This window comes from Winogradskyella sp. A2, from assembly GCF_046762865.1.
Lineage (GTDB): Bacteria > Bacteroidota > Bacteroidia > Flavobacteriales > Flavobacteriaceae > Winogradskyella.
In genome coordinates, this window is sequence record NZ_JBKQXM010000001.1 from 553,491 (window position 1) to 608,817 (window position 55,327).

Below are 55,327 nucleotides of genomic sequence, written 5' to 3' on the forward strand. Positions count from 1 at the left end.
TGTAATTGCAATTCCAACAGACCTACCATGGGTTGAGGATTTTGAAGATTTGGCAGATGGCACAACGATAGATACGGGTGATACTGCTTGGAGCACGTCAATTGACCAAGGTGTCTGGGGTGTGCAGGGTGGAATACTCTTATTGTCTTCGGTTAATGGTGGTAGTACAGCTGTTTGGAACTCAGAACCAATTGATATTTCAGGATATGAAGATGTAACCTTATCAGTTGATGTCGATGATTTGGATAATAATAAGGAAAGTAATGATTATGTAAATGTATATTATAGATTGGACGGTGGCTCATTGACTCCATTTGGAACTGTAACGGGCAATATAGATTTAACCACGTTTACTGTTTCAGGTATTACAGGTAGTGTTTTGGAGATAGAGGTAGAGACAAAGGTTAGTTGGTCAGATGAAACCTATAGTATTGATAATGTTAATGTTATTGAACCACAAGCTAAAACAGAAAACCCTACAACAATTTATGATCAAAGTAATGATATTATTTTTACCGATGATTATGTAATATATCCAAACCCGGCAGATGATGAATTAAATATTAGTTCTCTCGAAAATAATATGATAGATTTAATTCGAATTTATGATGCTACAGGTAGAGTTGTTAGAATTTATGATAGAAGTAAGATTAATAAGGAAGCGACGTATAATCATATTACTTTAGATGGATTGCAAATAGGTGTCTATACACTACAAATTACAGATAATCAAAATAATAGAGTTATAAAGAAATTAATTGTAAAGTAATGTATTGAAACTTTAAAGCAGTATAAAAGTTGTTTTTACAAAAGTTTTAATCTGTGATTTTAATTCTATTAAAGAGAATTCAATCTATTCATATTATGGTGTCATTTCATAACATGAAATAGTGCAATGAATCCAGTTCCCGCTACTAAATTTAAAGCCAGTTGTTTTACAGCTGGTTTTTTTATTTTCATTAATTTTCTTTGGACAATAAGTTTTAAGGTAACTCCAAATTGATAATTCTCAAAACCTTATATTTGATATTTTTAAGAAGTTATATGAAGATCGTTTAACTTCTTGTATGTAAACCAATGATTAAATTAAGACCAAAATTTAGAAGAAATCTTCTGCAGGTTATTCCTTTCGGAATTATTTGGCTAATTAATGGTTGGGCATTTTTGTGGAGTGAATATGCAGTTTTAGGTGGTCAAAGTGTTGCTGTTGAGGCGGCTATTAAAATAACACCTTATATAGCGGTCTTTGCTAGTATTAGTATTTTCATTACAGGCTGTCTTGTTGGTATTTTAGAGGTTGCATTTATGTATCGGTTTTTTGTAAATGGTAGTTTTCCACAAAAAATAATAGGTAAGTTTTTACTTTATGGTGTATTATTCTTTGCGCTTATTTTTATCTTCTATGTATTAGCGACGAGTATTGAAACTAAGACTTCATTGTTCAGTGCTTCGGTGTTGGATCAATTTACCAACTTCTTTTTTAGTTTCACATATATTACAATTGGGTTACAATTAGGTTTCTCTTTAATTGTTTCGTTGATATATGCTGAAATCAGTGATAATCTAGGGCAAAATGTTTTTCTCAATTTTTTTACAGGAAAGTATCATAAGCCAGTTGTAGAGCAACGTATTTTTATGTTCACAGATATGAAGTCGTCTACAGAATTTGCCGAACAGTTAGGTCATATCAATTATTTTGATTTTTTAAAAGACTATTACAATGATTTATCTGACGCCATTATAGAAAATTATGGCGAAGTGTATCAATACATTGGTGATGAAATTGTTATTTCTTGGGATCTTAATAAAAAGAATGCGGTTCGTAACAGTATCAATTGCTTTTATGCAATGGAAAAGGATTTGTTAAAAAAGAAGGATTGGTATCTTAAAAAATATGATGTATATCCTGACTTTAAAGGTGCACTTCATCTTGGTGAGGTTACAACTGGGGAGATAGGTGCGCTTAAAAAAGAAATATTCTTCACTGGTGATGTATTAAATACTACAGCCAGAATACAAGGGCTTTGCAACCAATATCCAACTGATCTTTTAATATCACAAGATTTCTTAGATAGACTAGAATACAAAGATGATTTTGAAATCGATCATATAGGTAGAGTGCCATTGAAGGGCAAAAATGAGTCTAAGGAACTTTATACCGTTTTAAAAAAAGCCTAAGCAAACATAAAGGCTTGCCCTAAATAAGTACTTTAAATCTGTTTTTTCTCAATATCCACCTTCTTTGATTTTTTAGACTTAGTTTCTGGTGGAATTATATATCTGTTATTATCATTAAAGAATTGCTGTCTCATCGCTTCCATTCGTTTTATCATATCATCCATATTTGGAAAGTTTCGGTTAAGATTATTAGAAAAGAAATCATCCCTAAAAAAATCATCAGAAAAAAACTGTTTCATTATGGAATCATGATGTGCAAAAGTATTTCCGCTTGGTGATTGAAACATTGAAAAGCGCCTTTGCATCATAGACTGCATCTTATTAAAGATACTGTCATTATCTATTACTTTTGAATTTCCCGAAGAAGACCAACTATAGATGGAATCATATCGAATGATATTTCCATTTTCATCAACTTCTTTGTGAACATTCCAACTGCCTTTTGGTTCTGTGATAGAATCTTTTTGTGTTTCAGATTCAGCAATTTCCTTTTTTGAACTATTGCTTTCTTGGGCGTTACAGCTTGTAGCTAAAATTGCTACAAACAAAAAGAGTGCTACTTTTTTCATCTTTTACAATTTTAAGTTATACAAATGTGTCGTTATCTAAACAACAAAAAAAATGCCAATTTGTAAATACTTACTTTTTGTCATATTGTTTTGATGATCTTTTTCATAAAGTACACTATTGAAATAAAAACTAAGGCCATAATTAACCAAATCCACCAAGGACTGCTCGTCTTTAAATCAATAGGAGCAGTATCACCGATTAAAACTAAGCCAGCCCAATATTGAGGAGCAACTGTTCTTCCTTTGGCGTTAGCAATATAATTGAGTTTTGCTTGTCTTAAAGCTTCATCTTTTGCTAATCCTTCGGAAATATTGGTATAAAAGTGTTCTAACACTTCTGTACTTGATTTTTCATCAATGTTCCACAAACTTGTAAGTATGCTTTCACTACCTGCATAATTAAAGGCATGCGCTAGGGAGATCATACCTTCACCAGGTTGAAATGTTGGTTTGCCAGTTTCGCATGCTGTTAATATAGCAAGATTAGAAGATAGGTTTTGATTATATATTTCGTATGTGTAAAGAGAATTGTTTTTTTCATCAGTATTCTTTGCAAAAATTAATCTAGAAAACTCAGGACTTACATTATCAGACTCAGCGTGCGTTCCTATGTGAATAATTTTATGCTCTTTGGCATTTTTTGTAAAAATATTTTTGGATGCATTTTCATTTAAAAACGAATTTCCATTAAAAAGTTTAGAATAATTTTTGGCTAAATCTTTTGCAAATGGTTGTGGTAAGAGCTGTAAATAAGTATAGTCTAGTTCTAACGAGTCTTTTATTGCAATTTGATAATTATTCTTCATGTCTTGGCTAAACTCTGGTGCGAAAGCTATAAAATTGGAATCGTAACCAATAGGTTGGCTATTTTTATCAATTAAGAACAAACTATAATTGTAGGAGATGACCTTTTTTGCCAATAAACTATTATTTTTTAAATCTATATAATCAGAACAAGATTTAAAGGTCAATAATTCAAAACTCAGGTTAAACAAGTCTTTATCTGGTATTATTGTTACACGTTCAGTCTTTAACTGATTGTCAATAGGTTGCCATAATTGATCGTAAAGCACCTTTTGTAAATGAAAAATTGGATTTAAACTGTTTATTTCTGTGTTTAGCTGTTTTATGGTCAAGTTTATATTGTCAGTATCAAGTTTTGTCATTGTAATTTCAGACGCTGTAATTACAAAGACGTATAATTCTTCATCGATAAATAGATATCTAATTATTGTAGAGTCCTCAGGTATTTTGAGCCTTATATCTCCTAATTCTTCTGAAATGGATGCATAACGAAGTTTGTAGTAGTCTGGATAGTCATGCTTTAACTCATCTAAAAATGTATACCAATTTTCTTCATTTTCTAAAAAGGAATTAAATTCGGTTTTTTCAAAAGAAAAACTATTCAATCGTTTTTTTAAGGTCTTTTCTTTTTCTAAAATTTCACTTGGCAAATTGGCCGTAAGTTGTACTGAGTTAGAATTTAATCTGTTTCTAATTTTATGATATATCATAGACTCATGATAACCTAATAGGGCTACGAGATACTTTTCTTGTTTGGTGAGTTTGTATAATTCTAGATTCAATATTTTAGCCACATAAAAAACCTCGATATTATCTTGAATGAGTATTGCCGTCGATGTATCACTAGAAATAATCGATTTTTTATCTTCAAGTAATTGAATTGCTTCTTTGATTTCGGTAAGTTTATTTTTTAGGAATGTTTCGTCCTTTTTAGAATGTTGTTTCAGTTCGATTTTAACTTTCAATAACAATGCACTTACCTTATTACCTTCGATTTGAAGTTTATTGAGTTCGCTATTTTTAATGAGGTTATTAGAATTTAACAGATTTAAAGCTTCGTTGCAATACTTAAGAGCAAGCTCATAGTCTTGTAATTGGTAGTTAATATCTGCTAGATTTAATACTTGAAAATATTCTAATAATGTTTGCGCACCTTGGTTTGCTTTAATATAATCTCGAGCTTCTGTAGCCATTGATATGGCTTTCTCTTTCTCACCAATTTTGGCATAGAAGTTTGAAGCATTAACAATGAAGTCTAGGTATAACTCGTCATAAAAATTACCTAATGACGCTTTGTAATAATTTTCACTTTCAATAAAGTTGATTTTGGCTTTTTGTAAATCGCCAGAATTTAAATTTATCATTGCCTTATGATAATTGGCATCGGCTAACCAATAATCATAATCACCTGAGTTAGTTTCAAAATCGGTAATTCCTTCATTTAGTAGTTTATTGGCTTCATCATAATTTTTTAAAGCTACATTGATCTGACCTAATAACACTTTCCCTTTGGCTATTTCTGGACTATCGGGATTTAAATACATTTTTTTTTGCTCATAGGCATATGTTATAAGTTCCTTTGCACGCTTGTAATCTCCAAGGTCTTTGTAAAGGCCAGCATAATTATCTATAGCCTGAAATAAAAACTCTCTAGCATAGGTTCGTCTTGCATCGCTGATGTCTTCTTTTAAATATGCAGAGAGGTTATTAACTGTAGTTTGCATAGCATTAACAGAAGCCTCTAGATTACCTTGAATACTATAAATACCAGCCATATTATTATTGAGAGAAGCAGAACGATAGTATGTATTCCATGGTATCTGTTCTAAAGAATTTAGTATTTTTTCAGCATTTTTATAATAATAAATTGCACTATCATATTTTGATGCGTACCACATCATACCGCCTAATGAGTTGTTGGTAATGTAATAGCTGTCTGGTTCAGATAAGGAATCACTTTCCAAGGATTTAAGGGCTTTTTTATGATATTGCGTTGCTTTAGGAATATTGCCTAATCTTGAATAAAAAACTCCAAGATTGCTTTCTATCAATGCAAAGTCTCTACCTGTGGCTTCAGTCATTTCATAAGTAATATCCAAAGCCTTCAGATTATTATCCTTAGCAGTTTCAGAATCGCCAATAGACTCATAAAACGTACCTGTTTCTAAGGCTAATTGTCTAAGTGCTTTCTGATTTTTTGTTGAAGCATAAAATTTCGTAGTAAATGCAGATATGGTATTAATTGCAGATTTTCGTCCATTAATATTTAAGTCTATTTGCCCTAAATAATAAATGTAGTCTGTTAATTCATAAAACTGATTTAATGTGATAAGCGAGTCTATATATTTTTTAGTAATAATTTTTGCCTTTGCATACTCCTTCTCTGCTAATAATTTATCTAACTGTTTTAAGTTTAGCTCGACAGTATTTTGGCCATACATTGTATGTACTACACCTACTAATACTAAAAGTAAGAGTATCTTAATTTTAGAAATATGCATTTTATTTTAGTTTCTTAAGTAGGTCTTTGCTTTCTGGTAAGCTCGATTGTTTAAATGCATCTATTGCAGCTTCTTTATTATAAGCTTTAAGATGTGCTAAGCCTAAATAATAATAGGCATCATTTTTAAATGTTGTAGGATTTAGTTCAGTTACGATATTTAAATATTTAATAGCTTCATTTTCTTTTTTGCTAGCCAATAGAGCCGAACCAATAAAATAATTTAGAGTGTCATTTTTAACTTTAGTTTTAAGTAGATTTTTCCAAGTACTAATGGCGTCATCATATTTACCTTGTTTATATAATACCATAGCATTATTAAATTCGTAACTATCTGTAATACTCATAGTAGTTGGTAAACCAGGATCGGGAGAAAAATATTTTGCATATAATCGTTCGTTAGAGCTACTATCCAAGAACCAAAAACTACCAGCTGCTATAATAAGTGCTGCAGCAATAGCTAATTTTCGCCACCATATAAATCTAACCTTAGATTCATTTATTATGACTTCATTAGGTTCTATAGGTAATTCTTTATGAAAGTCATTTAGTTGTTCTTTTAATGCCTGTGTTTCTATACCAAGTAAAATTGTCTTAACATCTTCTACTTTTGTATAAAAATTTGTATCATCATTTAGTTGTTTCTCAAACTCTACACGTTTTTCATCAGAAAGTTGACCTGTTATGTAGGCTTCAATCCTTTCAAATTCTTCCTGTGATATTTTATTTAAGTCCATTTCTGTTAATCAGTTTTTAGGGCTATTTCTTTTAACTTTTGCATACATCTATATTTTTTATTTCTGGTAGAAGCAGAATCTAATTGCAGTTCATTTGCAATGTCGTTCATAGACAACTTCTCAAAATAAAATTTACTAAGTAAGTTTTTACATGCCTCGCCTAGATTTCTAAATGCTTGCATTACATCTTGTAATCGTTCATCTTTTAAAATGTCATCATTTATATCATTATTTTCTTGTTCACTTGGTTCAAAATATGATATTTGAGATGCAATAATTGTCTTTTTATAACCTTGAGACCTCAATACGTCCATCCATTTGTTTTTTGCTATTGTATACAAGTAACCGTTAATGGAAGATTCAGATTTTGGAATAAATTTATCTTGCTTTATATTTTGCCAAACTGCTAAAAACGCGTCTTGATAAATATCTTTTGCATGATCTTTAGTACCACTATTCTTTAATATTAAAAGTTCAATTTTTGGGTAGTTTGCATGGTATAACGATCGCAGAACAACTTGATTATTTGCTTTTATTGCCTCAATAAAATCTGACCTATTCTTTGTTAAATTAGTTGAAATGTTAACCTCTCGCATATATTACTAAGATATATGAAAGCAATTAAGTTTACAACATATTTTGTTTAACTACAGTTATATATGATTTATCAGTAGTTTAAATTCAATCGAATTATTTTTACAAACAATATTTAAAAAACATTTGGATTATGTGGTTCTGGGTCGTCTATGTCTGGTGTACCATCTAAGTCAGAATCCAATTCTCCACCATCATTTACTAAGAGTTGAAAATTAAGTGGAAGGAAGATATCTCTTACCAAACTGTTATATTCATTGGCTAGCCCTGCGGAAGTTGCAATTGATACATAAGTAATACCACCTAAACCCTGCACCGTAGTTAGAATTGCATAGGTCTGACCGGTAAAATTGCCAAAATTTATTAATCTTGCGCTATAAATCCTGCTAACATTTCCACCTAAATTTACAGGTATGGTTGCTGAACATTCAACTTCAAAATCGTTACCGTTATAACCCATATCCGCGAACATTTTATTTACTGCTATTGTAACTGCGTCTGTGATCGTGAAATTACCTGTAAAAGAAGTTGTAGGTATATATGTCCAAATTGCTCCATTATCATTACGTTTTACATCAACACCAATAGTACCAGAATTCTGATTGAAAATTGGAGCACTATTATAACCTTGAGGCATAGGGAACCCAAGAGCTGGGTATTGAGGATGTATAAATTGCCCATCAATGTTATCTAATAATGGCACTTGTGTTAAAGGCAATGGAATTCCTTTTGCACTATCCCAATATGCTGCTTTTGGGCCACTTATCGTAGTTACACCATCATTACATTGCGTCTCATAATTATTAAGTATATCTGAGTTGTTATTACCGCCATCATCATCTTTGCTACATGACCAAACAAGGCTTATAACTGTAAGTAGTATTATAATCTTTATAGGTTTCATAATGTTTTTGTTATTTTGATTATACTGATATATCGACTTTAATTAAAAATGTCATCATAGATAGGTTTTAATTTTCAATTTCAAATTGGGACCATTCTTTGTTATTTACCCTTTTGTCAATTCTAGGGTCATAAAATGCATTGTCCGTACCAAAATATTCTCCATTATTATTTACCCAATAATACTTACTACCATCTTTTACATTATAACGTTCTCCAGTTGCCATATTAGAAATTGTAGCACGTTCACCTATCATATTAACAGTTTTTGTTTGACCAGCATTATTCATATCGTTTCGTTTTAAGTATCCAGAATGGTTAATGTCTAAGATGTCACTATAAGTGTTACCGATAGAGCGTGTTGTATTACCTCGAGATTGTATGGCAGCCATTCTCTGATTGTGCTGTATCTGACTCTGTCTTGTTGCTCTTTCCCAGAATTCATTATTGCTTCTAATACTGTTCAGTAACTCCCTATTTTTTCTTTGTTGCCATTCCATGTTTATTTGCATATTGGCAAGACCAAAGATGTAAGATTCCTTCGCCTTTTTTATTGAACTCTCAGGAGCCTCTAATTCTGTAGATTGTAAAATCCATGAAATGTAGTTTCCTTTTTTTATGACTGATTGTACAAATACTATAAAAGAATGATTGCCATTTGCATCTTTCCAATCGGTTCCTGTAACACTGTAAGTTCTATTACTCCCTGTTTTGAGCATTCCAGAATCAAATCTTTGCCAAAATTCTTCAACTTTTGGCATAGGGTAACTATTAACAAAGCTATAGCCTTGCGATTGTGCAGATGGAATTACATAATCCTGTAATATCTTATTTATAGTTAAAACAGGTGATATTATAATATTAGGATCATTGATCTGTTGCAAGGATTGTAAAGCGAATGCATCATAAGAATAGGCGTAATTTTGAGTTTCAGTTTTGTTGACCTTAACATTATTCGGTGCGGTTATTTTAATGGATGCATTTCTGTTTGAATTGTAATTCCAATTATTCGGTAAAGGAATCCTAAAAGCAACCATTCCGTTTTCAGGATCATTAATGTTTTGATACTTGTATTTACCTTGAAGTATACCATTATCAATTTCTTGAGGATTGGTATAATTACAAGAGAAAACTAGGATAACTACTAAAAAATATTTAATGTAATTAAAGAATCGCATAAGTGAGAATGTTTATTGTTTCTTACTTATCGATACATTTCTAATTTGTCATCATTAGAGCTAAAAAAAGTATTTAGTATTGACGTTTCAAGTTTTAAAATAATCCGCTAATCTCTCCACTGTTGCTAATGTCAATTCCCTCAGATGCTGGGTGAGCCGGTAATCCTGGCATTCGCATAATGTTACCTGTTATAGGAATTAAAAAACCAGCACCTGCGGCGATTTCAATTTCTCTAACAGTTATAATAAAATCCTTCGGGCGACCTAAAAGTTTGGGGTTGTCTGATAAAGATTTTTGAGTTTTTGCGACGCAAATGGGTAGGTTTTCTAGTCCTAAGGCTTTAATTTCTGTTAGTTGACGTTTCGCAGTAGAGTTATAATCTACGTGTTCAGCTCCATATATTTTTTTTGCAATACGTTCAATTTTTGTTTCAATTGGCATATCCCACTTATAAAGTGGTTCAAATTTGGTTTCACATGCCTCAGCAACTTCAATTACATGTTGTGCAAGTTTTAATGCACCTGCACCACCTTTTGCCCAGACGTTAGCAACGGCGACTCTAGTATTTTTAATTTTAGCAAAATCTTTTATTAATTCAATTTCTTCTTTTGTGTCAGATTTAAACTTATTTATAGCAATAACAGGAATAACATTAAACTTTTTAATATTTTCCAGATGCTTTTCTAAATTTGGTAAACCTTGTCTTAAAGCATCCACATTTGGTTCAGCTAATGATTTTAAATCGGCACCACCATGATATTTTAATGCTCTAATTGTGGTTGTTAATACAACCACTTTTGGTGAGATATTAGCACTTTGACACTTAATGTCAAAAAACTTTTCAGCACCTAAATCAAAACCAAAACCAGCTTCGGTTACTGTATAGTCAGAATAGGTCATGCCCATTAATGTTCCAATTACTGAGTTTGTTCCTTGAGCAATATTGGCAAATGGACCACCATGAATAATTGCAGGATTCCCCTCCATAGTTTGTACCAAATTAGGCTTAATGGCATGTTTTAGAAGTGCAGCCATAGCACCAGCCACTTTCAGATCTTTTGCAAAGATTGGCTTTTTATCATAGGTGTAACCAATAAAGATTTCACCTAGACGTTTCTTCAAATCGACTAAGTCTTTTGAGATACAAAGTATAGCCATGATCTCAGAGGCTGCTGTTATATCGAAGCCTGTTTCCCTTGGTATACCAAAAGTGGTGCCTCCCAAACCTACAATTATACGGCGTAATGCGCGATCATTCATATCAATTACACGTTTCCATGTGATAGTTCTTGGATCTAATCCTAATGATTGAGTTTTACTTTGCACGTTATTATCAATAACAGCAGATAATAAGTTGTGTGCTTTTTCAATTGCAGAAAAATCTCCTGTAAAGTGTAAATTGATGTCCTCTAAAGGTAGCACTTGAGAATATCCACCACCAGTCGCTCCACCTTTTATACCAAAAACAGGTCCTAAGGAGGGTTCTCTTAACACTACCGTCGTTTTTTTATTAAGTCTATTAAGAGCTTCAGATAATCCAATAGATATTGTCGTTTTACCCTCACCAGCGGGTGTTGGTGAAATAGCTGAAACCAAAACAAGATTACTCTTTTTTGCCCTATTACGATTAATGCAACTTAAAGGTAACTTCGCTTTATCCTTACCATACATTTCTATGATTTCTGGATCAATTCCAAGTTTCTTTGCAATTTCAGTTATGGGTTTTAGAGTAACTTTTTTGGCAATCTGAAGGTCGGTCATAATTAAAAGAAGTAATGATATTTGTCAAATTTAGATGTTTTCGGTTGCCTAAAGGATGATTTTTGTCATACTAGAGGAGTTACATACATTTCATCCTAGAAATGAGGTTAAAGGTTGTAACTTTGCATAAAATTATTGAGATGCACAAAGCAGGTTTTGTAAATATTATTGGAAACCCAAATGTTGGTAAGTCCACCTTAATGAATGCATTTATGGGTGAGAAATTGTCCATAATCACTTCTAAGGCTCAAACTACCAGACATCGTATTTTGGGAATCGTAAATGGTGAAGATTTTCAAGTAGTTTTAAGTGATACTCCAGGTATAATTAAACCAGCGTACCAATTGCAAGAATCCATGATGGGATTCGTAAAATCTGCATTTGAAGATGCGGATTTATTGATCTACATGGTTGAAATAGGTGAGAAGGAATTAAAGGACGAAGCTTTTTTTAAGAAGATTACGAATACTAAAATTCCTGTACTACTACTTCTAAATAAAATTGATAATTCTAACCAGGAACAATTAGAGGAACAGTCAGAATTATGGCAACAAAAGGTTCCAAATGCAGAGTTTTATCCAATATCTGCTTTAAATGGTTTTAACGTAAAAAATGTCTTTAATAGAATAATTGAACTATTGCCAGAATCACCACCTTTTTATCCAAAAGATCAGATTACAGATAAACCAGAGCGCTTTTTTGTTAATGAAGCTATTAGGGAAAAAATATTATTACACTACAAAAAGGAAATACCATATTCGGTTGAGGTAGATACGGAAGAGTTTTTTGAAGAAGAAAATATTATAAGAATGCGTTCTGTAATTATGGTAGAACGCGAAACTCAAAAAGGAATTATTATTGGTCATAAGGGCTCTGCTCTTAAACGCGTTGGAGTAGAAGCAAGAAAAGACTTAGAAAAATTCTTTGGTAAGCAAGTACATTTAGAATTGTATGTAAAAGTGAATAAGAATTGGAGGAGCAATCAAAACCAGTTGAGACGTTTTGGTTACAATCAATAATTTTTAAGAAATTGAATGGATGTCCTGGCTTCGAAGTGTATCGCGCATAAAATGATGAAGCTCATGCATTTGAGACATACCAGTTCTTTTACCAAGTCTACCACCAAAATAGAGTGCAAACCAAACCACTACCATTAATAGAGTTACAAACAACTGTATGGCATAACTACTTTCTAAAGACCAATTTACATAGGCCCAAATTGCAAAACCAATAAAAAACCCGGCGACAACAAAATGAAAAAACATGAACATTGTCCAAACTGTTGGGTTAGGGCCAAATAATCCATAAATCATACTTGTGTTTTCCTCATCATAATCTTCGTTTATTTCTAAATGAAGTTGTGGTGACCAAAAATGTTGTTTTTCCTTTGGTATCTTAATAAAAACATGATCATCTACACGAGTTACAATAAAATCAGATTGAGATTTACTTTTATCTTCAAATAGAGACAAGAGTACGTTGTTAACTTCATTGACTTTGAATTTAAATCTTGGTCTTAGTATAATTTCATTAGTGATCTCCATAATTAGGTAATGCAGTAACATCTTCAATTTACATAATTTCTTTTAAATTAAATCTAAGATTTAATACTACCTTTGCGGCAAGAATAAGAATATGGGAAATATAGTTGCTATAGTAGGAAGACCAAATGTTGGGAAATCAACCTTTTTTAATCGTCTTATACAAAGACGAGAAGCAATTGTTGATGCTGTAAGTGGAGTAACGAGAGATCGCCATTATGGTAAAACGGATTGGAACGGTAGAGACTTCTCGTTAATTGATACAGGTGGATATGTTGTAGGTAGCGATGATGTTTTTGAAACAGAAATTGATAAGCAAGTAGAGCTTGCTATTGATGAAGCAGATGCAATTATTTTTATGGTTGATGTGGAGAGTGGTGTAACTGGCATGGATGAAGATGTTGCTAAATTATTACGTAAGGTAGATAAACCAGTTTTTCTTGTTGTTAATAAGGTAGATAATAACAAGCGTGCAGAAGATGCTGTTGAGTTTTATTCACTTGGACTAGGTGATTATTACACAATAGCCAGTATAAACGGAAGTGGAACCGGTGATTTGCTTGATGCCGTTGTTAAAGCACTACCAGAGAAAGAAGAGATTGAGGAAGAAGCATTACCAAGATTTGCAGTAGTAGGTCGTCCGAATGCAGGTAAATCATCTTTTATAAATGCACTAATAGGAGAGGACAGATATATTGTAACTGATATTGCAGGTACAACAAGGGATTCAATTGATACCAAATACAATCGATTTGGGTTTGAATTTAATCTGGTTGATACTGCAGGAATTAGGCGTAAATCTAAGGTGAAAGAAGATTTAGAATTTTATTCTGTAATGCGAAGTGTAAGAGCTATAGAGCATTCAGATGTTTGCCTTTTGGTTTTAGATGCAACACGTGGTTTTGATGGTCAGGTACAAAATATTTTTTGGCTCGCAGAACGCAATAGAAAGGGTATTGTAATATTGGTAAACAAATGGGATTTAGTTGAAAAGGATAATAAAACGGCTAAGGAATTTGAAAAGCATATTCGAAAGGAAATCGAACCGTTTACAGATGTACCTATTGTATTTATTTCCGTACTGAATAAACAACGAATTTTTAAGGCTATTGAAACGGCAGTAGAAGTATATAAAAACAGAACCAAGCGTATCAAAACTAGCGTACTTAATGATACCCTATTACCAATAATAGAGCATTATCCACCACCTGCCTACAAGGGGAAGTTTGTAAAAATAAAGTACATTATGCAATTGCCTACGCCACAGCCACAGTTTGCATTCTTTTGTAATTTGCCACAATATGTAAAGGAACCATATAAGCGTTTTTTGGAAAATAAATTAAGAGAAAATTTTGATTTTACAGGTGTTCCAGTAAGCGTTTACATGCGAAAAAAATAGTAGTAGAATTATATTTGTTTTCATTTGGTGTTTAACAATCTTGCTATATAATAACAGGGTTGACTAATTAGCTGTATGTTGAATTAACTGTTTTTACCAACCTCCTGAGGCACCACCGCCTCCAAAACTGCCTCCTCTGAAGCCACCACAGAATCCACCAGAGCTACCACCTCCAAATCCACCAAATCCACCAGATGAAGATCCACGAGAATAGCTACCACGCCCCATATTGATAAATTTATAGTTGTGATTTAATTTTATTGAGTTGTGCTTTTATGCTCTCGAGTTTCTCAATAATTTCATATTTATCAAGTGCCTGCTTTTTTTCTTCTTTTAAGTGAATTTTAGCACCATCTAAGGTAAATCCACGTTCCTTAACCAAATGATAAATAAACTTTAAGTTTTTGATATCTTCAGGAGTGAATTTTCTATTACCCTTTGCATTCTTTTTTGGCTTTATAATATCAAATTCTTTTTCCCAGAATCGTATCAATGATGCATTCACCTTAAATGCTTTGGCAACTTCGCCAATACCATAGTATCTTTTTTCTGGTAATTCTATGTGCATTTTAATCTAAGGATTGATTTTCTAATGATGCTTTTTCTAACAATTTGTCAAACTCCTCAGCTGATAGATTACCGTAATAGAAGTTGATAGGATTTATTCTGTTACCATCCTTAAATATTTCGTAGTGCAAATGTGGAGCTTCCGAACGTCCTGTACTACCTACAAAACCAATCAGGTCTCCTCGTTTTACACGTTGATTAACACGTACATTATATTTGTACAAATGAGCATACAATGAGAGATAACCATACCCATGGTCAATACGAATGTGCTTGCCATATCCCGTGGCACTATTATCGGCACGTTTCACAATACCGTCACCAGTGGCATAAATAGGTGTGCCTCTTGGTGCTGTAAAATCCATTCCAAAATGAAACTTTCTAACTTTTGTAAAAGGATCTGTTCTAAATCCATAACCAGATGCAACTCTTGTAAGACTAACATTATTTACGGGTTGGATTGCAGGAATAGCTTCTAAAAATTTTTCTTTATCCTCAGCTAGTTTAGCAATCTCATCCAGTGACTTAGATTGCACTACAATTGCCTTTTCAAGTATATCTAAACGTTTATTAGTTTCAGCGATGAGCTGAGAATTGTCATATCCCTCATATTTTTTATAACGATTAATACCACCAAATCCAGCACGTCTTTGTTCTTCTGGCAAAGGATTAGCTTCGAAATAAAGTCTATATATTGCATTATCACGTTCTTCAACATTTTCTAATGCTGCAATTGCAGCATCCATTCTTTTGTTAAGAAGCTGATATTGTAAGTCTAAATTTTGTAATTCCCTTGCAAGTTCTCGCTCCTTTGGAGATTCTACATATTGGCTAACTATGAAGAAAGATAAGAAACCAAACAAACCCGCAGCAGTAAGGAAGACCATAACATATTTAAATGTTGTTCTTTTCTTCCGTCTTATTTTACGGTATGAAAGAGTTTCGGAATCATAATAATATTTTACCTTACCCATATTGCAAATTATACTATTTTTGCTGCTAACAAAAACATTTTGTAGCCCAATTTTAATAGCGTAACGACCAAAGATAAAAATTGTTTTGCAATTGTGGGAATTTAATATAGAATCAAGCTCTAATTAGTTGCATATGAAATCTAAAGATATCCGTGCGAAATTTTTAAACTTTTTTAAAGGCAAAGAACATCTCATTGTCCCTTCAGCTCCTATGGTCGTTAAGAACGACCCAACGTTGATGTTTGTTAATTCTGGAATGGCGCCTTTTAAAGAATATTTTTTGGGTAATGCAGAACCAAAGCAAAATAGAATTGCTGATACCCAGAAATGTCTTAGAGTTTCGGGAAAACACAATGATTTAGAGGAAGTTGGTTATGATACTTATCATCACACACTTTTTGAAATGCTCGGCAATTGGAGTTTTGGAGATTATTTTAAAAAGGAGGCTATTGAATGGGCCTGGGAATTATTAACTGAGGAATTCGGAATTGACAAAAACATATTGTATGTAACCGTTTTTGAAGGAAGTGATGATGAGGATAAGTTAGACATGGATACTGAAGCCTATGATATTTGGAAAAAATATATTGATGAAGATCGAATTTTAAAAGGTAATAAAAAAGATAATTTTTGGGAGATGGGAGAACAAGGTCCATGCGGTCCTTGTAGTGAGATACATGTTGATATTCGTTCTGAAGAAGAAAAAGCAAAAGTTAGCGGTAAAGATTTAGTGAACATGGACCATCCACAGGTTGTTGAAATATGGAATTTGGTTTTCATGCAATACAACCGAAAAGCTAATGGTTCTCTTGAGAACTTACCAAATAAGCATATCGATACAGGAATGGGCTTTGAGCGTCTCTGCATGGTGCTTCAAGGTGTACAATCTAATTATGATACTGATGTTTTTACACCAATAATTAGAGAGATTGAAACTATTACCAATTCTAAATATGGCAAGAACGAAAAAACTGATATAGCTATTAGAGTGATTTCAGACCATGTAAGAGCGGTTGCATTTTCTATTGCAGATGGGCAGTTACCAAGTAATACTGGAGCAGGTTATGTAATTCGCAGAATTCTGAGACGTGCGATACGTTATGGATTTACATTTTTAAATCAAAAAGAACCATTCATTTACAAATTAGCTGGTACATTAAGCAAACAGATGGGTGAGGCATTTCCTGAAATTAAAACACAAGAACGTCTTATTGAAAATGTGATTAAAGAAGAAGAACAGTCTTTTTTAAGAACATTAGATCAAGGATTACTTTTATTAGATAAGGTTATTGAAAATACATCATCAAAGACTGTTGATGGAAGTCGTGCTTTTGAGCTATACGATACTTATGGTTTCCCTTTAGATCTTACCCAATTAATTGCAAGGGAGAAAGGATATGAAATAGATGAGGATGGCTTTGATACTCAAATGCAAAGACAAAAAAATCGCTCTAGAAATGCATCTGCAACAGAGACTTCTGACTGGGTAGTTTTAAGAGAAGACGATACAGAAGAGTTTATCGGTTATGATACTTTAAATGCAGACGTAAAGTTAACACGTTATAGAAAAGTGGTTTCAAAAAAAGATGGAGACCTATATCAGCTTGTTTTTAATTTAACGCCTTTTTATCCAGAGGGTGGTGGACAAGTAGGTGATAAAGGATCTGTTGAAGCTCCGAATGGTGATGTGGTTTATATTACGGATACTAAAAAAGAGAATAATCTTATAATTCATATTACAAAGCAGTTACCAAATCATTTAGAGGATACTTTTAAGGCAATTGTAAATGAGGAGCACAGAAGACTTTCTGCAAGTAATCACACTGCAACACATTTATTACATCAAGCACTTAGGACTATTTTAGGAACACATGTGGAACAAAAAGGATCATTGGTAAAACCAAAATCTCTTAGGTTTGATTTTTCACATTTTTCAAAGGTTGAAGCAGATCAATTACAACAGGTTGAGGACTTTGTAAATGCTAGAATCCATGAGAATTTATCTTTAGAAGAATTTCGAAATATCCCAATGCAAAAAGCTTTAGATGAAGGTGCAATTGCCTTGTTTGGTGAAAAATATGGGGATAGTGTTAGGGCCATAAGATTTGGACAGTCTATGGAGCTATGTGGTGGTACGCATGTTAACCAGACAGGTGATATTTGGCATTTTAAAATTAAATCTGAAGGTGCGATTGCTTCTGGTATAAGACGAATTGAAGCTATAACAAATGATGCTGTAGGTGAGTATTTTGAAAATGTAGATAAACAATTTGAAGCTGTTAAGCAGGTTTTAAAAAACCCTGTTGAACCAGCAAAAGCCGTGCAAAATTTACAAGAAGAAAATGCAAGTTTAAAAAAGCAAATTGAAGCTTTATTAAAAGATAAAGCTAAGAACTTAAAAGGTGAATTAAAGAATGAACTCACTGAACTAAAAGGTGTGCAATACTTGGCAAAGAAAGTTGATTTAGACGCTAGAGGAATTAAAGATCTTTGCTTTGAACTTGGAAGTCAATTTAACAACCTTTTCTTATTGTTTGGAGCGGATAATAATGGCAAAGCAATTCTTTCATGTTATATCTCAAAAGAACTTGTTGCTACTAAAGATCTGAACGCAGGTACAATAGTAAGAGAACTTGGGAAATATATTCAAGGTGGTGGTGGAGGCCAACCGTTTTTTGCAACTGCAGGTGGTAAAAATCCGGCAGGTATTGAAGAAGCATTAAATGCTTCTAAGGATTATCTCAATTAACAAATACATTTATCCTCGGAGAGTTTATGGTATGGATCTACAAACCAAAATAACTTTAAAAAAGCAACCACATAATCAAATTGATTATGACTCTAAAATTTTATTTTTGGGATCCTGCTTTTCTGAGAATATTGGTCAAAAGTTTGACTATCATAAACTACAATCAGCAGTTAATCCATTTGGTATATTATTTCAACCATTGGCAATAGAAAATCTTATTACAAGAGCAATTAATAAGTCGTATTATGAGAAGAGCGAGCTCATAAATATTAATGAGCATTGGGTTTGCTTAGATGCGCACTCTAGATTAAATGAAAGTACAGAAGATTTATTGTTGCAATCACTAAACCAACAAATTGATAAGACGAATCAGTATTTAAAGGATTCAACGCATGTCATAATTACTTTAGGTACATCATGGATTTACAGATATATTGAAACTGATAAAACGGTTGCCAATTGCCATAAGATTCCTCAAAAAAAGTTTTTGAAAGAGTTGTTGAAAGTTGAAGAGATTGAAGAAAGTCTTCGAGCCACCAATAGTTTAATAAAATCTGTTAATAAAGATGTTGCCATTTTATTTACAGTCTCTCCTGTCCGTCATACCAAGGAAGGTATAATTGAGAATAATCGAAGTAAATCTCAATTAATATCAGCGATTCACAATGTGGTAGACCCACGTCTTAATTTGTATTATTTCCCTGCTTACGAAATAATGATGGATGAATTAAGAGATTATCGATACTATAAAGAAGATATGATTCATCCAAGTAATCTGGCTGTGGACTATATATGGGAAAAATTTAAACTAGTTTGGTTTTCTGATAAGAGTTTAGAATTGATTGAAAAAATTGTAAAAATTCAATCTAAACTCTCTCACAGACCCTTTAATCCAGAATCTTCAGAACATAAAAAGTTTTTGGCCCATTTAGAACTAGATATTAACAGTATTCGTAAGAAATATCCGCATATATCATTCTGAGAAATTACTAACAACTCTCCAAATTTTCACTTCAACATTCAAAATTGGTTTTTTATCGAATAAACGATACAATAAGACTAATTAGTGTTAAATTTAATATGCTATTAATCAAGTTTTAGAAAGCATCATTTATTTTTCTGTAAAAGCACAAAAAAGTATATGATGCTTTTTTTTGGACTCAATTTATCTGATAGGTCGTTTTAATCTTTCTTTTACCATTTCAAAATTCTTTTTACTTGTGCGTTCCCATCTGTATATGTTGGTTTTGGTTTTTTCTTTAGAAGGCTTATTCATTTTTTCATTTAATAATTTAGCCCAATGGAAACGTTTTCTAGTAACTATTCTAGTAGTTTCATTTTCATCATCGAGTAACTCCAAAGCGTTAAGTGCAGCAATTGATACGTGGTGAATGTTATCGTGAATGGCCACAAGTAAAAAGGGAATTGAAGACCTATCATTGATTTCTGCCAATGCATTAGCTGCTAACGGTCTCGTTTTATAACTGCCATTTTGTAAAACGAATCTCAGTTTTTCTACATCATGGTTATACTTCCACCTATTAATGGTATTAAGGTTTGGCTTTAACCACTTAAATTTAATTAGAAGAAGAGTAAGAGGACGTAACATGACAAATAGAGGTTATACAATATAAGTCCTGATTTTATCAAAATAGTTACAACCAAAAGGTCCTTAACCTTCGTTTTTAAATGTTACACTATCTGGTACAAGTACGGTATAATCACCATTATTTCTAATGACATCTCTAACAATTGACGAAGAAATGTAAGATGTTTTAGCTGCAGTTAATAAGAATACTGTTTCAATTTTAGAAAGCTTTCTGTTAGTGTGGGCTATGGCTTTTTCAAATTCAAAATCAGCAGGATTTCTCAACCCTCTTAGTATAAATTTTGCGTTAACCTCCTTGCAATAATCAACCGTAAGGCCACTATATATTGTAACCTTTACTTTAGGTTGATGTTTAAAAGCTTCTTCAATAAATTTCTGTCGTTCTTCAATAGAAAACATATACTTTTTATCGGCGTTAATACCAATAGCAACAATAACTTCATCAAAAAGTTTAACACCGCGTTTTATAATATCGTAGTGGCCTAAGGTAATAGGGTCAAATGATCCTGGAAAGATGGCTCGCTTCATGCTTATCTGCTTTATATTTTGCGCATTTTGAGGGTACTGTTAAACAAATATAACTAATTCTGTAAAGCCTCCTCTATAGCATTACTAAACAGTGCCTTTAAGCTTATACCTGCTTCATTTGCTTGTTGAGGTAAAATACTTTCTTTCGTGAGTCCAGGTACTGTATTCATCTCTAGGAAATAAGGTTGATCATTTTTGAAGATAAACTCACTTCTTGAAAATCCTTTCATTTTTAATATCTCATAAATTCGCTTTGCTTCAGAATTCACCTTGTTTTTATAATCTTTAGAGATTCTTGCCGGCGTAATTTCTTGAGATTTACCTTCGTATTTAGCTTGGTAATCAAAAAAATCATTTTCTGAAACGATTTCAGTTATTGGTAAAACCAATGTTTCTCCTTTATATGAAATTACACCTACAGATACTTCTACACCATCTAAAAACGCTTCAATTATAATCTCGTTGTCTTCTTTAAAGGAATTCTCAATTGCAGGTTTAAGTTCTTCCTTTTTGTAAACCTTAGAAATACCAAAACTACTACCTGCTTTATTTGCTTTAACAAAACAAGGTAATCCTACTTTATTTATAATTTCATCTTCATTAATGGTATCACCAAAATTTAAAAAATAGTTTTCAGCGGTTTTTATACCATAGGGTTTTAAGGTAGATATCAGGTCTCTTTTGTTAAAAGTCAATGCCGCTTGGTACATGTTGCAACTAGTATGTGGTATATGCAATAATTCTAAATAGGCTTGCATGTAACCGTCTTCACCAGGTGAACCATGTATAGCATTAAAGACACAGTCGAATTTTATTTTTTGACCATTGACTTGAGTAGAGAAATCATTTTTATCTATTGGAAATTCATCTCCATTATCATTAACATAAGACCATTTATCCTTAAAAATATGAATCCTAAACGCATCATATTTCTCTTGATCTAATGTTTCATAAACGACGTTACCGCTTTTAAGTGAAATTTCATATTCACTTGAATACCCACCCATTATAATGGCAATATTTTTTTTCATTATATCTACTGAAAATCGATATTGTAAATGTATCATTTATTTTGAATAAACTAAATCAATCTTCGATACGTATATTAATTTTATGACGTTATATATTTTATTAGTTTTGTCAATAATCAAATAATTTATGAGTTTAGTCAAATTTCTAACCAGTAAAGTATTTTTTAAGCAATTGGCATTGGCAATAATTGCCATCGTTGTTTTGAGTTTTTTGGTTTTAAAATGGTTAGATATAACGACTAAAAAAGGAGAATTTGTGGTAGTGCCAGATTTAAAAGGTAAATCTGTGGCGACTGTGGAGATAGAATTAAATGATAATGACTTAGTGATGCAAATACAAGATTCTGCAAATTTTAATCCTAACTATCCTAAGTATTCTGTAATAGAACAAAACCCTATTGCAGGTTCTAAAGTAAAAGAAAACCGAAAAATATATCTCATTTTAAACCCTTCTGGATACAGAAAAGTAGAAGTTCCTAACATCTTAAAACGTACCTTGAGACAAGCTAAACCTACATTAGAGGCTTTGGAATTTCAAATTGGCAAAATAACATATAAAGATGCTATTGGAGAAGGAGTGATGTCTATGTCTCATAACGGTAAGCCGTTAAAACCAGGTTCTCAGTTACCTTTAACTTCTAAAATAGATTTAGTCGTAGGTAACGGCAAATTATAATCTTTGATAATGCCAAATATTTCGGAATTTAATGATGAAGATGATCAGCTTTATGAGCACCACGCTTTTAAGGTAGAAAAGGGACAACAGGCTGTTAGAATAGATAAGTATTTGATGAATTTTATGGAGAATGTTACTCGAAGTAAAATTCAAAATGCTGTTAAGGACGGTTTTGTTTTTGTAAATAGTCAACCTGTAAAAGCTAGCTACAAAGTAAAACCTAATGACTATATCACTGTAAAATTCGAACATCCTACCCATGAGCAATTACTAGTTGCTGAAAATATTCCTATTGATGTTGTTTATGAAGATGATGACGTGCTTGTAGTAAACAAACCTGCAGGTATGGTAGTACATCCTGGACATGGAAATTATTCCGGTACTCTTATTAATGGTTTAATTTATCACATTGAAAATTTACCAAATAATTCTAGTAATCGGCCAGGTTTAGTGCACCGAATAGATAAAGACACTACTGGACTTTTGGTGGTTGCAAAGACTGAATTAGCAATGGCACATTTATCTAATCAGTTTGCTGAAAAGACAAGTGAAAGAGAATATGTTGCTATTGTTTGGGGTAATGTTGAACCTGAAGAAGGTACAGTTGAGGGTAATATAGGACGACATCCTAAAAACAGACTACAAAATACAGTCTATGAGGGTGAAGAGGCTTACAAAGGAAAGCCAGCTGTAACGCATTATAAGGTACTTGAACGATTTGGTTATGTTACTCTAGTGAGTTGCAGACTCGAAACAGGTCGTACACATCAAATACGTGTGCACATGAAGCATATTGGACACACACTTTTTAATGATGAGCGCTATGGAGGTGAAAAGATTCTTAAAGGTACTACCTTCTCCAAGTACAAACAATTTATTGCAAATTGCTTTAAAGTATTACCTAGGCAGGCACTTCACGCTAAGACTTTAGGTTTTGAGCATCCCACTACAGGAGAATTTCTGCGATTTACCTCTGAAATTCCAGAAGATATGCAATTGTGTATCGAAAAATGGAGAGCTTACGCAAAGCATCAAGATAATTAATAGTACTATTGTTATTATTTGTTGAATCTCATTTCAAATTTTTGAACTAGTTCGTAAATTTGAACTTAGAAAAGATGACCGTATGAAATTAGTAATATCACCTGCTAAATCTTTAGATTTTGAAAGTAAAACACCAACATCAAAATCAAGTGATTTTTGTTTTTCAGCTGAAGCTGAACGCTTGAATAAAATTCTAAAGAAAAAATCACCTAGAAGTTTATCAAAACTGATGAGTATTTCCGAGAATCTAGGTCAATTGAATTACGAGCGTAACCAGGAATGGAGTTTGCCATTTACGAAAGAAAATTCTAGGCAAGCTATGTATGCATTTAATGGTGATGTATACAGAGGCTTAGATGCTTATAGCATTGATGCTTCAAAATTAGAAAAGGCTCAAGATACTATTAGAATTATATCTGGTTTATATGGTATATTAAAACCATTAGATTTAATACAGCCATACCGCTTAGAAATGGGAACAAAACTGACTATCGGCAGAAATAAAAATCTTTATGAGTTTTGGCGTAAAAAAGTAACCCAAGCGCTTAATGAAGAACTTGAACAAGGAGAACTATTTTTAAACTTAGCAAGCAATGAGTACTTTAGGGCTATTGATACTAAGGTATTAAAAGTCCCAGTTATAAATATTAGTTTTAAAGAGTTTAAAAACGGTCAATACAAAACTATTGGTTTCTTTGCCAAGTATGCACGTGGTTTAATGTCGCGTTACATTATAGATACTAATGCTCAAACTCTTGAAGATGTAAAAGGATTTAATTATGACAATTACGCTTTGAGTGATGAATTGTCTTCTGAAAAGGAATTGGTGTTTACAAGGTAATGTTTTTGCACAGGCATCCTTACCCACCTTTTATCAAAGAAGACACTAAAAAGTTAATTGTCGGTACATTACCTCCGCCAAGATTTTCAACAGGTCAATTACTTGAGAAGGATGTAGATTTTTGTTATGGTAGTTACTACAATTCCTTATGGTTATATATTGATAAAATTCATAATCTTAATTTGAGGTATGACAACTCCAATGAAGCGATTGAACAGCGTAAAGCGTTTTTAATAACACGTAAAATCGGTGTCTGTGATATAGTCGCTAGTGGTGAACGCCAAAAAATTGACGCTTCAGATTTGGGTTTGTCTAATGTGAAATTAAGAGATCTTATTGGCTATTTAAAGAAATATCCAAGTGTAAATACCTTATTATTTACGGGAGGTAATAGTAAAAATGGACCAGAGTATTTTTTCAGGAAGCACATTAAGAGTTACAATATAAAATTAGAATTGGTTACTGATGAAATCCCTAGAATTCATCAATTAAAACTTAGTAATCGTATCATTAAAACCGTATCATTGACTTCTGCATCTGGTTCAGCAAATAGAGCTATTGGTAGTATGGCCTTATACAAGCAACTAAAAGCTAAAAACCCTAATTTTTCAACTTTTGACTTTAGAGTGATGCAGTATAGAGCATTTTTTTAGATTAATCCATTACAAACTTAAAACCAGCTGTGATTATACTCGATATAAAAGTTGTATTTCTGTCATATTGATAGAATTTTAAATCGATACTCTTTAATCCAAATTTCCATATATGAGTTTTTGTAAAAATGTCTGTATATGAAATTCCAAATCCAAATTGATTTGCAGAGTAATCAGATAGGTCAAAATCAGAGGTATAAAATTCTTCCGTTGACAATGCTTCTTCGTATGGTCTAAAATAATCTGCTGCCGTTTGGTTATAAAATCTGTAGGAGGGATATAACGTAAACTTATCTGCTATTTTAATTGGTATTTCAATACTTGCTGTATGTGAATTTACACCCCAATCATCAAAGTAATATCGATAAAAGGTACGAAGACTTACTCGCTCATTGAGGTACCAATTAAGCCTTCCTCCTAGTGCTACTTTAAACCTAGAATCTGGTAATTGTTCTATTGCATCAGCAAGCTGAAAGTTATCGATAAATGAATCTGCGACATCTCCAAAATAAACGCGCTGAAATGGTGTTGACAATAAACCATCTTGCTTGATAAAATCTAAAGCTAAAGATCCTTGAACATTTTTATGGAGTATTTGTGAAAATCCGAAACCTATAGCATAAGAATTGCGTCCTTCGTTATCAAAAGGCGCAAAGTTAGGATTGTAGTTTATATTTCCTGTAATCGTATTTTGATTGTAAAAAGAACTGCTTAAACCATCTCCTCCTGGTCCAAAGGGCCTTAATTCAGTTGGGTATATGGCATTCCAAGTATCAATATAGACATTGCCACTTATACTTAATTCAGTGTTTTTCTCATTAAATAGTTTTGTGTAACTACCGCCAAAACCTAATGAGAAATAATCATATTCTGAAGAAACTGATAATTTCGTAGACCAAATGCTATTTCTATCATCAGAACTGTGGGTATAGCTACCTGTTAAATTTGCCCAAACGTCACCGGAGGAGGCACCAGAAGATGCTTGAAAAGGGTCAGCAGGTCCATCGTCAAAAGGACCAACATTACTTGATGATGCTGAGGTATATGCAGAAACTCCTGCATCTATTGTTAATACATCATCGTCATTTAACGGAATAGAAACAACAAAAGTAGCAGTTGCATCGGTTAGTTCTTCAGTGCCAATTCCTCCACTCACTGCAGCATTATCTCCATCTTGAGAATAGTAACTCGATAGAAAATCTACTTCAGTTGTTTCAAGAACTCGCTTTTTATACACTTTGGATGGGTCTTGCTTTGTTTGTGCATACCCAACAAAAAATGCTAGCATGAATAATAAATGGCAGAGGTTTTTCATTTTTTCATGCTTTAGTTACAACCACAGCCACCACCAGTTTTTCCTCCATTTGCTCCAGCTGTGGCTTCACGATAAGAATGCGCTGTAAGCACGTTGCGATCACATTTTTTATCAGAAAGAGCCATGTCAGGGTCATTTAAATTCACTTTTTCATACTCCTTAACGACAACGCAACTTGACAAACTGGTTGCTAATATTGTGAAACAAACTATTTTTTTGATCATGACCTATCTATTTTTATGTGTTTTGATTTGATAATATTTCCTTCGGTATCTATAATGATGCATTCGATTTTTGGTAATTGATTTATTCTGTCCAACCCACTATCAATGCCCATAACAAAAATTGAGGTTGCTAAAGCATCTGCCAATTCTGCTTTTGGTGCAAAAACCGTAACGCTAATAATGCCACTTGCTGGATAGCCAGTTCTTGGGTCAATAATATGAGAGTAACGTGTATTATCAAATTTCACATATTTTTCATAATCTCCAGATGTAACAACGGCACCATTTGTAATTGGTAACAAGGCAAATACTTTGCTTTTATTTATGGGATTGGTAATTGCAACCTTCCATTCTTCACCACTAGGTTGCTTACCCCATGTATTCATATCTCCTGAGGCATTGATAATACCTGAAGTAACACCTGCACTGATTAATAAATCTTTAGCCTTATCTGCGGCATAACCTTTTCCTATGGCACCAAAACCAATCTTCATGCCTTTGTTTTTAAGGAAAACAGTGCTATTAGTTTTATCTAAAATTATATTCTTAAAGCCTACTTTAGAAACGGAAGCGTTTACTTCTTGCTTAGTTGGCATTGCTTCCATGCTACCATCAAATTTCCATATACGATCCATAGACGCATAACTTATGTCAAAAGCACCATCGGTTAATTTTGATATACCTAAAGCTCGTTCAATAAGATTAAATAGTTCTTTATCTACTTTTATGGGATTAATACCTGCGTTTCTATTAATTTCTGAAGTTTGCGAGTTTTTATCCCAAGAAGAAATAAGCCTTTCTATCCTAGAAATTTCATTAATCGCAAGATTAATATTTTTGTTCGCTTCAATTGAGTCTACTGCAACAACGGTAATATCAAAACGACTACCCATTAATTTAAGTGTCTGCTTATAAGTTTGTTGCGCGGCACAGAAAATAGAAAACAGTATAAAGAATGTAGTGGTTAAACTTTTCAATTTAGTTTATCATTGAATTAAGTTCTTTAATATAATTATCAGGACTTGTTTTTTTATAACCAGTTTCACCGAGCTTCGTACCGTTTTCATCTAGAACAACTACAAAAGGGAAAATTCCGTTTTTGTTATAACGTTCAGCTAATTTAGCATTGGCTTCTTTTTGTGCTAACGATAACTCATTTTTTTTCTTTCTTGGAAAATCTGCCTTCAACATTACGTAATTATTATTTGCAAAGGCTTTAAATTCTTTTGTGGTCCAAATTTCACGATCCAGTTTAATACACGGACCACACCAATCAGAGCCTTGAAAGACAAGAATTATTGGTTTATTTTCTTTTGATGCAAGTGCTTTGGCCACGGAGAAATCTGTTAGCCAATTTTGAGCTAAAATTGTACTTGTACTTAAAATAGAAAGTACAGTAATAATTACCGCTTTTTTCATGAGTGATGATTTAGTAGTCAAAATATAACGTAAAAATAAATTCTTTGGTATTGGGTAAATAATTAATAATTTGTTAAAACACTTTTTTGTAACTTGTATCACAACTAACAACAATCATTATGAAAAAAGCTCTTCAGATAGGAAATGGATTGGCTTTAGGCTCAACTATTTTTATAAATTATTTATCAAATACCGGATTAATTAATGATACAACTATTGGGGAAATGTCTGATGGTTATAGGTCTGTATTTACACCTGCAGGATACACCTTTGCTATTTGGGGTTTAATTTATCTAATGTTGTTTTCTTTTGCTATATATCAAGGGCGAAGCCTGTTTGTAAATGTCAAGGACGATAGTTTTGTTGAGAAAATTGGCATATGGTTTATTCTTTCGTGTGTGTTTAATTCCTTATGGGTATTTGCATGGATTTATGACTACACTGGCTTATCTTGTGTTTTAATCTTTTTGTTACTTATTTCTTTGATCAAGATTGTAATTAATCTAGGCATGGAGCATAACGACGGACGTTTTCCTCTAATGGCTTTTGTTTGGTGGCCCTTTGCTATATATTTTGGATGGGTAACTGTTGCAAGTATAGCGAATGTGTCTAGCTACCTTATAAAGCTAGAGTGGGATGGTTTAGGATTGCCGGACAATACCTGGACCATAATTATGATATGTATTGCAGTGATATTAAATCTTTATGTGATGTGGAAACGCAATATGAGAGAGTTTGCTCTAGTAGGTGCTTGGGCTTTAGTGGGTATTGGTGTTGCCAACAGTGCCGTTAATGAAATCATTACGATTATAACATTTATAGGAGCGGCAATATTAATTACCACAAATGGAATACATGGTTTTAAAAATCTATCAGCGAATCCTTTTGCCAAATATAGGGAGTGGAAAAGAGCTAGAAATTCATAATAATTTATAACATACAGTTACAAAGAATAAATTAAATGTAATTTCGCCAAATAAATTTGAAGGTGAGATTTAAAGTAGATATTCATCTTAAATGCCAATTTTGGCAAACCTAAAAACGATGTATGTCATTTAAATCACTAGGCTTATCTGAGCCTTTATTAAAAGCAATCCGAAAAAAAGGATATGAAACACCCTCTCCGATACAGCAAAAAGCAATACCACCTGTTTTAGAAGGAAAGGATGTTTTAGCTTCTGCACAAACTGGTACTGGTAAAACGGCAGGTTTTACATTGCCCTTATTACAATACTTATCTGAAGGAACAGAGCAAAGGCATAGACCTATTCGGGCATTAATTTTAACACCAACGCGTGAGTTAGCAGCACAAGTTTATACTAATGTTAAGGAGTATTCTGAGTTTTTAAATATTCGTAGTGCGGTGATTTTTGGTGGTGTAAAACAAAGGCCGCAAGTTGCTACATTGCGACAAGGTATTGATGTTTTAGTTGCTACTCCGGGTCGTTTAATTGATTTAGAGAGTCAAGGTGTATTGTCTCTAAAACGCATTGAAATATTTGTTTTAGATGAAGCCGATCGTATGTTAGATATGGGATTTCTTCGTGATATTGAACGTATAATGAAGTTGATGCCAGAGCGACGACAAAATTTAATGTTCTCCGCTACATTTTCAAAAGACATTAAAAAGTTAGCATACTCCATATTACATAATCCAATACAAGTTGAAGCTACACCTGAAAATACAGCTGTTGAGATTATAAACCAAAAAGTATTTCGTGTTGCAAAAACAAAAAAGACAGGATTAATTATTAAACTGATTTCTGATGGAAATTGGAAACAAGTTTTAGTCTTTACCAGAACTAAACATGGTGCCAATAGACTTTGTAAAAAAATGATTAACGCTGGTATTTCAGCTTCTGCAATCCACGGTAATAAAAGTCAAGGTGCACGAACAAAAGCCTTAGCAGGGTTTAAAAAGGGATCAATTAGAGTATTAGTTGCAACAGATATAGCAGCCCGAGGATTAGATATTCCATTATTACCTCATGTTATTAATTTTGAGCTTCCTAATATCTCTGAAGATTATGTACATAGAATTGGAAGAACTGGTAGGGCAGGAGCTAGTGGTGAGGCTATTTCGTTGGTTAGTGCTGATGAAACATCATATTTAAAGGATATTGAGAAGTTGATTGATATGAAAATTCAGGTAGAAATTGTCGAAGGTTTTGAACCTGATCCTAATGCCTCAACAGAACCAATAAAGCCTGGGCAAAATAGACAAAGAAACCAAAACTCAAGACGATCTTCTAATTCTAGAAACTCTAATAATCCAAAGAATTCTAACAGAAGTCGTAATCGTAACCGAAGACGTAAAAACGACAGTAGAAGATAAATCTCATGAAAGGTCAACCCAATAATCCATTGCATGGCGTAAAATTAGAGCAGATTATTACTGAGTTACAAGCACATTATGGTTGGGAGTATATGGGCTACCAAATAAACATTCGTTGTTTTACGCACGACCCTTCTGTTAAATCGAGTTTAAAATTTTTAAGACGTACACCCTGGGCAAGAACTAAGGTTGAAAATATGTATTTAGATATGTTGCAAAAAAAACGTTAGGTTTTGGGCAGTATTTTACTTTTCTTTTTATCTAAATAGTGGCGCAAAACACCACCTTTAACATTGTTTACATCAAACTCAACGATAAATGCGTCTTCGTCAATTTTATCTACAATACGATGCATTTTTTTAATGTCTATTCTATTAATTATAGAGTGAATGATATCAAAATCTACCTGCTTACCTGAGTTGCCAATACCTCGTGTACCTCGGTAAAGCGTCATACCAACACCCAATTCTTTCATAATGGCATCCTCTATTTGTTCGTATTTTTTTGATACTATCGTGACACCAATAAAATCCTCGAAACCTTCTATTGTTAGGTCGGTAATTTTAGCTGTTACGATATAAGTTAAGATAGAGTAGAGCGCAACTTCCATGGAAATCACCATGGCTGTAATACCAAAGAGAATAATATTAAAAACTAAAATAATCTGCCCTATACTAATCCCAAATCTATCATTGAGGTACACTCCAAGAATTTCAGAACCATCTAATACAGAACCATTTCTTATGGCAATGCCTATACCTGCACCTAAAAATAAACCACCAAAAATGGATATTAAGAGCTTATCGTCAGTAATAGTTTCAAAATTTTCAAAATGTATAAAGAGCGCTAGTCCAATAATACTTAGTATAGATTTTATGACAATACGTTTTGAAACCGTAAAATACCCTAATATTAAAAAAGGAATACTAAATAAGATAAGCAGATAAGAGATGTTGATATCTACCAGTGTTCTTACCAAAAGGGCAATACCAGTAACACCACCATCTAAAAAGCCATTTGGTAATAAGAATGCTTTGAGACCAATACTAGCGAGTATAATTCCGAATAAAATCTGGACGTATTCGCTAATATATTTCATTGATTTTTTCAATTCTGAATTGTTCTAGTGTCTGATTTTCTCATGGAGTTACTTATAAATACCAAACCTATTGGCAAAGAGTCAATCCAAAAATTCCAGGTGTGTTTACCGTCTCTAACACGAAATTCATGAGGAATACCCTTCTTTTTTAGCTTAATATGAAGATTGGTATTTCCAAGAGTTAAGAAATCATCATCGCCACAATCAAAATAAATATTTACTGATTTTAGGGATTCTACATCCTGGGTATCAACAAAATTAAGGAGGTCGAATTCTTTAATGGCATCAGTATATCTCACTTCACCTTTTTTGCCTATTACAGATGGTGATATTCTACCAAAATAACTATCAAAGTGACTAGGATTATCATTAATTATTTCATCATAGGTTCTAATACTCGCACTATAAGCTGCACAAGCGCCAAATAATTCATAATATTTAAAAGCAAGTCGTAAACTACCAGCACCTCCCATGGAAAGACCACTTATAGCTCTAAATCTTCTGTCTTTAATGACTTTATATTTGCTTTCAACAAATGGTATAAATTCCTTAACCAACATATCTTCATAAGGGTATGTACCATCATCTCTATTCATATATAATCTATCGTCACCATCTGGCATTACAATAACCATTGGGTCTATTTTTTCTGCTCTTGTTAATTGGTTAACGATATCAGATAGTAGTCCATCCATGTTCCAGTCGGTTTCATCTCCTGTAAACCCGTTGAGCAGATATAATATTGGAAATTCATTATTCGAGTTTTCATATTCTGCAGGCAAGTACACAGAGTATTTAATGTTTTTACCCAGTATTTTAGAGTCCATTTCCAAGCTTAGTTTTACTTCATCTTGTGCAAATGAAATAGTGCAAATGAAATAAAAAAGAACTAAGATTAGAGTTGTTTTCATTTTGAAGTACGCATTGAATTACTAATAAATACTAATCCAACAGGCAATGACTCTACCCAGAATTTCCATGTATGGCTACCGTCTCTAACGCGATATTCATGTGGTATTCTTTTTTTTGTCAACTCAATATGAAGCATTGCATTTCCAATGGCCAAAAAATCATCATCACCACAATCAAAATAGATATCTACTGATTTTAAAAGTTTAGGGTCTTTAGTTTTAACTAAATCAAATAGGTTGTAATCTTTTATCGTTTTATTTAGCCTCGCTTCTCCTTTTGCACTAACAACTGAGGGCGAAATTCTACCAAAATAATCTTCAAAACCACCTGAGTTTTCGTTGATAAGTTCTTCTTCAGTAGAAATACCAGCACTAAATGCAGCACAGGCATTAAACAGATTGTGATATTTTAAAGATAGTCTTAAACTACCAGCACCACCCATTGAAAGGCCACTAATACCTCTATATTTTTTTTCACTTTTAACTCGATATTCTTTTTCAACAAAAGGCATTAATTCCTTTATAAACATATCCTCGTATGGATAGGTGCCGTCATCTTTATTCATATAAAGTCTATCGTCACCATCAGGCATAACAATGACCATAGGTTCAATTTGTTTGCCTTTAATGAGTTCATCAGCAATGTCGCGTAAATGACCAATACGCGTCCAGTTGGTTTCATCACCTGTAAAACCATTTAATAAATAGACAATAGGATATTTCCCATTAGAAGTATCAAAACCATCAGGTAAATACACTGAGTATTTTATTGATGTATTAAGTAGTTCACTCTGCATACTTAGACTTTCAAAAACTTTACTTTGAGCAAATGAGAAACCAATAATAAAAGAGAGAAATAGAAGTGTAAACGATTTTTTCATGTTGAGAGAATTGCTTTATGAATTAGATATAAAGATATCTCTCAAATATATCAAATTAATAAAGGAATGTAGAATTGATTACTGACCTAGAAATTAATTTATAAGTATTACTTTTTAAGTTTTACAATAATAAGTCTCAATAATAGGATGAAAGGAAATCCATGCAATACCAAGTCAAAATAATCCATAGCTTGCATGCCCTTTGCACCACCAAAAAGCCATCTGAGTTTACCTATTACGTGTGGTTCTGGGAAAAATGGTGCTAAGCCAAGTGTTAGGCATAAAAGGATAATAATACGCCAGTCGGTTGTCATTTTCATGTTAAACTATTGTTTTCACAAATTGGTCAATGGTATCGACGCCATTATTTGTAACATGTTTAATAAATGCACTTCCAATTATTGCACCTTTTGCATATTTGGTAGCTTGCGTAAATGTTTCGTTATTAGAAATACCAAAGCCTACAATTTGTGGGTTCTTTAATTGCATATCTGCTATACGCTTAAAATAAGCTTCTTGCTCAGGGCCAAATCCTGATTTTGCACCTGTAGTACTTGCAGAACTTACCATATAGATAAATCCGGCGGAAATTGAATCTATAAATCTAATCCTCTCATCGGAGGTTTGAGGTGTAATTAAAAAGATATTTATTAAGCCATACTTCTCAAATACCTCCTGATAATCTGAATGATATACATCAACTGGTAAATCTGGAATAATTAATCCATCAACGCCAACTTCCTGGCATTTTTTACAAAATTCTTCTACGCCAAATTGAAGAATTGGGTTAAAATAACCCATGATTATAAGTGGTATTTCAACAGTTTTTCGAATGTCTTTTAATTGCTTAAAGAGAAGCTCACTAGTCATACCATTTTTAAGAGCTTGAGTAGAGCTAGCCTGTATTGTAGGTCCATCAGCCAAAGGATCACTAAACGGTAGACCTATCTCGATCATATCAACACCATTCTTTTCTAAGTTCTGTATGGTAGTTGCAGTATCATTAATATTAGGATAACCAGCCGTAAAATATATAGATAGTAACTTCTTATCTCCCTGTAATTTTTTATTAATTCTATTCATTTTATAACTTAAAATAGTCAATATAATTCTGTAAATCTTTATCACCTCTTCCGGAAAGGTTAACCACAATGATATCTTCGGGTTTGAAGGTTTTATGTTCAAAAACAGCTAAGGCATGAGAAGTTTCAATTGCTGGGATAATCCCTTCTAATTGTGATAATTCTAAACCTGCTGTCATGGCTTCATCGTCAGTTATAGCCACAAATTCTGCTCTTCCTGTTTTATATAAATTGGCATGCATTGGCCCAACTCCAGGATAATCTAATCCTGCTGAAATAGAATAGGGTTCTGTAATTTGTCCATCATTCGTTTGCATTAACAAGGTTTTACTACCATGTATTATTCCTTCCTTACCCAAAACAGAAGTTGCTGCGCTTTCACCTGTGTCAATGCCTTTTCCTGCAGCTTCAACTGCAATTATGTTCACATCTGTATTATCTAAATAATGGTAATATGTGCCTGCGGCATTACTACCTCCTCCTACGCAGGCAATAAGATAGTCCGGATCCTCTGTACCTTCTTTTTCTTTTAATTGTTCTTTAATTTCTTCAGAAACTACAGCCTGGAATCGTGCTACCATATCTGGATAAGGATGAGGTCCAACAACACTACCAACAATGTAATGTGTGTTTACAGGGTTGTTAATCCAATCGCGCATTGCTTCGTTTGTGGCATCTTTTAGTGTTCTACTACCAGACAATGCTGGTACAACCTTTGCACCAAGCATTTTCATGCGCGCTACATTAGGTGCTTGTCTGGCAATATCTATTTCACCCATATATACTACACATTCTATTCCCATTAATGCACAAACTGTTGCTGTAGCAACACCATGTTGTCCTGCGCCAGTTTCAGCAATAATACGTGTTTTGCCAAGGCGTTTTGCCAGTAAGATTTGACCTATTGTATTATTCACTTTATGTGCACCTGTATGGTTCAAATCTTCACGCTTCAAGTATATTTTAGTGTTGTACTTCTCTGAAAGGCGTTTTGCAAAATAAAGTGGAGAAGGTCTACCAACATAATCCTTTAATAATTGATCGAACTCTTCTTTAAAGGAAGGCTCTTCTGTTATTTTGATATAATTCTGTCTTAATTCTTCAATGTTTGGATAGAGCATTTCAGGTATGTAGGCACCACCAAACTCACCATAGTATCCTTTGTCGTTAATATTGTAGCTCATGTTTAAATTTTTCTAATTCATCAATATTTTTTAATCCAGGTTCAATTTCAAATTTGCTATTAATATCAATGCTATAGCAGTATTTTGAAGCAGGACTATTTTTAAATTTTTTAATCTTTTCAATTTCTTCTATTCCGATTCCGCCGCTAAGAAAATAAGGTTTAGTAGAAGGGTAATCTCTTAATACATCCCAATTAAAGGTATAACCATTGCCGCCCGGTAATTTTCCTTTGGTATCAAATAGGAAATAATCACAAACATCTTCATAGTTGGTTAATACAGAAAAATCAAATTCATCTTTTATAGAAAAGACTTTAATGATTTCTTTGTTAGTAGACTTAAGTAGTCTGCAAATTTCAGGTGATTCATGACCATGAAGTTGTAACGCATCAAGTTTATGCTTTTCAATCTTGTCAACAATAACCTCTACTTTTTCGTCCACAAAAACACCTACCTTTTTAACACCATTTGGTAATTCTGGAATATTTCTATCAAAATCTCTTGGTGATTTTTTGTAAAAAATAAAACCAAGATAGTCTGGTAGCAAGGTTGCAACTTCAGTAGTATTATATTTCATGCCACAGACTTTTAATTTCATACTTCCAAGTTATTTATGAATTCAGTTGCACTAGCACCAGGATTGTCAGTTTTCATAAAGTTTTCACCAATTAAAAAGCCTTTGTAACCATATGGTTGTAATTCTTTAATCGCTTCAACAGAACTTATACCACTTTCAGATACTTTTACAAAATCATCTGGAATTAAACTACTAAGTTCCTTTGATGTTTCTAGACTTACTGTAAAGGTTTTTAAATCTCTATTATTTACACCTAACATATCCAATGATGGCATAATTGATTTTTGAAGTTCTTCCTTATTGTGCACTTCTAATAGCACATCTAGTTGCAATGATTTTGCAAACTCTGAAAACGATTTAATTTCTTCTCTTGTTAAAATAGCTGCAATTAACAAAATTACATCTGCACCATAAGCCTTTGCTTCTAGAATTTGGTAGTCATCAATTATAAATTCTTTTCTTAATAATGGTAAATTACAACTAGATCGTGCAATTATTAGATCATCTAAAGAGCCACCAAAATATTTACCATCTGTAAGAACTGACATACCACAAACTCTTGCATTTTCATAACCCTTCGCCACATCTTGAACATTAAGCTTGTAATTTATTACTGCTTTGGAAGGCGATCTGCGTTTATGCTCAGCAATAATACCAGAACTACTTTCTCTTAAGGTATTAGAAAGTGATTTGGTATTTCTTGTAAATAACACAGAAGCCTCCAATTGGCTGGTAGGTATTAAAGCTTTACGCAGTGCGACTTCTTTGCGTTTATCAATTACTATTTTATCTAATATGTTCATTTACTAAGTTCAATCAGTTTATTTAAACTTTGCTTTGCTTTGCCACTGAATAAGGACTCTCTTGCAATTTCAATTCCTTCTTTGTGATCTATTTTATTGGCTGTTGCTATTGCTAAACCTGCATTGGCAAGTACTACTTCGTTCTGAGCTGTTGTGCCATTCCCACTAATTATTTCTTTGAATAAGCCAGCGGCTTGTTCAACGGTATTGCCACCGAATATTTCAGATTGAATTACTTGGGTTAATCCAATTTCTTTTGGACTAAAAAGTAACTCGGAATCATTGGTGATTACTTTTGTTTTTCCTGTCAATGATATTTCATCATAACCATCTAAGGCGTGTACAATAGCATAATTCTTATCAGTTTCTTGATATAAGTAACCATATAGTCTAAGTAATTCTAGGTTAAATACACCTACCATTTGGTTTTTTGGAAACGCAGGATTAACCATTGGACCTAACATGTTAAAAAATGTTTTTACACCCAACTCTCTACGTATTGGTGCTACATTTTTCATGGCTGGGTGAAAAAGTGGTGCATGTAAAACACAAATATTAGTCTCATCAATACTTTTTTTGAGAAAGTCAAGGTCATTGGTGAATTTGATACCCAGATTTTCCATGACGTTTGAAGATCCACAAGTTGATGATACACCATAATTGCCATGCTTAGTAACTTTTACTCCAGCACCTGCTGTGATGAAGGATGAAAGTGTTGAGATATTGAACGTATCCTTACCATCACCTCCAGTACCACATAAATCTATAGTGTCCATTCCATCTAATTCTACAGGAATACATAATTCTAAGAGTGCATCTCTAAAACCTCTCAATTCTTCAATTGTGATACTTCGCATCATATAAATAGTGAGAAAAGAAGCGATTTGACTTTGGTTATAAATTCCTTTAGAAATATTAACCAAAACATTTTTAGCCTCATCACTACTAATGCTTTCTTGATTTATGAGTCTATTTAAAATTTCTTTCATGATTAGCTATTAACCCAGTTTTCAAGTATTTTTTTTCCATTTGGTGTCAGAACAGATTCTGGATGGTATTGTACACCCTTTACATCATATTCTTTATGTCTTAATGACATTATTTGTCCATTTTCATCGTAAGATGTAGCCTCTAAACTATCGGGAAGAATTGTACTTACAACCCAAGAGTGATATCTGCCCACTTTAAACGTTTTATCCATGCCTTTAAACAATGGTTCATCATCTACAGTTAACGTTATATCTGTAGCAACACCATGATATACCTGCTCTAAATTATCTAATGAACCACCAAATACTTCAGCTATTGCTTGTTGTCCAAGGCAAACGCCAAAAATACTTTTAGTAGATGCATATTTAGCAATAATTTCTTTTAATAGGCCAGCTTCATCTGGAATACCAGGTCCTGGAGATAAAACAATTTTATCAAATTCTTCAACCTCCTCAAGAGATAATTTATCGTTTCGTTTTACTGTTACCTCGCAGTCTAGATCCTCAAGGTAATGTACCAAGTTATATGTGAAACTGTCGTAATTATCTATAACTAATACTTTTTTCATTCTAAATGTCTTTAGCTTGTTCAATGGCGTTTGTTAGTGCACCTAGCTTATTGTATACTTCTTGTAATTCACTTTCTGGGTTGGATTTTGCTACCAAACCTGCGCCAGCTTGCCAAAATAATTTGTGGTTTTTACTTAAAAAGGTTCTTATCATTATGGCTTGGTTGTAATTACCGTTAAAATCCATAAACCCTATGGCACCACCATAATATCCACGACTAGTTTTTTCATATTTTTCTATGAGTTGCATAGCCATATGTTTAGGTGCACCACTTAATGTACCTGCCGGAAATGTATCTGCCACAACCTGCATAGTCTCGGTTCCTTTATTTTTAATGCCTGTAACCTTGCTTACAAGATGAATAACATGGGAGAAAAATTGAACTTCTCTATAGGTTTCCACCTTAACATTGTGTCCATGTCTACTCAAATCATTTCTTGCCAAGTCCACAAGCATAACATGTTCACTATTCTCCTTATCATCATTAATTAAATTTTCAGCTAATTCAGCATCTTTTAAATCGTTTCCAGTACGTCGGAATGTACCAGCAATTGGATGAATTTCTGCTTTATCATCACTAACTATCAATTGAGCCTCTGGTGAACTTCCAAATATTTTGAAATTTCCATAGTCAAAATAGAATAGATAAGGCGAAGGATTAATGCTTCTTAATGCACGGTAGACATTAAATTCGTCACCACTAAACTTTTGAGAAAACTGCTTAGATAATACCAACTGAAATACATCACCACGTGCACAATGTTTTTTAGCAAGCTCTACATGTTGTTTGTATTCCTCATCTGTTAAATTAGATTCTATTTCACCCTTGGTGTCAAAATCATAGGATGCATATTGTCTGGTTTGAATTAATTGAAGCAGTGTATCTATGTTATTTTCAGTATCAAAACAATGCGCAAAGATGTAGGCCTCATTTTTAAAATGATTAATCGCAATTATGTTTTGGTAAACCGCATAGTAAATCTCAGGAATTTCAATAGAATCTGGTTTTTTAGAAATCTCAATATCTTCAAAGTATTTAACAGCGTCATAGGCGGTATAACCAAAAATACCATTATTTATGAATTTGAACTCCTCGTTAGTCTCCACTTTAAAGCGTTGCGTGAATTTTTGAATTTCTTCCACAACACTAACGGTTTTTACATGGTTAACCTTTGAACTACCATCCGGATAGTTCTGATAAATAGATCCGTTTTTAACTTCTATTGATGCTATTGGATTACAACATATATAGGAGAAACTATTATCATTTGCATGATAGTCACTACTTTCTAATAGTATGCTGTTAGGGAATTTATCTCTAATTTTAAGGTAAATGCTAACAGGTGTTATAGTATCTGCAAGAATCTTTTTATAATGTGTATAAAGACTAAATATTTTCATTGATTGTAAATTAAAAAAAGGCTTGTCGTGAATGACAAGCCTTTTTCTATATTATATACATACAAGGTACTAATTCACGAACGTTGAGTTTGAGAATTTCCACCACCAAGTATTATTAATTATTGTTTTCACTAGATGTCAAATATAGAAATGATAATTTTTATTATCAAACTTTTGAATTAATTTTTTGTTAATTATTCAGAGGCATAAATATTGATTAATAACTTTAGCATATGAAACGATTTACTTTCCTTCTTATTTTATTAATTGTAGCTTGTAAAAATGACAATTCTACTGTAAATAAAGTTGCTGAAAAGGCATCTACCGAAATAGTGGAGACCAATTCAGAAGTCATTGCACTTGAGATATATGACTATGACGGATTAAAGCCACTTATTAATAAAAATGATAATAAAGTACATGTAGTTAATTTTTGGGCTACATGGTGTGCACCCTGTGTTAAAGAGTTGCCCTATTTTGAAACTGTTAATGAAAAATATAAGTCTGATAATGTGGAAGTTTTATTGGTAAGCTTAGACTTTCCGAAGAACTATGATTCCAAACTAAAACCATTTATTACTAAGCACGATTTAAAGTCTAAAGTTGTTGCATTTGATGATACAGATCAAAATAGATGGATACCAGCAATTAATGAAAAATGGTCAGGAGCAATTCCTGCAACGATAATATACAATAAAGACAAACGCCTTTTTTATGAAAGGTCATTTACCCAAGACGAGTTAGAAAACGAATTAAAACAATTTTTAAAATAAATACTTATGAAAACATTAAAAGTACTTTCATTGATAGTTCTTATGACTGTAGTTTCGGCATTTACAATTAAGCCTGATTCTGATGGTTATAAAGTGGGTGATTTAGCCACAGATTTTAGTTTAGAAAATATAGATGGTAAAATGGTGTCCTTGGCTGATTATAAAGACGCTAAAGGTTTTATAGTGATTTTTACATGCAATACGTGTCCTTATGCAGTTGCGTATGAAGACAGAATTGTTGAATTAGACAAAAAATATGCATCTAAAGGATATCCTGTAATTGCAATTATGCCCAATAATACAGATGTAAAACCAGGTGATAACATGGATGCTATGAAAGCTAGAGCTAAGGCAAAGGGATTTACTTTTCCATATTTAATGGATGAGGGACAAAAAATATATCCTCAATATGGAGCTACTAAAACACCACATGTTTACATCTTAGAAAAGACCAGAAAAGGAAATGAAGTAAAGTATATTGGTGCAATAGACGATAATTATAAGGATGCTAAGGCTGTTAATACAAAGTATGTTGAAGATGCAGTTGACTCATTATTAGATGGAGGAGAAGTTAAGGTTACGGAAACACGTGCAATAGGATGTTCAATTAAAGTATAATGATTTGACTTTCTGATATTTGTAATTAATATTTAAAAAATTTAATCCGGAGTTGTAACACTTCGGATTTTTTTTCGTCTATATCATAAGGAAATGTTAATTTTGTCGAAGAAAAAAGCTATAAAAAGTGAATTTATCGCAAAAAGATTGGACAAAACAACTTGATACAGACAATAATTCGGTTGTTTTAGATGTTAGAACACAAGACGAAGTTAATAATGGAATAATACCGAATGCTGTTCATATTGATATCTATAGAGGTCAAGGATTTATTGATGAAATTAAAAAGTTAGATAAATCTAAGAACTACTATGTGTATTGCAGGTCAGGAGGTAGAAGTGGACAAGCCTGCGCAGTTATGAATCAACTTGGTTTTGAAAAAGCCTACAATTTGGTAGGAGGAATTAATGACTGGCGAGGTGAAGTCAGGCAACAATAAAAATATATTACAATAATTATGAAAAGATTTTTTAAACTCTGTTTTTTAATCACTGTACTAAGTCTTTCAACGAGCTGTATGGATCCTAAAAACTCTGAAGTTCAATTGGTAACTGCAGAAGAAATGATATCTATCCTAGAATCAGAAGATGTGCAGGTTATAGATGTTAGAACTCCAGAAGAGTATAGTGAAGTACATATAGCTAATGCACAAAATATTGATTATTTATCTCCAACATTTGAAGAGGATATTACAAAACTAGATAGAGAAAAACCTATAATACTTTATTGCAAAGGTGGTACAAGAAGTGCTAAATGTGCTAAAAAGATGGAAGAAGCCGGATTTGAGAAAATATATGATCTCAAGGGAGGCCTCTCTAGATGGCAACATTCAGAAGAGCTTGAACTCGAAGTAAAATCTTAAAATATAAAACCGAACGATATCGTTCGGTTTTTTTGTGTAACAAATGTTTAGTCTTAATTCTTAAGGTTTTTATAAATTAGGCGACTGTTAATCAATAATAGAATCACAACAATTACATTTGTGTATTAACGCTTTATTTATGAAGATTAAATCGGTTTTATTTTACGTATTAATTGCGTTTTGTTTTTCATTTCAATTGAACTCTCAAATTTTAGAACCTGTTAAATGGGAATCTAAGATTGAGAAAGTATCAAACAACGAGTACAAAGTCATATTACAAGCCAATATTGATAAGGGGTGGTATATTTATTCCCAACACCAACAATCAGAAGATAGCTTCGCGCCAACGACCTTTTTTGAATTTAAAAATAAAGAGGGTAATTATAGTTTAAATGGTGAAACAACGGAGCCTTCCGTTCCGCCGATTTATGATAAGATATTTGAAGAAAATGTAGTAAAGTTTAAAGAAACTGCGATTTTTGAGCAGTTAATTACCCTAATTAACCCAGATCTTACTAAACTAGATATTTATGTAGAGTATCAAACATGTGACGATTCTAAGTGCATACCTGGTGACTATACATTCAATATATCCTTAGATGGTTCTGAAATTACAAAAGAAGTTACGGAATTAGATGATCGCAGCAAACGGCTTTCGGATGCACTTAATCTTAATGTAACGGGTTGGGATAAATTTGAAAGTCAGACCATTGAAAAGAAAAGCAATTTTTCAATTTTTTTATTGGGCTTTTTAGGCGGATTAATAGCATTATTGACACCATGTGTATTCCCAATGATACCATTAACTGTGTCATTTTTCACCAAGAGTGCAAATGATCCTAAAAAAGGATTGTTCAATTCGATACTTTATGGCTTTTTTATTTTTCTAATTTATGCACTTTTAAGTATTCCGTTTCACGTATTAGATTCTTTAGATCCTGGTATTTTAAATAACATTTCTACTAATGTTACACTCAACATAATATTCTTTATCATTTTTATTGTATTTGCCTTTTCATTTTTTGGATATTTTGAACTGACTCTACCTCAATCTTGGAGCGCAGCAATGGATAGTAAGGCCAATAAGATAGGTGGATTTATAGGTGTATTTTTTATGGCATTGACACTAGCCATAGTCTCTTTTTCATGTACAGGCCCAATTTTAGGAACTCTCTTAGGTAGCTCATTGACGGCAGATGGTGGTGCTATGCAATTAACTATGGGTATGAGTGGATTTGGTTTGGCGTTGGCCCTACCATTTTCATTATTCGCTATGTTTCCAAAATGGCTTAATTCATTACCAAAATCTGGAGGATGGTTAAACACGGTTAAAGTAGTACTAGGATTTATAGAATTGGCATTAGCACTTAAGTTTTTATCTAATGCAGATTTAGTTGAGCATTGGGGACTTTTAAAACGCGAAGTATTTATTGGCCTTTGGATATTGATAGGAATTGGCTTGGTACTTTATCTATTTGGTAAAATTAAGTTTCCTCATGATGGACCTTTGCAAAAATTAGGTAAGGGCAGAATAACGACTGGTATTTTAATCATAGCGTTTGTCATTTACCTTATACCAGGTTTAACAAATTCAGCTCACGCTAACCTTAAATTGTTAAGTGGGTTTCCGCCACCAATGTTTTATAGCCTTTATGAAAAATCATCCGAGTGTCCGTTAGATCTTAACTGTAACAAAGATTTAAGTGAAGGGTTAGCACAGGCTAAAGCTGAGAATAAACCTATATTGTTAGACTTTACAGGTTGGGCTTGTGTAAACTGCAGAAAGATGGAAGAGCAGGTGTGGAGCACAACTGATGTCTATGATATGCTTAAGGACAATTATGTTATTATTTCGCTTTATGTAGACGATAAAAAAGAATTGCCAGAAGTAGAGCAGTTTCAGTATATAAGAAGTAATGGATCTGTAAAGGATATTGAAACCATTGGAGATAAATGGGCAACCTTACAGACTATCAATTTTCAAAACAACTCACAGCCTTATTATGTCTTATTAGATCATGATTTGCAGTTACTGAATACTACAAATGCATATGAGCCAGATGCCGGTGCCTATTTTGATTGGTTGGAAAAAGGATTGGAAAATTTTGAAAACTAGTATTCTGCTTTCAGAAGTAGGTTTTATTTACTACAGATTTGCTAAAAAAATCTTACTTATATTTTAAATTTCTTATATTTAATGTACTCCAAAGCTGATCCTTTATCTTAAATGGGTTTACAGCGACAACCATTTATTATACATTTTTATTGTCATTTTATTTCAACCATATGTATTGTGTAATATATGTATGGTTACTATTAATCAACTAAATTCAATTAATTATGTTTAAAAAATCAATTTCATTTTTTATCATGGTGGCCATAGTTTCTGGTGCCATGTTAACTGTTACTGCTCAAAACGAGGATAACTCGTACAAAATGTGGGAGGATATTATGATTACTCCCGACTATGCTAAACTTAAGGTGCTTGGGGAAAATATGAGAAAGCATAACCAGAAGTATCATAAAGAAGGGCCGCATAAAGCGACTGTTTATAATATTACTACCGGACCAAATGCTGGAAAAATCATATGGGAAATGGGACCTATGACTTATGCTGATTTAGATAAAAGACCTTCTGTTGGTGGACATGATGAGGATTGGAGAGATAATATTGATCCATATATAAAAAAAATGCACACAGTTGAGTATTGGAAGGACGACAATGAACTCAACAATACGGCAATGCTTGATGGTGATAATTCTAAATATCCAATTATACTTGTTAGATATTTTGAAGTTGTAGATGGTCTTGCTCCTGGCGTTCGTACTTTCTTTGAGAGAGTAAGTAAAACAAATAAGGCTTTAGAAGGAGAAAATCCTTGGGGTGTTTATTACAATGAGTTTAGACAAGGTGATTTAGGAAGGCATATTGCAACGTTTCGTTTTCATCCAAATTGGGCAGATTTTGATAGAAATGTGAATTGGACTGAGACCTTTGAAAAGGTTAACGGAAATAACTCCATGCAGAATCAAAGAGAATTATATAGAACAACATTTAAAAACGCCTGGGATGAAATTTGGGTTTATAATAAGGAAATGAGCGGCGATTAATTTTGTTAAGTAAGACTTAAACTCATTTACTAAAAACCTCATATTACGAATTGAAATAATATGAGGTTTTATAATTTTAATAAAAATGCTTTAATTATACTTTAAAATAAACGTCTTCAAAAGGAATTCTAAATCTTGGGCCATAAATACCTTTATCATCTCTAATACCGCATCCTATAACCATATTTACTTCAGCACCTCGAGGTAAGTTAAGTATCTTTTTTACACGTAGCGTGTCACTGCCTTCCATTGGGCAAGTATCATATCCTATAGCAGCCATACTGGTCATAAAATTCTGCGCAGCCAATCCTGCACTTTTATGAGCTACGATACGCATATCGCTTAAACGCGTTTGTCTGTATATAGGTTTAAAAAGACCAACTATTTGAAATATGATGAATTTAATATAACCCAATATGCCCAGAAAGTCAGTATATATGGTAGGTATTAATTTCTTATAATAATCCGTTGCCATTTTTTTGCGTTTTAAATCGCGTTCGCTAAGACCATCTTTATTATATACCTTATTTAAAAAATCAATATTGGCCTTCGCTCGCTTACGCCATAAATCCTTCCTGGTAACAACTATTACTAATTGTTGAGCTGTTTTTGCAGCACTTTGATTAAAGCATGCTTCTGCCAATTTTTTTAAGGTTTCTTTATTGGTGATATGATAAAATTCCCAAAGCTGAAGATTACTACTAGTGGGCGCTAAAGTCGCGTTAACGAGGCAATGTTTTACTTTTTCTGGGTCAATAGCTTCGTCCTTGTATACTCGTGTTGATCTTCTATATGCTATAGCTTCAGTAACAGTTTTTTCCATGAATTTCAATTATTTTATTATCAATTTATGTATAGTATTGCCTATCCAATTACCACATCCCAAAATTAGAGGATATCCTATGAATAACCATAGGTAGTCTAATATGCTTAGTTGGCGAAAGGCTGAACTGCCTTCATGGTTGAGAAGGGCAATAAAATCATACCAAGACTTAATGCCTAATTTTAAAATTATGCCATTTGCCAGAATCGCAATAATAAGAATGGCAATACCAATAATATAAAGTCGTATCATTTAATTCTAATTCCAATCTAAGTTACTTCTTTCTTGCCAATATTGCTGTGGTGACACCTTAAATGATTCTAATTTTGAAGTTTCAATTTCATCTAAATCAAAGTTTAAAGCCTTTATGTTTTGTTTTAATTGTTCTGTATTTGAAGCACCACTTAATATCAAAGTTGGTTCGAGATTGTCCATAATAAAGCGTAATGCAATAGCATCACTTGAAACCTTGTATTTTACTGCAAGTGTTTCTAGATAATCATAAGTGGCCAGATGATTTTTGAAACGATTATTTCTGAAAACCCGACCATTAGCCAATGCTTCTTTAATGATAACGGTTTTATCTTCTTTTAATAATTGTTTTAAAATCTTATAACAAGATTGTTCAAAAATATTGAATGTTACTTGGTAACTATCAAAAAGTGGTTTCCCATTGACATTGACATTCTTGGCATTAGTGATGATTTTAGCTTGTTCTGTTCCACTAGAAGTAATTCCAATTTTTAATTGATGTTTTTGTTTTAGTTCATCTAATCGAGATAGTACATCCCTGTTTTCTAAAACACCGCTTTCTAGTGTTGCCGAATGGATCTGATAGATTTTAAGATTTGGTAGAAGGGCTTTCGATGTTTCCCATTGCTCGTTAAGTTTCGTTAAAGAATGTTCTTTAATTTCATGTTTCCCTTCAAATCCAATTTTCCAATTAGCAACATATGTATAACCGAATTTAGTTGAAATAGTAACATCTTTATGACGTCTTAAATTATTCCATTCTTGTAAAAATTGTTCACCAAGTCCATAGGATGGAGCCACATCAAAATCTCTAATACCTAATGTGTAACTGTCATCTAATACCTTAAATGCATTAGCTTTAAATGCTTCAATGGATTTATCGATATCCTTAATAGCTCTAATATTAATATAGTCTGGTCTGCCAAGGGCCGCTAATCCTAATCCTATTTTTGTCTTACTCATTTAGCGTTAGTGAGAATAGTTGATATTACAAGTTTTACAAGTATAGGTGTCTGATTGAATAATAATTCCATCAATATTGCTTTCTACTACTTTGTTGATAAAGTTATTATAGGTTTCATCTCGCTTTTCGTTTTTACTTCCTTTAGTAAATTCATAAAATTCACCATCCCATTCTTGTTTTCCCCAACAATTTGGACATATCCCTTCAGGAGAATTACCTGTTGGTTCATCATTTAATTTTTTATCAAAGTAACTTTTAATTGATTCTAAAATATTCATTTTTCTGCTGTAATTATAAAGTCTTTATTGACTTGGTTAGTAAATTGATTTAGTAGGAGTTCTAATTTTGGGTTTATAAAGCGTTCACAAAATGGTTTGTCATAGTTTTTTTGATAGTAATTTAGAATCGCTTTTCGTGAGGCTTTGAATTCTGAAAATGGGTATACCTTTGTTACAAGTTTGCCATTGTATTGATTTTGAAATTTATTTAAAGTATTGTATACTTCCTTATACTGCGTGTCACTAAATGTATATACTGCTGAACGATATTTGTCTCGCATAGAGTGATTTGAGGAACTATTGTGAGTATTCAAATGAATTTCAACTAGTGTTTCTTGTGAAATAATTTCTCTGTTAAAATGTACAATAACTGCTTCAGAAAAGGTGCTGTTTTCATTTATAGAAGATACATAACCTTGTTCAACCTTGTTGACACCTTTCAATGACTGAAAAACGGCTTCGGTGCACCAGTGACATCCTCCTCCGAAAGCTATTTTAATTTGTCCAACCATTTTGTAAGTTCCTCTTCAGATGGATTTCGTAATTTCTTATCACCAATTGTTATAGTTGGAAAATTAAGATTTCTATTTTGATACAGACTTCTTAATTCTTCGGCAAATTCATCATTGTCTTCAACATCAAGAAATGAGTATTCAAGTTCTTTTTGATTTAAAAACGTTTTATAATATTGAGTTTTATGGCACCTTTCGGTGCCATACAGATTAATATGTGAGATCATTTATTTAATTGTCTTTAAAAATTCTATTGCAGCATCTGGGTTTAAATGAAAATCGCTATAAACGATATTATCATACTTATCAATAAACAAAAACCAAGGAGTTCCTCCAGTTTGATAGTTGTTCATGATATTTGAACGTGATTTACCATCAACACCTCCATCATGTCCAAATGGAATTTCTAAATCATATTGTTTTTGGGTTTCTACCATCTTTGCAAACGTGTTGGACTGATGACCTTCAAAAACCGTCTGAATGGCTATAAATACAATCTTGTTATTGTCTTTTAAAGCATTTACCATCTTTTTTAAATCTGGTAAGCCCTTACTGTGACAACCAGGACACCAACTCTGAAAACAATACACAATTTTAAATTTTCCTGTAAAATCAGATAATTTTATTGGTGTTGTTTTTTTTCCATTAGCATCAATCCATTGATAGACATCGAATTCAGGTGCTTTGAATATTTGATTTTCTGTTTGGCTTGACATTGTAGTGTCCCTTTCTTATTTAAATTTTTGAATTAATATCTAGGGCAATTCAATTAATTAATTGCCTAGAGTGTTTTAGTAAATACAGAGTGATTAAGCACTTTTAAGCTTATCTGCATGTAGTTTACGAAGTTTCATAAGCTTTGGTGTAATTACAAAACTACAATAGCCTTGAGCTTGATTATTTATATAATAATCTTGGTGCTCCTTTTCAGCTTCATAAAACGTTACGGCTTCCGAAACCTCAGTAACTATAGGGTTTTCGTAATACTTATTCAATTCTTTAATCACGACTTCAGCAATTTCCTTTTGTGTTTTATCATGATAATAAATGACCGAACGATATTGCGTACCACGATCTGCACCTTGTCTATTTAAAGTTGTTGGATCATGAGTTGTCATAAAAATGACAATAATATCTTCGTAAGATATCACGTTAGCATCAAAAGTGACTTGTACCACTTCTGCATGACCTGTTAAACCAGAACAAATTTCTCGATACGTTGGTTTTCCTGGCACATTACCGCCAGAATAACCTGAAACTACCTTCTCTACACCTTTTACTTCTTGAAATACAGCTTCTGTACACCAAAAGCAACCACCACCAACTGTGGCAATTTGTAAATTTTTATTGTCCATTATACCGTCTCCTTATCTAAAGTCATAGATTCTGAATTAATACAATAGCGCAATCCACTTGGTTCTGGTCCATCAGGAAAAATATGACCTAAATGCGCATCGCAAGTATTACACATTACCTCTACACGTATCATTCCATAGGACGAATCTTTTTCGTACTTAATGGCATTCTCTTTAATTGGTTGAGTAAAGCTTGGCCAACCAGTACCAGAACTAAACTTTATTGTAGAATCAAATAAAGGTGTGTCACAACATACACAGTTGTATTTGCCCTCATCATAGATACTACAAAGTGCTCCGCTATGTGCACGCTCCGTACCTTTTTGTCTTGTAATTCTGAATTGTTCTGGAGTTAATTGAGCTCTCCATTCAGCTTCTGTTTTTTCAACACGTCTGTCTGGTGCTGGGTTTCCGTTAACGGAAAAGTTGATTACATCTTTCCAAGTTAGCATACTTTTTAGTCCTTTCTTTTCTAGTTAATAATATGCTTTTAATAAGACTTAAATATAGTCGAAGAATAATCAAAAACCTTACAAAATTGTGTTAATGATCTGTAAGATAGTCTAGAAAACAAAGATTCTTTAAATTAATAAAATTAGGGTAATTTAGAAATAAGTGTATATTAGTAAAACAAATAAGATTCAATTGTGATGAAAGTTTTAACAAACCTACTTAAAGCTACATTCTTTTTTATTGGGACATTTATTATGGCCCAAGACACGACAGAACAACGTACTGTTTTATTTAATACGATAGATGCAGATGGTAATGAAGTGATAACGAATCGCGAAATGCGCTCATTCTATAGGGGTAAGCTTAATAGTTTTGGAGAACCTATTGATGCTAAACGTTTATTTTATGCTTTTGATGCGAATAGAAATAGCATTATTACCTTAAATGAATATGTAAAAGGACCAGATTTTAAATTGGCTACCAATTATAGAGACCGCTGGCAGTATCCTGAGCGTTACCAAGAAAATCCAAACACTGAAGACAATTTAAGTGAAAGTGAAAAGGCAATTTCCAAATTCACTAGAATAGATACCGATAAAGATGGTAGGATTACACTTGATGAAATGGTAGCATTTAACCAAGGTAAAATTGATAATATTACTGGTGAGCTTATAAATGGCAAGTTGATTTTCTATGCTTTGGATGCTAATGAAAATGATGAGATAAATATGGAGGAGATTATGGCGAAACCAGATATGAAACTTGGTTATGAAAAACTAAAATCTAATAGAGAACAGCTAAGTATCGCAGTTAGTGATGAGGAAAAAACTTTAACAGATGAAGAATATGTTAACCAACGAATTACCTTGTTTTTTGAGTTAGACCAAGATAAAAATTACAAGATTAGCTTAGGAGAATTACAGAATTATTACGATGGTAAAAAAGATAAATTGGGTAAACCAATAAATGCAAAATTGAGATTTTATGGTTTAGACACAAATGAAGATGACTCTTTAGAGCTAGAAGAATTTACCAAAAAAATCGATTTTGTTTACGCTACTTTTAGATTAAAAGAAGTTGAAAAGCAATAAGGTTTAGATTCTTATTCAGTTGATTTCTGGGTAGATGTCACACAATCAGTTTTCCATTCGTCACCATATTTTTTATAAATCGCAGTCCAGGCAAAATGTGTACTACTGTTATACATTTCTCCATTTTCGTTAGTATAGGTTACTTCCACAATTTTATCTACAATAGTGTATGCAAGGCTTCCGTCATCTGAAAATCTTATTATAGGTTCTGAAACATCATCCCACTTCACAAAATCAACCGAAGAGAAGTAATTATGGTATCTTTTAATATTTTCCTCCTTTTTTGGCATTGTTATTTTACCTCTATTAACAGAGATAAAGTTATTTGAAAGCTGATTGGCAAAAGCAATAGAATCTTTCTTAAAGTGATTAGCTCTTTGCTGATTATGTAATTTTAATATTTCCTGTTTTTCTTTTTCTAGGTCAAAACTTTTGTTTTGGTTACAGGAAACAAACAGAATAGTAATTAAAATAATATAAATGTTAGTTCTCATAATATTGTCGTTTAACATCAGTCATATTTTGATAAATAGATTAAATCCATTAAGAACTAAATTAATAAAATAGGGACAGATACTTCTATTTGATAATCTTATCCTACCAATAATTAAAAAAGAGTTCAACTATATTACCCAGTACAAAACTTGTCAAAGCTCCAATTAATGAAATTTTTCCAAGATTAAAGGTGTCGGTAAAAGCCAACCATATAGAAATTATTGCACATGTACTAAACAAGATCATTGCATAAACTGGTAATGGGCTAGAAAAAAGTCCAAATAAATTAAAAATAGCGTCTAATAAAACAGTAAATGCGAATAAGGCTAAGGTGAAATTGACCTTTGCATGTTTTCTAAAAAGGTAATAACCTGCTAGTAAAAGCTCAATACAGATTGCCAAAGGGCCATATTGACTATAATATTCCTTTTTAAAATAACCAAAAAGGTTGTCCGGAAATTCAATGGCCAAATAGAATATTATACCTAGAATCATAGCTAGGATAATAAAAAATAGGGCGATAATCTTATTAAGTTTCATCTGGTTTTCAATTGTTATATTCTGGCTACTATTCTAATTCTTTTGTAATCGGCAATCCATTTTCCATTTTTTAAGCACTGCGCTTTTATCTCTTCCTGAACCTCATTCTTAATTTCTTCTATGTGGTTGTCATTAACTCCAATAAAAAAGCTTTGTGCAAACATGGAAATCCAGTCTATTATACCAGAGTTTTCATCTGCGAGTTCTGTAGGGCGATCATATTGTTCAGCAAAAAGGACTCTAAAACCAGCTGATTCTAATTGAGTAGTGTATTCACCAATTGAAGGGAAATACCATAATTGTAATTGAGATTGTTCTAAATACCCTCTGCTGCAAAGAGATTTTTTTAGTTGGTTTACAATTGTTTGTACATTGCCTTTACCACCAAACTCAAGAACAATTTTTCCGTTGGGCTTTAAATTATCAGACATACATTTTATAGCACCTTCAACATTGTTAACCCAATGGAGAGTGGCGTTTGAAAAAATAGCATCAAATTTCTTCTCAAATTTGAAATTGCTTGCATCTCTAACATAAAACTCAATATTTGGAAATTTGGATTTGGCATCTGCAATCATTTCAGACGATTTGTCAATTCCGATGACTTCTTTTGCAAGTTCGTTTATTTTATAGGTCAATTGACCTGAACCACATCCTAAATCTAAAATCCGTTCATAGTCTTTTGGATCTAGTAGTTTAATAAGCTCCTCACCATAGTTGTAAACAAATGCATGTTTGTTGTTATAGAGGCTGGGTTGCCATTTTATTTTTGTGTCGTTCATATTCCTAATGATGACTAAAACTTCTTTATTGAATCTTTGAATAAAGGTAGCAAAAACTCTTACTACTATAGTAATGAATTTATATTTGAAATTTAATTAAAATATGGCAACCTCAACCGACCATTGTCACCATAATTATTGCTTTGTTATTCTTTACTTTTCATATCAATAAGCTTAAATTTATAGGACTTTGTTCATTACAATAAAATTGAAAATTTGTTTACCAATTTGAAATTCGTGATCTCCAACCTCTTTAAAATCGTTTTTTTTATAAAAATTAATGGCTCTTTCATTGCTTTTTAATACCGAAAGCCAAATATTTTCAAAATTTGATTCCTTGGCTTTGTCAAATAATAAGTTTTGTAGATGAAACCCTACTTTTTTTGATAAAAAATCCTTCAGAACATATATTTTTTGTAGTTGACAAATAGAATTTAATTGAATAAATTCTGATTTTGAATTTAATTTGAGTTTAGCATATCCAACTGGCAAACCATCCTCAAAAGCAATAAAAAATACATTGTTGGTTTTCTTAAAACCACTTTTGATTTTGTCAACTGAAAATGTTTTAGTTAAATATTGGTTCAAATCAGTTTTATCTATAAAGAGATGCCCAAACGTTTCTCTAAATGTTATTCTTCCTAATTTGGCAATATGATCGGCATCCTTATGATTTGCAATTCTAACCTCTATCATTGTAATATGTTTTTATTCTCCTTAAGTGGTAAATATGTAATAGTACTGCTATGGAACACCCAATAATTATTGGATAGGCATTAATTAATATCCCATATAAAATGTAAATGAAGTTGGCAATAGCAGATATGAGTCTCAGTTTATATTCTCCTTTAACAGACATAGAATATAAGTTTACAGCTAATGCCGAGTATCCAATAAGGTCTATAGATAAAATATTCATTTAATACTATACTTTTTACAGTACAAATGTAATTTTAATATATTTGAGGTGCAATAACTGTTAGATTTGACAGGTTAAAAACATATTATGATTTTAGATGAAAAACATAAAGCATACCAAATAGAAGATAAGATTTATCATTGTGGAACAAGTATTACTATGCATTATATTGGTGGGAAATGGAAATGTATAGTTTTATGGTATCTTAGAAATGGTAAAATGCGATTTTCTGAACTTAAAAAACTAATTCCAGATATTACCGAGAAAATGTTAAGCTTACAATTAAAATCCCTACAGAAAGATGGTTTGGTAAATAGAAAAGTTTACGGTATCAAACCTCCATTACGTACAGAATACTCTTTATCAAAATTTGGAGAAACTATAATACCTGTGGTTGAGATTATTACGAATTGGGGAATAAAAATTGGTGAAACTAAAGGTGATTTAATTGATGTGGATTAAGTTAAAAATGGTTAGTCCATAGTGAACGGAGTACTAGGGAATTTTCATGTGTTAATAATTTTTTGTTGCTCTATACTCTCCTAATACTGCTTTTCCTGCTTTTTCTTCAAACTTTTTATTAAAGGAAAATATATCCCAAAACCAGACACGTTGTGCTAATTTCAATTCTAATTTTCGTTCGGTGACTGTATCATTTTTTATCTCATCAAATCTATATAAATAGCGGTCTGGTAATGTCACAGGTAGTTGACCTATGGTTAATATTGAAATAGTTAATGGTTGTCCGCATACAAAGTTTTGTTGCAAAGGATATAGTTTTATTTTTAAATCCGCTTGTGAGCTATCAGATATTATCTCAAACAGGTCTGAAGACATCATTATTTTGTGTTCCTTTTTTAAGCTGTCTTTTACAATATATGCAGTGAGTTTTGGATTGTTGTTTTCGAGTTTACGATATTCCTTAGGATAAATTTTATAGGTGTAACAAGAGGTGCAATCAACAGTTAGTAGTCCTAAGGAAATAAGTTGTTTAATCTTCATAATTATTGGAGCAATTTTGGTTATGATTATTTCACTTTAGTTTTACAATTTAGAATTAGGAATCTTTTTTCCAATAATGTACAAATAGTCTCCAATATCATTTTCATAAGATTTGATAATATGACCAACTTTTCCGCTATCAATATCATTTCTTAATTCTGATAGTCCCTTTTTAACCTCTTTACGATTTGCTAATGATGAAAACGACGATATACCATGTCTTAATTGGGTATTGAAATACAATTCGGGATTATGTTTGCCACAATATAGGAACTGGTCTTCTAAATTGGGTTTTATAAAATATTTTTCAGTAGCTAATGCCTCAAAACCACTTTCTTTCATGGCAGTATCAACATGTTCTAAATTTGGCATTTGAATAATTGAATCAGACATCATTTTTGGAAAGTAGTGATTAAGCCAATACCCTTCCATTTGTTTTGGTGTTGATGTAAAAATCACAATTCTGCCATTGGGTTTTAGCACTCTAATAAGTTCTGAAAATCCCTTCTTTAGATCAGACCAATGATGTATGGTTAAAGAACCGATTATTCCATCAACCGAGTTTGAATTTAGGTCTGTGTTTTCTGCCGTACCTTTTTTCCAATTGATATCAGTGCTTTTTTGTTGTGCCTTTTCTAGCATTAATTCAGAAGGGTCTATACCTATAAACTTAAATCCGTTTTTTTGAAGCGCAATGGTGTAATTTCCTGTACCACAACCAATGTCTAAATATGTTCCCTTATTGTTTGGTTGTAAGTGATGAATTAATTGTTCAGTGAGGTGTTTATCTGCTTTACGCGTTAGATTGTAATCACTTCCTATTGTATCATATTTAACTACCATTTGTTTAGTTTATTGGTTGTCGTTACC

The 55,327-nt window shown here is 32.6% G+C and carries 67 protein-coding genes (1 of these 67 running past the window's edge); 21 read left to right on the forward strand and 46 right to left on the reverse strand.

What is annotated here, in order from left to right; translation table 11 throughout:
* Together ACFWV9_RS02400 and ACFWV9_RS02405 are read left to right on the forward strand one after the other, a co-directional pair.
* Positions 1 to 769 (forward strand): T9SS type A sorting domain-containing protein (locus ACFWV9_RS02400; protein ID WP_411893635.1); only part of this gene is annotated, 769 nt, incomplete at its 5' end.
* Between the two features lie 308 nt (positions 770 to 1,077).
* Entirely contained in the window at positions 1,078 to 2,178 is a 1,101-nt protein-coding gene (locus tag ACFWV9_RS02405; protein WP_411893636.1) for an adenylate/guanylate cyclase domain-containing protein, read from the forward strand.
* 32 nt (positions 2,179 to 2,210) lie between these two features.
* On the opposite strand, the gene ACFWV9_RS02410 is transcribed toward ACFWV9_RS02405, so the two are convergent.
* The 7 genes from ACFWV9_RS02410 to ACFWV9_RS02440 all read right to left on the reverse strand — a co-directional run bounded on the left by ACFWV9_RS02410 (position 2,211) and on the right by ACFWV9_RS02440 (position 11,225).
* Positions 2,211 to 2,747, reverse strand: coding sequence for a hypothetical protein (locus tag ACFWV9_RS02410; RefSeq protein ID WP_411893637.1), 537 nt, complete (start codon positions 2,745 to 2,747; stop codon positions 2,211 to 2,213).
* An 80-nt stretch (positions 2,748 to 2,827) separates the two neighbouring features.
* A complete protein-coding gene (locus ACFWV9_RS02415; RefSeq protein WP_411893638.1) occupies positions 2,828 to 6,052 on the reverse strand; it encodes a CHAT domain-containing protein in 3,225 nt (1,074 codons plus the stop codon).
* Between the two features lies 1 nt (position 6,053).
* Complete coding sequence (locus tag ACFWV9_RS02420) at positions 6,054 to 6,788, reverse strand: tetratricopeptide repeat protein (protein WP_411893639.1); 735 nt, start codon at positions 6,786 to 6,788, stop codon at positions 6,054 to 6,056.
* 5 nt (positions 6,789 to 6,793) lie between these two features.
* Positions 6,794 to 7,384: an RNA polymerase sigma factor gene (locus tag ACFWV9_RS02425; protein ID WP_411893640.1), complete on the reverse strand. Its 591-nt coding sequence runs from the start codon at positions 7,382 to 7,384 to the stop codon at positions 6,794 to 6,796.
* A gap of 113 nt (positions 7,385 to 7,497) precedes the next feature.
* Entirely contained in the window at positions 7,498 to 8,286 is a 789-nt protein-coding gene (locus ACFWV9_RS02430; protein ID WP_411893641.1) for a hypothetical protein, read from the reverse strand.
* A 67-nt stretch (positions 8,287 to 8,353) separates the two neighbouring features.
* Positions 8,354 to 9,463 (reverse strand): hypothetical protein, encoded by a 1,110-nt coding sequence (locus ACFWV9_RS02435; RefSeq protein WP_411893642.1) that lies wholly within the window; start codon positions 9,461 to 9,463, stop codon positions 8,354 to 8,356.
* 94 nt (positions 9,464 to 9,557) lie between these two features.
* Positions 9,558 to 11,225 carry a formate--tetrahydrofolate ligase gene (locus tag ACFWV9_RS02440; RefSeq protein ID WP_411893643.1) on the reverse strand — a complete coding sequence of 556 codons (1,668 nt, stop codon included), beginning with the start codon at positions 11,223 to 11,225 and terminating at the stop codon, positions 9,558 to 9,560.
* A 140-nt stretch (positions 11,226 to 11,365) separates the two neighbouring features.
* On the opposite strand from ACFWV9_RS02440, the gene era reads away from it, so the two are divergent.
* On the forward strand, positions 11,366 to 12,244 hold the full coding sequence (gene era / locus ACFWV9_RS02445; protein WP_411893644.1) for a GTPase Era: 879 nt from the start codon (positions 11,366 to 11,368) through the stop codon (positions 12,242 to 12,244).
* 3 nt (positions 12,245 to 12,247) lie between these two features.
* On the opposite strand, the gene ACFWV9_RS02450 is transcribed toward era, so the two are convergent.
* Entirely contained in the window at positions 12,248 to 12,769 is a 522-nt protein-coding gene (locus ACFWV9_RS02450) for a GTP-binding protein (RefSeq protein ID WP_411893645.1), read from the reverse strand.
* 91 nt (positions 12,770 to 12,860) lie between these two features.
* On the opposite strand from ACFWV9_RS02450, the gene der reads away from it, so the two are divergent.
* Positions 12,861 to 14,165, forward strand: a complete 1,305-nt coding sequence (gene der / locus ACFWV9_RS02455) for a ribosome biogenesis GTPase Der (protein ID WP_411893646.1) — start codon at positions 12,861 to 12,863, stop codon at positions 14,163 to 14,165.
* A gap of 93 nt (positions 14,166 to 14,258) precedes the next feature.
* Here the strand turns inward: der and ACFWV9_RS02460 are convergent, their stop codons facing one another.
* Genes ACFWV9_RS02460 through ACFWV9_RS02470 form a run of 3 tightly spaced genes read right to left on the reverse strand, consistent with a single transcriptional unit; the run spans position 14,259 to position 15,706 of the window.
* Positions 14,259 to 14,393, reverse strand: a complete 135-nt coding sequence (locus tag ACFWV9_RS02460) for a hypothetical protein (protein WP_411893647.1) — start codon at positions 14,391 to 14,393, stop codon at positions 14,259 to 14,261.
* A gap of 10 nt (positions 14,394 to 14,403) precedes the next feature.
* The gene (locus tag ACFWV9_RS02465; RefSeq protein WP_411893648.1) at positions 14,404 to 14,733 is read right to left on the reverse strand and encodes a MerR family transcriptional regulator; all 330 of its coding nucleotides are present in this window, start codon (positions 14,731 to 14,733) and stop codon (positions 14,404 to 14,406) included.
* 1 nt (position 14,734) lies between these two features.
* Positions 14,735 to 15,706 (reverse strand): M23 family metallopeptidase, encoded by a 972-nt coding sequence (locus ACFWV9_RS02470; protein WP_411893649.1) that lies wholly within the window; start codon positions 15,704 to 15,706, stop codon positions 14,735 to 14,737.
* Between the two features lie 133 nt (positions 15,707 to 15,839).
* Here ACFWV9_RS02470 and alaS point away from each other — a divergent pair, with 133 nt between their 5' ends.
* Together alaS and ACFWV9_RS02480 are read left to right on the forward strand one after the other, a co-directional pair.
* Positions 15,840 to 18,455: an alanine--tRNA ligase gene (gene alaS / locus ACFWV9_RS02475; RefSeq protein ID WP_411893650.1), complete on the forward strand. Its 2,616-nt coding sequence runs from the start codon at positions 15,840 to 15,842 to the stop codon at positions 18,453 to 18,455.
* A gap of 106 nt (positions 18,456 to 18,561) precedes the next feature.
* Positions 18,562 to 19,437, forward strand: a complete 876-nt coding sequence (locus ACFWV9_RS02480; protein WP_411893651.1) for a GSCFA domain-containing protein — start codon at positions 18,562 to 18,564, stop codon at positions 19,435 to 19,437.
* A gap of 183 nt (positions 19,438 to 19,620) precedes the next feature.
* Here ACFWV9_RS02480 and ACFWV9_RS02485 read toward each other — a convergent pair whose 3' ends face one another.
* The 3 genes from ACFWV9_RS02485 to ACFWV9_RS02495 form a co-directional block, all read right to left on the reverse strand.
* On the reverse strand, positions 19,621 to 20,064 hold the full coding sequence (locus ACFWV9_RS02485; protein WP_411893652.1) for a HEAT repeat domain-containing protein: 444 nt from the start codon (positions 20,062 to 20,064) through the stop codon (positions 19,621 to 19,623).
* A gap of 63 nt (positions 20,065 to 20,127) precedes the next feature.
* Positions 20,128 to 20,592: a pantetheine-phosphate adenylyltransferase gene (gene coaD / locus ACFWV9_RS02490; RefSeq protein WP_411893653.1), complete on the reverse strand. Its 465-nt coding sequence runs from the start codon at positions 20,590 to 20,592 to the stop codon at positions 20,128 to 20,130.
* A 53-nt stretch (positions 20,593 to 20,645) separates the two neighbouring features.
* Positions 20,646 to 21,623: a D-alanine--D-alanine ligase gene (locus ACFWV9_RS02495; protein ID WP_411893787.1), complete on the reverse strand. Its 978-nt coding sequence runs from the start codon at positions 21,621 to 21,623 to the stop codon at positions 20,646 to 20,648.
* Positions 21,624 to 21,750: 127 nt separating this feature from the next.
* On the opposite strand from ACFWV9_RS02495, the gene ACFWV9_RS02500 reads away from it, so the two are divergent.
* The 4 genes from ACFWV9_RS02500 to ACFWV9_RS02515 all read left to right on the forward strand — a co-directional run bounded on the left by ACFWV9_RS02500 (position 21,751) and on the right by ACFWV9_RS02515 (position 24,837).
* On the forward strand, positions 21,751 to 22,299 hold the full coding sequence (locus ACFWV9_RS02500) for a PASTA domain-containing protein (RefSeq protein ID WP_411893654.1): 549 nt from the start codon (positions 21,751 to 21,753) through the stop codon (positions 22,297 to 22,299).
* A 9-nt stretch (positions 22,300 to 22,308) separates the two neighbouring features.
* Positions 22,309 to 23,343 carry an RluA family pseudouridine synthase gene (locus tag ACFWV9_RS02505; protein WP_411893655.1) on the forward strand — a complete coding sequence of 345 codons (1,035 nt, stop codon included), beginning with the start codon at positions 22,309 to 22,311 and terminating at the stop codon, positions 23,341 to 23,343.
* 82 nt (positions 23,344 to 23,425) lie between these two features.
* Positions 23,426 to 24,184, forward strand: a complete 759-nt coding sequence (yaaA, locus tag ACFWV9_RS02510) for a peroxide stress protein YaaA (protein WP_411893656.1) — start codon at positions 23,426 to 23,428, stop codon at positions 24,182 to 24,184.
* A complete protein-coding gene (locus tag ACFWV9_RS02515; RefSeq protein ID WP_411893657.1) occupies positions 24,184 to 24,837 on the forward strand; it encodes a uracil-DNA glycosylase family protein in 654 nt (217 codons plus the stop codon). The genes yaaA and ACFWV9_RS02515 overlap by 1 nt, the downstream gene beginning before the upstream one ends.
* Position 24,838: 1 nt before the next feature.
* Here ACFWV9_RS02515 and ACFWV9_RS02520 read toward each other — a convergent pair whose 3' ends face one another.
* From ACFWV9_RS02520 to ACFWV9_RS02535, 4 genes are read right to left on the reverse strand one after another with little or no spacing between them, the layout of a single operon-like run.
* A complete protein-coding gene (locus tag ACFWV9_RS02520) occupies positions 24,839 to 26,152 on the reverse strand; it encodes a DUF3570 domain-containing protein (RefSeq protein WP_411893658.1) in 1,314 nt (437 codons plus the stop codon).
* Between the two features lie 11 nt (positions 26,153 to 26,163).
* The gene (locus ACFWV9_RS02525; RefSeq protein WP_411893659.1) at positions 26,164 to 26,376 is read right to left on the reverse strand and encodes a DUF4266 domain-containing protein; all 213 of its coding nucleotides are present in this window, start codon (positions 26,374 to 26,376) and stop codon (positions 26,164 to 26,166) included.
* On the reverse strand, positions 26,373 to 27,353 hold the full coding sequence (locus ACFWV9_RS02530; RefSeq protein WP_411893660.1) for an FAD:protein FMN transferase: 981 nt from the start codon (positions 27,351 to 27,353) through the stop codon (positions 26,373 to 26,375). Before ACFWV9_RS02530 ends, ACFWV9_RS02525 begins: the two co-directional genes overlap by 4 nt.
* 1 nt (position 27,354) lies before the next feature.
* Entirely contained in the window at positions 27,355 to 27,795 is a 441-nt protein-coding gene (locus ACFWV9_RS02535) for a thioredoxin family protein (RefSeq protein WP_411893661.1), read from the reverse strand.
* Positions 27,796 to 27,914: 119 nt separating this feature from the next.
* Between ACFWV9_RS02535 and ACFWV9_RS02540 the strand changes: the two genes are divergently transcribed.
* From ACFWV9_RS02540 to ACFWV9_RS02550, 3 genes are all read left to right on the forward strand, one after another.
* Positions 27,915 to 28,721 (forward strand): tryptophan-rich sensory protein, encoded by an 807-nt coding sequence (locus tag ACFWV9_RS02540; RefSeq protein WP_411893662.1) that lies wholly within the window; start codon positions 27,915 to 27,917, stop codon positions 28,719 to 28,721.
* Positions 28,722 to 28,843: 122 nt separating this feature from the next.
* Positions 28,844 to 30,130, forward strand: coding sequence for a DEAD/DEAH box helicase (locus tag ACFWV9_RS02545; RefSeq protein WP_411893663.1), 1,287 nt, complete (start codon positions 28,844 to 28,846; stop codon positions 30,128 to 30,130).
* A 5-nt stretch (positions 30,131 to 30,135) separates the two neighbouring features.
* Positions 30,136 to 30,360: a VF530 family DNA-binding protein gene (locus ACFWV9_RS02550; protein WP_411893664.1), complete on the forward strand. Its 225-nt coding sequence runs from the start codon at positions 30,136 to 30,138 to the stop codon at positions 30,358 to 30,360.
* Here the strand turns inward: ACFWV9_RS02550 and ACFWV9_RS02555 are convergent.
* From ACFWV9_RS02555 to ACFWV9_RS02605, 11 genes are all read right to left on the reverse strand, one after another.
* Complete coding sequence (locus tag ACFWV9_RS02555) at positions 30,357 to 31,229, reverse strand: YitT family protein (RefSeq protein WP_411893665.1); 873 nt, start codon at positions 31,227 to 31,229, stop codon at positions 30,357 to 30,359. The two genes, ACFWV9_RS02550 and ACFWV9_RS02555, sit on opposite strands and share 4 nt — an antisense overlap.
* A gap of 8 nt (positions 31,230 to 31,237) precedes the next feature.
* Entirely contained in the window at positions 31,238 to 32,140 is a 903-nt protein-coding gene (locus tag ACFWV9_RS02560) for an alpha/beta hydrolase (RefSeq protein ID WP_411893666.1), read from the reverse strand.
* Positions 32,137 to 33,021 (reverse strand): alpha/beta hydrolase, encoded by an 885-nt coding sequence (locus ACFWV9_RS02565; RefSeq protein ID WP_411893667.1) that lies wholly within the window; start codon positions 33,019 to 33,021, stop codon positions 32,137 to 32,139. The genes ACFWV9_RS02560 and ACFWV9_RS02565 overlap by 4 nt, the downstream gene beginning before the upstream one ends.
* Positions 33,022 to 33,128: 107 nt before the next feature.
* Positions 33,129 to 33,341: a hypothetical protein gene (locus ACFWV9_RS02570; protein ID WP_411893668.1), complete on the reverse strand. Its 213-nt coding sequence runs from the start codon at positions 33,339 to 33,341 to the stop codon at positions 33,129 to 33,131.
* A 1-nt stretch (position 33,342) separates the two neighbouring features.
* Positions 33,343 to 34,104, reverse strand: a complete 762-nt coding sequence (gene trpA / locus ACFWV9_RS02575; protein WP_411893669.1) for a tryptophan synthase subunit alpha — start codon at positions 34,102 to 34,104, stop codon at positions 33,343 to 33,345.
* 1 nt (position 34,105) lies between these two features.
* On the reverse strand, positions 34,106 to 35,287 hold the full coding sequence (gene trpB, locus ACFWV9_RS02580) for a tryptophan synthase subunit beta (protein WP_411893670.1): 1,182 nt from the start codon (positions 35,285 to 35,287) through the stop codon (positions 34,106 to 34,108).
* Positions 35,271 to 35,885 (reverse strand): phosphoribosylanthranilate isomerase, encoded by a 615-nt coding sequence (locus ACFWV9_RS02585; protein ID WP_411893671.1) that lies wholly within the window; start codon positions 35,883 to 35,885, stop codon positions 35,271 to 35,273. Before ACFWV9_RS02585 ends, trpB begins: the two co-directional genes overlap by 17 nt.
* Positions 35,882 to 36,667, reverse strand: coding sequence for an indole-3-glycerol phosphate synthase TrpC (gene trpC / locus ACFWV9_RS02590; protein ID WP_411893672.1), 786 nt, complete (start codon positions 36,665 to 36,667; stop codon positions 35,882 to 35,884). The genes ACFWV9_RS02585 and trpC overlap by 4 nt, the downstream gene beginning before the upstream one ends.
* Positions 36,664 to 37,656 (reverse strand): anthranilate phosphoribosyltransferase, encoded by a 993-nt coding sequence (gene trpD, locus ACFWV9_RS02595; protein ID WP_411893673.1) that lies wholly within the window; start codon positions 37,654 to 37,656, stop codon positions 36,664 to 36,666. Before trpD ends, trpC begins: the two co-directional genes overlap by 4 nt.
* Before the next feature lie 2 nt (positions 37,657 to 37,658).
* The gene (locus ACFWV9_RS02600; RefSeq protein ID WP_411893674.1) at positions 37,659 to 38,225 is read right to left on the reverse strand and encodes an anthranilate synthase component II; all 567 of its coding nucleotides are present in this window, start codon (positions 38,223 to 38,225) and stop codon (positions 37,659 to 37,661) included.
* Between the two features lies 1 nt (position 38,226).
* A complete protein-coding gene (locus tag ACFWV9_RS02605; protein ID WP_411893675.1) occupies positions 38,227 to 39,627 on the reverse strand; it encodes an anthranilate synthase component I family protein in 1,401 nt (466 codons plus the stop codon).
* Positions 39,628 to 39,860: 233 nt separating this feature from the next.
* Here ACFWV9_RS02605 and ACFWV9_RS02610 point away from each other — a divergent pair, with 233 nt between their 5' ends.
* The 6 genes from ACFWV9_RS02610 (at position 39,861) to ACFWV9_RS02635 (ending at position 44,991) form a co-directional block, all read left to right on the forward strand.
* A complete protein-coding gene (locus ACFWV9_RS02610; protein WP_411893676.1) occupies positions 39,861 to 40,400 on the forward strand; it encodes a TlpA family protein disulfide reductase in 540 nt (179 codons plus the stop codon).
* 6 nt (positions 40,401 to 40,406) lie between these two features.
* Positions 40,407 to 41,018 carry a thioredoxin family protein gene (locus ACFWV9_RS02615; protein WP_411893677.1) on the forward strand — a complete coding sequence of 204 codons (612 nt, stop codon included), beginning with the start codon at positions 40,407 to 40,409 and terminating at the stop codon, positions 41,016 to 41,018.
* Between the two features lie 127 nt (positions 41,019 to 41,145).
* A complete protein-coding gene (locus ACFWV9_RS02620; RefSeq protein ID WP_411893678.1) occupies positions 41,146 to 41,457 on the forward strand; it encodes a rhodanese-like domain-containing protein in 312 nt (103 codons plus the stop codon).
* A gap of 78 nt (positions 41,458 to 41,535) precedes the next feature.
* Positions 41,536 to 41,880, forward strand: coding sequence for a rhodanese-like domain-containing protein (locus ACFWV9_RS02625; RefSeq protein ID WP_411893679.1), 345 nt, complete (start codon positions 41,536 to 41,538; stop codon positions 41,878 to 41,880).
* Positions 41,881 to 42,019: 139 nt separating this feature from the next.
* Positions 42,020 to 43,996 carry a cytochrome c biogenesis protein CcdA gene (locus ACFWV9_RS02630; protein WP_411893680.1) on the forward strand — a complete coding sequence of 659 codons (1,977 nt, stop codon included), beginning with the start codon at positions 42,020 to 42,022 and terminating at the stop codon, positions 43,994 to 43,996.
* A 224-nt stretch (positions 43,997 to 44,220) separates the two neighbouring features.
* Entirely contained in the window at positions 44,221 to 44,991 is a 771-nt protein-coding gene (locus ACFWV9_RS02635; protein ID WP_411893681.1) for a hypothetical protein, read from the forward strand.
* 94 nt (positions 44,992 to 45,085) lie between these two features.
* Here the strand turns inward: ACFWV9_RS02635 and ACFWV9_RS02640 are convergent, their stop codons facing one another.
* The 9 genes from ACFWV9_RS02640 to msrB all read right to left on the reverse strand — a co-directional run bounded on the left by ACFWV9_RS02640 (position 45,086) and on the right by msrB (position 49,627).
* Positions 45,086 to 45,814, reverse strand: coding sequence for a nitroreductase family protein (locus ACFWV9_RS02640; protein WP_411893682.1), 729 nt, complete (start codon positions 45,812 to 45,814; stop codon positions 45,086 to 45,088).
* A gap of 9 nt (positions 45,815 to 45,823) precedes the next feature.
* On the reverse strand, positions 45,824 to 46,066 hold the full coding sequence (locus ACFWV9_RS02645; protein WP_411893683.1) for a hypothetical protein: 243 nt from the start codon (positions 46,064 to 46,066) through the stop codon (positions 45,824 to 45,826).
* Between the two features lie 6 nt (positions 46,067 to 46,072).
* Positions 46,073 to 47,029 carry an aldo/keto reductase gene (locus ACFWV9_RS02650; protein WP_411893684.1) on the reverse strand — a complete coding sequence of 319 codons (957 nt, stop codon included), beginning with the start codon at positions 47,027 to 47,029 and terminating at the stop codon, positions 46,073 to 46,075.
* 6 nt (positions 47,030 to 47,035) lie between these two features.
* Positions 47,036 to 47,308: a hypothetical protein gene (locus tag ACFWV9_RS02655; protein WP_411893685.1), complete on the reverse strand. Its 273-nt coding sequence runs from the start codon at positions 47,306 to 47,308 to the stop codon at positions 47,036 to 47,038.
* On the reverse strand, positions 47,305 to 47,820 hold the full coding sequence (locus ACFWV9_RS02660) for a peptide-methionine (S)-S-oxide reductase (RefSeq protein ID WP_411893686.1): 516 nt from the start codon (positions 47,818 to 47,820) through the stop codon (positions 47,305 to 47,307). Before ACFWV9_RS02660 ends, ACFWV9_RS02655 begins: the two co-directional genes overlap by 4 nt.
* The gene (locus tag ACFWV9_RS02665; RefSeq protein WP_411893687.1) at positions 47,799 to 48,047 is read right to left on the reverse strand and encodes a glutaredoxin family protein; all 249 of its coding nucleotides are present in this window, start codon (positions 48,045 to 48,047) and stop codon (positions 47,799 to 47,801) included. Before ACFWV9_RS02665 ends, ACFWV9_RS02660 begins: the two co-directional genes overlap by 22 nt.
* Positions 48,048 to 48,536, reverse strand: coding sequence for a peroxiredoxin family protein (locus tag ACFWV9_RS02670; protein ID WP_411893688.1), 489 nt, complete (start codon positions 48,534 to 48,536; stop codon positions 48,048 to 48,050). It lies immediately after the preceding gene.
* A gap of 93 nt (positions 48,537 to 48,629) precedes the next feature.
* The gene (msrA, locus tag ACFWV9_RS02675) at positions 48,630 to 49,175 is read right to left on the reverse strand and encodes a peptide-methionine (S)-S-oxide reductase MsrA (RefSeq protein WP_411893689.1); all 546 of its coding nucleotides are present in this window, start codon (positions 49,173 to 49,175) and stop codon (positions 48,630 to 48,632) included.
* Positions 49,175 to 49,627 carry a peptide-methionine (R)-S-oxide reductase MsrB gene (gene msrB / locus ACFWV9_RS02680; protein WP_411893690.1) on the reverse strand — a complete coding sequence of 151 codons (453 nt, stop codon included), beginning with the start codon at positions 49,625 to 49,627 and terminating at the stop codon, positions 49,175 to 49,177. The genes msrA and msrB overlap by 1 nt, the downstream gene beginning before the upstream one ends.
* Before the next feature lie 198 nt (positions 49,628 to 49,825).
* Here msrB and ACFWV9_RS02685 point away from each other — a divergent pair, with 198 nt between their 5' ends.
* Positions 49,826 to 50,719, forward strand: coding sequence for a hypothetical protein (locus ACFWV9_RS02685; protein WP_411893691.1), 894 nt, complete (start codon positions 49,826 to 49,828; stop codon positions 50,717 to 50,719).
* 11 nt (positions 50,720 to 50,730) lie between these two features.
* On the opposite strand, the gene ACFWV9_RS02690 is transcribed toward ACFWV9_RS02685, so the two are convergent.
* From ACFWV9_RS02690 to ACFWV9_RS02710, 5 genes are all read right to left on the reverse strand, one after another.
* On the reverse strand, positions 50,731 to 51,213 hold the full coding sequence (locus ACFWV9_RS02690) for a nuclear transport factor 2 family protein (protein ID WP_411893692.1): 483 nt from the start codon (positions 51,211 to 51,213) through the stop codon (positions 50,731 to 50,733).
* A 103-nt stretch (positions 51,214 to 51,316) separates the two neighbouring features.
* Positions 51,317 to 51,754, reverse strand: coding sequence for a hypothetical protein (locus tag ACFWV9_RS02695; protein ID WP_411893693.1), 438 nt, complete (start codon positions 51,752 to 51,754; stop codon positions 51,317 to 51,319).
* Positions 51,755 to 51,768: 14 nt separating this feature from the next.
* A complete protein-coding gene (locus ACFWV9_RS02700) occupies positions 51,769 to 52,536 on the reverse strand; it encodes a class I SAM-dependent methyltransferase (protein WP_411893694.1) in 768 nt (255 codons plus the stop codon).
* Between the two features lie 180 nt (positions 52,537 to 52,716).
* Positions 52,717 to 53,232, reverse strand: a complete 516-nt coding sequence (locus ACFWV9_RS02705) for an N-acetyltransferase family protein (protein WP_411893695.1) — start codon at positions 53,230 to 53,232, stop codon at positions 52,717 to 52,719.
* Positions 53,219 to 53,455 carry a hypothetical protein gene (locus tag ACFWV9_RS02710; RefSeq protein ID WP_411893696.1) on the reverse strand — a complete coding sequence of 79 codons (237 nt, stop codon included), beginning with the start codon at positions 53,453 to 53,455 and terminating at the stop codon, positions 53,219 to 53,221. The genes ACFWV9_RS02705 and ACFWV9_RS02710 overlap by 14 nt, the downstream gene beginning before the upstream one ends.
* An 87-nt stretch (positions 53,456 to 53,542) precedes the next feature.
* Between ACFWV9_RS02710 and ACFWV9_RS02715 the strand changes: the two genes are divergently transcribed.
* Positions 53,543 to 53,917: a winged helix-turn-helix transcriptional regulator gene (locus ACFWV9_RS02715; RefSeq protein WP_411893697.1), complete on the forward strand. Its 375-nt coding sequence runs from the start codon at positions 53,543 to 53,545 to the stop codon at positions 53,915 to 53,917.
* Between the two features lie 51 nt (positions 53,918 to 53,968).
* Here the strand turns inward: ACFWV9_RS02715 and ACFWV9_RS02720 are convergent, their stop codons facing one another.
* The 3 genes in view from ACFWV9_RS02720 to ACFWV9_RS02730 are tightly spaced (at most 42 nt apart) and all read right to left on the reverse strand, a layout consistent with a single transcriptional unit that may run on beyond the window.
* Positions 53,969 to 54,457 (reverse strand): hypothetical protein, encoded by a 489-nt coding sequence (locus tag ACFWV9_RS02720; RefSeq protein ID WP_411893698.1) that lies wholly within the window; start codon positions 54,455 to 54,457, stop codon positions 53,969 to 53,971.
* A 42-nt stretch (positions 54,458 to 54,499) separates the two neighbouring features.
* Entirely contained in the window at positions 54,500 to 55,300 is an 801-nt protein-coding gene (locus tag ACFWV9_RS02725) for a class I SAM-dependent methyltransferase (RefSeq protein WP_411893699.1), read from the reverse strand.
* Positions 55,301 to 55,309: 9 nt separating this feature from the next.
* Positions 55,310 to 55,327, reverse strand: the 3' end of a protein-coding gene (locus ACFWV9_RS02730; RefSeq protein ID WP_411893700.1) for a GNAT family N-acetyltransferase. The gene runs 837 nt beyond the window's last position; 18 of the gene's 855 nt are visible here — the last part of the coding sequence; its start codon lies off the right edge, out of view; the stop codon is at positions 55,310 to 55,312.

What these genes read in the sequence shown, in the direction of transcription:
- ACFWV9_RS02405 (WP_411893636.1), top strand. Translation starts at nt 1,078, where the DNA reads ATGATTAAATTAAGACCAAAATTTAGAAGAAATCTTCTGCAGGTTATT.
- ACFWV9_RS02410 (WP_411893637.1), bottom strand. Translation starts at nt 2,747, where the DNA reads ATGAAAAAAGTAGCACTCTTTTTGTTTGTAGCAATTTTAGCTACAAGC.
- ACFWV9_RS02415 (WP_411893638.1), bottom strand. Translation starts at nt 6,052, where the DNA reads ATGCATATTTCTAAAATTAAGATACTCTTACTTTTAGTATTAGTAGGT.
- ACFWV9_RS02420 (WP_411893639.1), bottom strand. Translation starts at nt 6,788, where the DNA reads ATGGACTTAAATAAAATATCACAGGAAGAATTTGAAAGGATTGAAGCC.
- ACFWV9_RS02425 (WP_411893640.1), bottom strand. Translation starts at nt 7,384, where the DNA reads ATGCGAGAGGTTAACATTTCAACTAATTTAACAAAGAATAGGTCAGAT.
- ACFWV9_RS02430 (WP_411893641.1), bottom strand. Translation starts at nt 8,286, where the DNA reads ATGAAACCTATAAAGATTATAATACTACTTACAGTTATAAGCCTTGTT.
- ACFWV9_RS02435 (WP_411893642.1), bottom strand. Translation starts at nt 9,463, where the DNA reads ATGCGATTCTTTAATTACATTAAATATTTTTTAGTAGTTATCCTAGTT.
- ACFWV9_RS02440 (WP_411893643.1), bottom strand. Translation starts at nt 11,225, where the DNA reads ATGACCGACCTTCAGATTGCCAAAAAAGTTACTCTAAAACCCATAACT.
- era (WP_411893644.1), top strand. Translation starts at nt 11,366, where the DNA reads ATGCACAAAGCAGGTTTTGTAAATATTATTGGAAACCCAAATGTTGGT.
- ACFWV9_RS02450 (WP_411893645.1), bottom strand. Translation starts at nt 12,769, where the DNA reads ATGGAGATCACTAATGAAATTATACTAAGACCAAGATTTAAATTCAAA.
- der (WP_411893646.1), top strand. Translation starts at nt 12,861, where the DNA reads ATGGGAAATATAGTTGCTATAGTAGGAAGACCAAATGTTGGGAAATCA.
- ACFWV9_RS02460 (WP_411893647.1), bottom strand. Translation starts at nt 14,393, where the DNA reads ATGGGGCGTGGTAGCTATTCTCGTGGATCTTCATCTGGTGGATTTGGT.
- ACFWV9_RS02465 (WP_411893648.1), bottom strand. Translation starts at nt 14,733, where the DNA reads ATGCACATAGAATTACCAGAAAAAAGATACTATGGTATTGGCGAAGTT.
- ACFWV9_RS02470 (WP_411893649.1), bottom strand. Translation starts at nt 15,706, where the DNA reads ATGGGTAAGGTAAAATATTATTATGATTCCGAAACTCTTTCATACCGT.
- alaS (WP_411893650.1), top strand. Translation starts at nt 15,840, where the DNA reads ATGAAATCTAAAGATATCCGTGCGAAATTTTTAAACTTTTTTAAAGGC.
- ACFWV9_RS02485 (WP_411893652.1), bottom strand. Translation starts at nt 20,064, where the DNA reads ATGTTACGTCCTCTTACTCTTCTTCTAATTAAATTTAAGTGGTTAAAG.
- coaD (WP_411893653.1), bottom strand. Translation starts at nt 20,592, where the DNA reads ATGAAGCGAGCCATCTTTCCAGGATCATTTGACCCTATTACCTTAGGC.
- ACFWV9_RS02495 (WP_411893787.1), bottom strand. Translation starts at nt 21,623, where the DNA reads ATGAAAAAAAATATTGCCATTATAATGGGTGGGTATTCAAGTGAATAT.
- ACFWV9_RS02500 (WP_411893654.1), top strand. Translation starts at nt 21,751, where the DNA reads ATGAGTTTAGTCAAATTTCTAACCAGTAAAGTATTTTTTAAGCAATTG.
- ACFWV9_RS02505 (WP_411893655.1), top strand. Translation starts at nt 22,309, where the DNA reads ATGCCAAATATTTCGGAATTTAATGATGAAGATGATCAGCTTTATGAG.
- yaaA (WP_411893656.1), top strand. Translation starts at nt 23,426, where the DNA reads ATGAAATTAGTAATATCACCTGCTAAATCTTTAGATTTTGAAAGTAAA.
- ACFWV9_RS02515 (WP_411893657.1), top strand. Translation starts at nt 24,184, where the DNA reads ATGTTTTTGCACAGGCATCCTTACCCACCTTTTATCAAAGAAGACACT.
- ACFWV9_RS02520 (WP_411893658.1), bottom strand. Translation starts at nt 26,152, where the DNA reads ATGAAAAACCTCTGCCATTTATTATTCATGCTAGCATTTTTTGTTGGG.
- ACFWV9_RS02525 (WP_411893659.1), bottom strand. Translation starts at nt 26,376, where the DNA reads ATGATCAAAAAAATAGTTTGTTTCACAATATTAGCAACCAGTTTGTCA.
- ACFWV9_RS02535 (WP_411893661.1), bottom strand. Translation starts at nt 27,795, where the DNA reads ATGAAAAAAGCGGTAATTATTACTGTACTTTCTATTTTAAGTACAAGT.
- ACFWV9_RS02540 (WP_411893662.1), top strand. Translation starts at nt 27,915, where the DNA reads ATGAAAAAAGCTCTTCAGATAGGAAATGGATTGGCTTTAGGCTCAACT.
- ACFWV9_RS02545 (WP_411893663.1), top strand. Translation starts at nt 28,844, where the DNA reads ATGTCATTTAAATCACTAGGCTTATCTGAGCCTTTATTAAAAGCAATC.
- ACFWV9_RS02550 (WP_411893664.1), top strand. Translation starts at nt 30,136, where the DNA reads ATGAAAGGTCAACCCAATAATCCATTGCATGGCGTAAAATTAGAGCAG.
- ACFWV9_RS02555 (WP_411893665.1), bottom strand. Translation starts at nt 31,229, where the DNA reads ATGAAATATATTAGCGAATACGTCCAGATTTTATTCGGAATTATACTC.
- ACFWV9_RS02560 (WP_411893666.1), bottom strand. Translation starts at nt 32,140, where the DNA reads ATGAAAACAACTCTAATCTTAGTTCTTTTTTATTTCATTTGCACTATT.
- ACFWV9_RS02565 (WP_411893667.1), bottom strand. Translation starts at nt 33,021, where the DNA reads ATGAAAAAATCGTTTACACTTCTATTTCTCTCTTTTATTATTGGTTTC.
- ACFWV9_RS02570 (WP_411893668.1), bottom strand. Translation starts at nt 33,341, where the DNA reads ATGAAAATGACAACCGACTGGCGTATTATTATCCTTTTATGCCTAACA.
- trpA (WP_411893669.1), bottom strand. Translation starts at nt 34,104, where the DNA reads ATGAATAGAATTAATAAAAAATTACAGGGAGATAAGAAGTTACTATCT.
- trpB (WP_411893670.1), bottom strand. Translation starts at nt 35,287, where the DNA reads ATGAGCTACAATATTAACGACAAAGGATACTATGGTGAGTTTGGTGGT.
- ACFWV9_RS02585 (WP_411893671.1), bottom strand. Translation starts at nt 35,885, where the DNA reads ATGAAATTAAAAGTCTGTGGCATGAAATATAATACTACTGAAGTTGCA.
- trpC (WP_411893672.1), bottom strand. Translation starts at nt 36,667, where the DNA reads ATGAACATATTAGATAAAATAGTAATTGATAAACGCAAAGAAGTCGCA.
- trpD (WP_411893673.1), bottom strand. Translation starts at nt 37,656, where the DNA reads ATGAAAGAAATTTTAAATAGACTCATAAATCAAGAAAGCATTAGTAGT.
- ACFWV9_RS02600 (WP_411893674.1), bottom strand. Translation starts at nt 38,225, where the DNA reads ATGAAAAAAGTATTAGTTATAGATAATTACGACAGTTTCACATATAAC.
- ACFWV9_RS02605 (WP_411893675.1), bottom strand. Translation starts at nt 39,627, where the DNA reads ATGAAAATATTTAGTCTTTATACACATTATAAAAAGATTCTTGCAGAT.
- ACFWV9_RS02610 (WP_411893676.1), top strand. Translation starts at nt 39,861, where the DNA reads ATGAAACGATTTACTTTCCTTCTTATTTTATTAATTGTAGCTTGTAAA.
- ACFWV9_RS02615 (WP_411893677.1), top strand. Translation starts at nt 40,407, where the DNA reads ATGAAAACATTAAAAGTACTTTCATTGATAGTTCTTATGACTGTAGTT.
- ACFWV9_RS02625 (WP_411893679.1), top strand. Translation starts at nt 41,536, where the DNA reads ATGGATCCTAAAAACTCTGAAGTTCAATTGGTAACTGCAGAAGAAATG.
- ACFWV9_RS02630 (WP_411893680.1), top strand. Translation starts at nt 42,020, where the DNA reads ATGAAGATTAAATCGGTTTTATTTTACGTATTAATTGCGTTTTGTTTT.
- ACFWV9_RS02635 (WP_411893681.1), top strand. Translation starts at nt 44,221, where the DNA reads ATGTTTAAAAAATCAATTTCATTTTTTATCATGGTGGCCATAGTTTCT.
- ACFWV9_RS02640 (WP_411893682.1), bottom strand. Translation starts at nt 45,814, where the DNA reads ATGGAAAAAACTGTTACTGAAGCTATAGCATATAGAAGATCAACACGA.
- ACFWV9_RS02645 (WP_411893683.1), bottom strand. Translation starts at nt 46,066, where the DNA reads ATGATACGACTTTATATTATTGGTATTGCCATTCTTATTATTGCGATT.
- ACFWV9_RS02650 (WP_411893684.1), bottom strand. Translation starts at nt 47,029, where the DNA reads ATGAGTAAGACAAAAATAGGATTAGGATTAGCGGCCCTTGGCAGACCA.
- ACFWV9_RS02655 (WP_411893685.1), bottom strand. Translation starts at nt 47,308, where the DNA reads ATGAATATTTTAGAATCAATTAAAAGTTACTTTGATAAAAAATTAAAT.
- ACFWV9_RS02660 (WP_411893686.1), bottom strand. Translation starts at nt 47,820, where the DNA reads ATGGTTGGACAAATTAAAATAGCTTTCGGAGGAGGATGTCACTGGTGC.
- ACFWV9_RS02665 (WP_411893687.1), bottom strand. Translation starts at nt 48,047, where the DNA reads ATGATCTCACATATTAATCTGTATGGCACCGAAAGGTGCCATAAAACT.
- ACFWV9_RS02670 (WP_411893688.1), bottom strand. Translation starts at nt 48,536, where the DNA reads ATGTCAAGCCAAACAGAAAATCAAATATTCAAAGCACCTGAATTCGAT.
- msrA (WP_411893689.1), bottom strand. Translation starts at nt 49,175, where the DNA reads ATGGACAATAAAAATTTACAAATTGCCACAGTTGGTGGTGGTTGCTTT.
- msrB (WP_411893690.1), bottom strand. Translation starts at nt 49,627, where the DNA reads ATGCTAACTTGGAAAGATGTAATCAACTTTTCCGTTAACGGAAACCCA.
- ACFWV9_RS02685 (WP_411893691.1), top strand. Translation starts at nt 49,826, where the DNA reads ATGAAAGTTTTAACAAACCTACTTAAAGCTACATTCTTTTTTATTGGG.
- ACFWV9_RS02690 (WP_411893692.1), bottom strand. Translation starts at nt 51,213, where the DNA reads ATGAGAACTAACATTTATATTATTTTAATTACTATTCTGTTTGTTTCC.
- ACFWV9_RS02695 (WP_411893693.1), bottom strand. Translation starts at nt 51,754, where the DNA reads ATGAAACTTAATAAGATTATCGCCCTATTTTTTATTATCCTAGCTATG.
- ACFWV9_RS02700 (WP_411893694.1), bottom strand. Translation starts at nt 52,536, where the DNA reads ATGAACGACACAAAAATAAAATGGCAACCCAGCCTCTATAACAACAAA.
- ACFWV9_RS02705 (WP_411893695.1), bottom strand. Translation starts at nt 53,232, where the DNA reads ATGATAGAGGTTAGAATTGCAAATCATAAGGATGCCGATCATATTGCC.
- ACFWV9_RS02710 (WP_411893696.1), bottom strand. Translation starts at nt 53,455, where the DNA reads ATGAATATTTTATCTATAGACCTTATTGGATACTCGGCATTAGCTGTA.
- ACFWV9_RS02715 (WP_411893697.1), top strand. Translation starts at nt 53,543, where the DNA reads ATGATTTTAGATGAAAAACATAAAGCATACCAAATAGAAGATAAGATT.
- ACFWV9_RS02720 (WP_411893698.1), bottom strand. Translation starts at nt 54,457, where the DNA reads ATGAAGATTAAACAACTTATTTCCTTAGGACTACTAACTGTTGATTGC.
- ACFWV9_RS02725 (WP_411893699.1), bottom strand. Translation starts at nt 55,300, where the DNA reads ATGGTAGTTAAATATGATACAATAGGAAGTGATTACAATCTAACGCGT.